This is a genomic window from Solidesulfovibrio sp. DCME, from assembly GCF_049995385.1.
In the GTDB taxonomy this organism is placed as follows: domain Bacteria; phylum Desulfobacterota; class Desulfovibrionia; order Desulfovibrionales; family Desulfovibrionaceae; genus Solidesulfovibrio.
This window is the reverse complement of record NZ_CP188261.1, coordinates 55,518-111,221: the sequence shown is the minus strand read 5'-3', so window position 1 is coordinate 111,221 and position 55,704 is coordinate 55,518. Positions and strand designations below refer to the sequence as shown.

The 55,704-nt window shown below is 69.0% G+C and carries 51 protein-coding genes and 1 pseudogene (2 of these 52 running past the window's edge); 26 read left to right on the top strand and 26 right to left on the bottom strand.

Annotated features, from left to right (window positions below):
- Window positions 1-936: the 3' portion of an EipA family protein gene (locus ACP59X_RS00545; protein WP_428563566.1), read on the top strand. 60 nt of this gene lie to the left of the window's left edge; the window shows 936 of its 996 coding nt (coding positions 61-996); its start codon lies off the left edge, out of view; its stop codon occupies window positions 934-936.
- Between the two features lie 133 nt (window positions 937-1,069).
- Here ACP59X_RS00545 and ACP59X_RS00540 read toward each other — a convergent pair whose 3' ends face one another.
- Complete coding sequence (locus tag ACP59X_RS00540) at window positions 1,070-2,305, bottom strand: molybdopterin molybdotransferase MoeA (protein WP_428563564.1); 1,236 nt, start codon at window positions 2,303-2,305, stop codon at window positions 1,070-1,072.
- A gap of 11 nt (window positions 2,306-2,316) precedes the next feature.
- Window positions 2,317-3,297, bottom strand: coding sequence for a glucokinase (locus tag ACP59X_RS00535; protein WP_428563562.1), 981 nt, complete (start codon window positions 3,295-3,297; stop codon window positions 2,317-2,319).
- Window positions 3,298-3,385: 88 nt separating this feature from the next.
- On the opposite strand from ACP59X_RS00535, the gene ACP59X_RS00530 reads away from it, so the two are divergent.
- The 7 genes from ACP59X_RS00530 (at window position 3,386) to ACP59X_RS00500 (ending at window position 10,194) form a co-directional block, all read left to right on the top strand.
- Window positions 3,386-4,015, top strand: a complete 630-nt coding sequence (locus ACP59X_RS00530; RefSeq protein ID WP_428563560.1) for a LysE family transporter — start codon at window positions 3,386-3,388, stop codon at window positions 4,013-4,015.
- A gap of 78 nt (window positions 4,016-4,093) precedes the next feature.
- Window positions 4,094-4,993 carry a carbon-nitrogen hydrolase gene (locus tag ACP59X_RS00525; RefSeq protein ID WP_428563558.1) on the top strand — a complete coding sequence of 300 codons (900 nt, stop codon included), beginning with the start codon at window positions 4,094-4,096 and terminating at the stop codon, window positions 4,991-4,993.
- Window positions 4,990-6,936 (top strand): molybdopterin biosynthesis protein, encoded by a 1,947-nt coding sequence (locus ACP59X_RS00520; protein WP_428563556.1) that lies wholly within the window; start codon window positions 4,990-4,992, stop codon window positions 6,934-6,936. Before ACP59X_RS00525 ends, ACP59X_RS00520 begins: the two co-directional genes overlap by 4 nt.
- Window positions 6,937-7,132: 196 nt before the next feature.
- Window positions 7,133-7,405: a TMEM165/GDT1 family protein gene (locus tag ACP59X_RS00515; RefSeq protein WP_323428360.1), complete on the top strand. Its 273-nt coding sequence runs from the start codon at window positions 7,133-7,135 to the stop codon at window positions 7,403-7,405.
- A 120-nt stretch (window positions 7,406-7,525) separates the two neighbouring features.
- Window positions 7,526-7,660, top strand: coding sequence for a hypothetical protein (locus ACP59X_RS00510; protein WP_428563554.1), 135 nt, complete (start codon window positions 7,526-7,528; stop codon window positions 7,658-7,660).
- Window positions 7,661-7,727: 67 nt separating this feature from the next.
- Complete coding sequence (locus ACP59X_RS00505; protein WP_428563552.1) at window positions 7,728-9,872, top strand: histidine kinase dimerization/phosphoacceptor domain -containing protein; 2,145 nt, start codon at window positions 7,728-7,730, stop codon at window positions 9,870-9,872.
- 139 nt (window positions 9,873-10,011) lie between these two features.
- The gene (locus ACP59X_RS00500; protein WP_428563550.1) at window positions 10,012-10,194 is read left to right on the top strand and encodes a hypothetical protein; all 183 of its coding nucleotides are present in this window, start codon (window positions 10,012-10,014) and stop codon (window positions 10,192-10,194) included.
- Here ACP59X_RS00500 and ACP59X_RS00495 read toward each other — a convergent pair.
- The 4 genes from ACP59X_RS00495 to ACP59X_RS00480 all read right to left on the bottom strand — a co-directional run bounded on the left by ACP59X_RS00495 (window position 10,173) and on the right by ACP59X_RS00480 (window position 13,325).
- A complete protein-coding gene (locus ACP59X_RS00495; RefSeq protein ID WP_428563548.1) occupies window positions 10,173-10,868 on the bottom strand; it encodes an amino acid ABC transporter permease in 696 nt (231 codons plus the stop codon). The two genes, ACP59X_RS00500 and ACP59X_RS00495, sit on opposite strands and share 22 nt — an antisense overlap.
- An 11-nt stretch (window positions 10,869-10,879) precedes the next feature.
- Window positions 10,880-11,581: an amino acid ABC transporter permease gene (locus ACP59X_RS00490; protein WP_428563546.1), complete on the bottom strand. Its 702-nt coding sequence runs from the start codon at window positions 11,579-11,581 to the stop codon at window positions 10,880-10,882.
- Window positions 11,582-11,724: 143 nt separating this feature from the next.
- On the bottom strand, window positions 11,725-12,543 hold the full coding sequence (locus tag ACP59X_RS00485) for an ABC transporter substrate-binding protein (protein WP_428563544.1): 819 nt from the start codon (window positions 12,541-12,543) through the stop codon (window positions 11,725-11,727).
- A gap of 53 nt (window positions 12,544-12,596) precedes the next feature.
- Entirely contained in the window at window positions 12,597-13,325 is a 729-nt protein-coding gene (locus ACP59X_RS00480; protein WP_428563542.1) for an amino acid ABC transporter ATP-binding protein, read from the bottom strand.
- Window positions 13,326-13,529: 204 nt separating this feature from the next.
- Between ACP59X_RS00480 and ACP59X_RS00475 the strand changes: the two genes are divergently transcribed.
- Window positions 13,530-15,662 carry a SpoIIE family protein phosphatase gene (locus ACP59X_RS00475; protein WP_428563540.1) on the top strand — a complete coding sequence of 711 codons (2,133 nt, stop codon included), beginning with the start codon at window positions 13,530-13,532 and terminating at the stop codon, window positions 15,660-15,662.
- Between the two features lie 89 nt (window positions 15,663-15,751).
- Here ACP59X_RS00475 and ACP59X_RS00470 read toward each other — a convergent pair whose 3' ends face one another.
- The gene (locus ACP59X_RS00470; RefSeq protein WP_428563538.1) at window positions 15,752-16,177 is read right to left on the bottom strand and encodes a 3D domain-containing protein; all 426 of its coding nucleotides are present in this window, start codon (window positions 16,175-16,177) and stop codon (window positions 15,752-15,754) included.
- Window positions 16,178-16,632: 455 nt separating this feature from the next.
- On the opposite strand from ACP59X_RS00470, the gene ACP59X_RS00465 reads away from it, so the two are divergent.
- From ACP59X_RS00465 to ACP59X_RS00450, 4 genes are all read left to right on the top strand, one after another.
- Window positions 16,633-17,061 carry a VOC family protein gene (locus ACP59X_RS00465; RefSeq protein WP_428563536.1) on the top strand — a complete coding sequence of 143 codons (429 nt, stop codon included), beginning with the start codon at window positions 16,633-16,635 and terminating at the stop codon, window positions 17,059-17,061.
- 16 nt (window positions 17,062-17,077) lie between these two features.
- Window positions 17,078-18,343, top strand: a complete 1,266-nt coding sequence (gene hemL, locus ACP59X_RS00460; RefSeq protein ID WP_428563534.1) for a glutamate-1-semialdehyde 2,1-aminomutase — start codon at window positions 17,078-17,080, stop codon at window positions 18,341-18,343.
- Window positions 18,344-18,483: 140 nt separating this feature from the next.
- Window positions 18,484-19,821 carry an HlyD family type I secretion periplasmic adaptor subunit gene (locus tag ACP59X_RS00455; RefSeq protein ID WP_428563532.1) on the top strand — a complete coding sequence of 446 codons (1,338 nt, stop codon included), beginning with the start codon at window positions 18,484-18,486 and terminating at the stop codon, window positions 19,819-19,821.
- 18 nt (window positions 19,822-19,839) lie between these two features.
- A complete protein-coding gene (locus tag ACP59X_RS00450; protein ID WP_428563530.1) occupies window positions 19,840-20,166 on the top strand; it encodes a hypothetical protein in 327 nt (108 codons plus the stop codon).
- Window positions 20,167-20,678: 512 nt separating this feature from the next.
- On the opposite strand, the gene ACP59X_RS00445 is transcribed toward ACP59X_RS00450, so the two are convergent.
- Together ACP59X_RS00445 and ACP59X_RS00440 are read right to left on the bottom strand one after the other, a co-directional pair.
- Entirely contained in the window at window positions 20,679-21,995 is a 1,317-nt protein-coding gene (locus ACP59X_RS00445; protein ID WP_428563528.1) for a histone deacetylase family protein, read from the bottom strand.
- Window positions 21,989-23,671: a hydantoinase/oxoprolinase family protein gene (locus tag ACP59X_RS00440; protein WP_428563526.1), complete on the bottom strand. Its 1,683-nt coding sequence runs from the start codon at window positions 23,669-23,671 to the stop codon at window positions 21,989-21,991. The genes ACP59X_RS00445 and ACP59X_RS00440 overlap by 7 nt, the downstream gene beginning before the upstream one ends.
- 152 nt (window positions 23,672-23,823) lie before the next feature.
- Between ACP59X_RS00440 and ACP59X_RS00435 the strand changes: the two genes are divergently transcribed.
- A complete protein-coding gene (locus ACP59X_RS00435; protein ID WP_428563524.1) occupies window positions 23,824-24,255 on the top strand; it encodes a hypothetical protein in 432 nt (143 codons plus the stop codon).
- Between the two features lie 52 nt (window positions 24,256-24,307).
- On the opposite strand, the pseudogene ACP59X_RS00430 reads toward ACP59X_RS00435, so the two are convergent.
- The 6 genes and pseudogenes from ACP59X_RS00430 to ACP59X_RS00405 all read right to left on the bottom strand — a co-directional run bounded on the left by ACP59X_RS00430 (window position 24,308) and on the right by ACP59X_RS00405 (window position 30,672).
- A pseudogene (locus ACP59X_RS00430) lies at window positions 24,308-25,061 on the bottom strand (IS5 family transposase).
- Window positions 25,062-25,116: 55 nt separating this feature from the next.
- Complete coding sequence (locus ACP59X_RS00425; protein ID WP_428563522.1) at window positions 25,117-27,243, bottom strand: FUSC family protein; 2,127 nt, start codon at window positions 27,241-27,243, stop codon at window positions 25,117-25,119.
- Between the two features lie 79 nt (window positions 27,244-27,322).
- Window positions 27,323-28,102 carry a TSUP family transporter gene (locus tag ACP59X_RS00420; protein WP_428563520.1) on the bottom strand — a complete coding sequence of 260 codons (780 nt, stop codon included), beginning with the start codon at window positions 28,100-28,102 and terminating at the stop codon, window positions 27,323-27,325.
- 63 nt (window positions 28,103-28,165) lie between these two features.
- Window positions 28,166-28,627: a YbhB/YbcL family Raf kinase inhibitor-like protein gene (locus ACP59X_RS00415; RefSeq protein ID WP_428563518.1), complete on the bottom strand. Its 462-nt coding sequence runs from the start codon at window positions 28,625-28,627 to the stop codon at window positions 28,166-28,168.
- A gap of 229 nt (window positions 28,628-28,856) precedes the next feature.
- Window positions 28,857-30,131 carry a class II fructose-bisphosphate aldolase gene (locus ACP59X_RS00410; RefSeq protein WP_428563516.1) on the bottom strand — a complete coding sequence of 425 codons (1,275 nt, stop codon included), beginning with the start codon at window positions 30,129-30,131 and terminating at the stop codon, window positions 28,857-28,859.
- 94 nt (window positions 30,132-30,225) lie between these two features.
- Window positions 30,226-30,672: a hypothetical protein gene (locus tag ACP59X_RS00405; protein WP_428563514.1), complete on the bottom strand. Its 447-nt coding sequence runs from the start codon at window positions 30,670-30,672 to the stop codon at window positions 30,226-30,228.
- Between the two features lie 175 nt (window positions 30,673-30,847).
- Between ACP59X_RS00405 and ACP59X_RS00400 the strand changes: the two genes are divergently transcribed.
- The 5 genes from ACP59X_RS00400 (at window position 30,848) to ACP59X_RS00380 (ending at window position 36,762) form a co-directional block, all read left to right on the top strand.
- Window positions 30,848-31,750, top strand: coding sequence for a DMT family transporter (locus tag ACP59X_RS00400; RefSeq protein ID WP_428563512.1), 903 nt, complete (start codon window positions 30,848-30,850; stop codon window positions 31,748-31,750).
- A gap of 77 nt (window positions 31,751-31,827) precedes the next feature.
- Window positions 31,828-32,151: a flagellar biosynthesis protein FlaG gene (locus ACP59X_RS00395; protein ID WP_428563510.1), complete on the top strand. Its 324-nt coding sequence runs from the start codon at window positions 31,828-31,830 to the stop codon at window positions 32,149-32,151.
- Between the two features lie 132 nt (window positions 32,152-32,283).
- Window positions 32,284-34,449 (top strand): ATP-binding protein, encoded by a 2,166-nt coding sequence (locus ACP59X_RS00390; RefSeq protein WP_428563509.1) that lies wholly within the window; start codon window positions 32,284-32,286, stop codon window positions 34,447-34,449.
- Entirely contained in the window at window positions 34,446-35,615 is a 1,170-nt protein-coding gene (locus ACP59X_RS00385) for a hypothetical protein (RefSeq protein ID WP_428563507.1), read from the top strand. Before ACP59X_RS00390 ends, ACP59X_RS00385 begins: the two co-directional genes overlap by 4 nt.
- Before the next feature lie 13 nt (window positions 35,616-35,628).
- A complete protein-coding gene (locus ACP59X_RS00380; protein WP_428563505.1) occupies window positions 35,629-36,762 on the top strand; it encodes a sulfotransferase family protein in 1,134 nt (377 codons plus the stop codon).
- Between the two features lie 66 nt (window positions 36,763-36,828).
- Here ACP59X_RS00380 and ACP59X_RS00375 read toward each other — a convergent pair whose 3' ends face one another.
- From ACP59X_RS00375 to ACP59X_RS00360, 4 genes are all read right to left on the bottom strand, one after another.
- Complete coding sequence (locus tag ACP59X_RS00375; protein WP_428563503.1) at window positions 36,829-37,200, bottom strand: NifB/NifX family molybdenum-iron cluster-binding protein; 372 nt, start codon at window positions 37,198-37,200, stop codon at window positions 36,829-36,831.
- Between the two features lie 72 nt (window positions 37,201-37,272).
- The gene (locus ACP59X_RS00370; protein ID WP_428563501.1) at window positions 37,273-37,917 is read right to left on the bottom strand and encodes an HAD family hydrolase; all 645 of its coding nucleotides are present in this window, start codon (window positions 37,915-37,917) and stop codon (window positions 37,273-37,275) included.
- Between the two features lie 64 nt (window positions 37,918-37,981).
- Window positions 37,982-38,647, bottom strand: coding sequence for a trimeric intracellular cation channel family protein (locus ACP59X_RS00365; RefSeq protein WP_428563499.1), 666 nt, complete (start codon window positions 38,645-38,647; stop codon window positions 37,982-37,984).
- A gap of 83 nt (window positions 38,648-38,730) precedes the next feature.
- Window positions 38,731-39,954, bottom strand: a complete 1,224-nt coding sequence (locus tag ACP59X_RS00360; protein WP_428563497.1) for a sodium:calcium antiporter — start codon at window positions 39,952-39,954, stop codon at window positions 38,731-38,733.
- A 422-nt stretch (window positions 39,955-40,376) separates the two neighbouring features.
- On the opposite strand from ACP59X_RS00360, the gene ACP59X_RS00355 reads away from it, so the two are divergent.
- Both ACP59X_RS00355 and ACP59X_RS00350 read left to right on the top strand, forming a co-directional pair.
- Window positions 40,377-40,802, top strand: a complete 426-nt coding sequence (locus ACP59X_RS00355) for a nucleotidyltransferase substrate binding protein (protein WP_428563495.1) — start codon at window positions 40,377-40,379, stop codon at window positions 40,800-40,802.
- On the top strand, window positions 40,802-41,137 hold the full coding sequence (locus ACP59X_RS00350; RefSeq protein WP_428563493.1) for a nucleotidyltransferase domain-containing protein: 336 nt from the start codon (window positions 40,802-40,804) through the stop codon (window positions 41,135-41,137). Before ACP59X_RS00355 ends, ACP59X_RS00350 begins: the two co-directional genes overlap by 1 nt.
- A gap of 53 nt (window positions 41,138-41,190) precedes the next feature.
- On the opposite strand, the gene ACP59X_RS00345 is transcribed toward ACP59X_RS00350, so the two are convergent.
- The 4 genes from ACP59X_RS00345 to ACP59X_RS00330 all read right to left on the bottom strand — a co-directional run bounded on the left by ACP59X_RS00345 (window position 41,191) and on the right by ACP59X_RS00330 (window position 43,720).
- Window positions 41,191-41,898: an SAM-dependent methyltransferase gene (locus ACP59X_RS00345; protein WP_428563491.1), complete on the bottom strand. Its 708-nt coding sequence runs from the start codon at window positions 41,896-41,898 to the stop codon at window positions 41,191-41,193.
- A 185-nt stretch (window positions 41,899-42,083) separates the two neighbouring features.
- Complete coding sequence (locus ACP59X_RS00340) at window positions 42,084-42,359, bottom strand: CD3324 family protein (RefSeq protein WP_428563489.1); 276 nt, start codon at window positions 42,357-42,359, stop codon at window positions 42,084-42,086.
- A gap of 205 nt (window positions 42,360-42,564) precedes the next feature.
- On the bottom strand, window positions 42,565-42,828 hold the full coding sequence (locus ACP59X_RS00335; RefSeq protein WP_428563487.1) for a hypothetical protein: 264 nt from the start codon (window positions 42,826-42,828) through the stop codon (window positions 42,565-42,567).
- A 22-nt stretch (window positions 42,829-42,850) separates the two neighbouring features.
- The gene (locus tag ACP59X_RS00330) at window positions 42,851-43,720 is read right to left on the bottom strand and encodes a universal stress protein (RefSeq protein WP_428563485.1); all 870 of its coding nucleotides are present in this window, start codon (window positions 43,718-43,720) and stop codon (window positions 42,851-42,853) included.
- Window positions 43,721-43,855: 135 nt separating this feature from the next.
- On the opposite strand from ACP59X_RS00330, the gene ACP59X_RS00325 reads away from it, so the two are divergent.
- Both ACP59X_RS00325 and ACP59X_RS00320 read left to right on the top strand, forming a co-directional pair.
- On the top strand, window positions 43,856-44,020 hold the full coding sequence (locus tag ACP59X_RS00325; protein ID WP_428563483.1) for a FeoB-associated Cys-rich membrane protein: 165 nt from the start codon (window positions 43,856-43,858) through the stop codon (window positions 44,018-44,020).
- Window positions 43,990-44,898 carry a C45 family autoproteolytic acyltransferase/hydolase gene (locus tag ACP59X_RS00320; RefSeq protein ID WP_428563481.1) on the top strand — a complete coding sequence of 303 codons (909 nt, stop codon included), beginning with the start codon at window positions 43,990-43,992 and terminating at the stop codon, window positions 44,896-44,898. The genes ACP59X_RS00325 and ACP59X_RS00320 overlap by 31 nt, the downstream gene beginning before the upstream one ends.
- 313 nt (window positions 44,899-45,211) lie before the next feature.
- On the opposite strand, the gene ACP59X_RS00315 is transcribed toward ACP59X_RS00320, so the two are convergent.
- The 3 genes from ACP59X_RS00315 to ACP59X_RS00305 all read right to left on the bottom strand — a co-directional run bounded on the left by ACP59X_RS00315 (window position 45,212) and on the right by ACP59X_RS00305 (window position 51,962).
- Complete coding sequence (locus tag ACP59X_RS00315) at window positions 45,212-45,886, bottom strand: response regulator (protein WP_428563479.1); 675 nt, start codon at window positions 45,884-45,886, stop codon at window positions 45,212-45,214.
- Window positions 45,855-51,368, bottom strand: coding sequence for an AAA family ATPase (locus ACP59X_RS00310; protein WP_428563477.1), 5,514 nt, complete (start codon window positions 51,366-51,368; stop codon window positions 45,855-45,857). Before ACP59X_RS00310 ends, ACP59X_RS00315 begins: the two co-directional genes overlap by 32 nt.
- 426 nt (window positions 51,369-51,794) lie before the next feature.
- Window positions 51,795-51,962: a hypothetical protein gene (locus tag ACP59X_RS00305; RefSeq protein WP_428563475.1), complete on the bottom strand. Its 168-nt coding sequence runs from the start codon at window positions 51,960-51,962 to the stop codon at window positions 51,795-51,797.
- A 361-nt stretch (window positions 51,963-52,323) separates the two neighbouring features.
- Here ACP59X_RS00305 and ACP59X_RS00300 point away from each other — a divergent pair, with 361 nt between their 5' ends.
- From ACP59X_RS00300 to ACP59X_RS00290, 3 genes are all read left to right on the top strand, one after another.
- Window positions 52,324-52,995, top strand: a complete 672-nt coding sequence (locus ACP59X_RS00300) for a winged helix-turn-helix domain-containing protein (protein ID WP_428563473.1) — start codon at window positions 52,324-52,326, stop codon at window positions 52,993-52,995.
- Entirely contained in the window at window positions 52,979-54,406 is a 1,428-nt protein-coding gene (locus tag ACP59X_RS00295; protein WP_428563471.1) for a sensor histidine kinase, read from the top strand. Before ACP59X_RS00300 ends, ACP59X_RS00295 begins: the two co-directional genes overlap by 17 nt.
- Before the next feature lie 99 nt (window positions 54,407-54,505).
- On the top strand, window positions 54,506-55,704 hold the 5' portion of the coding sequence (locus tag ACP59X_RS00290; protein WP_428563469.1) for an EAL and HDOD domain-containing protein. The gene runs 79 nt beyond the window's last position; 1,199 of the gene's 1,278 nt are visible here — the first part of the coding sequence; the start codon lies at window positions 54,506-54,508; its stop codon lies beyond the right edge, outside the window.

Sequence of the window (55,704 nt, the reverse complement as noted above, 5' to 3'; positions counted from 1 at the left end):
CCGGCTTCGGCCCAATCCACGCTCAAGGAGCGTTCGCTCACCGACGGCCCCGCGCCGGCCCCGGCGCAGCAACCGGCCTACCAACCCGCCCCGGCCCAACAACCGGCCTCCCAGCCCGGCGCGGCCACGGTCACACCGGCCCCCGGCCAGGCGGCCCCCCAGCCCGTGGCCGCGCCGCCGGCCCCGGCCACCCCGGCCGGCGCCCCCCCAACCGCGCCACACCCGAACGGCGCCACGCCCATCAACGGCCAGACCAACCTCTCGCCGCCCCCGCCGGGCGGTACACCGCCGCCACCGCCGGGCGGTACACCGCCGCCGCCACCGGCCGGCACGCCCCCCTACGGACAGCCCGCCGGCACGCCGCCGCCACCGCCGACCGGCGGCACGCCCATCAACGGCCAGACCAACTTCACGCCGCCACCACCGCCACCACCGCCGCTGCCCACCCGGCAGCAGACCTACAACCGGGCCGAGGTCAACAAGGAGGTCATGGGCTTTTTCGAAAGCGGCTCCCGGGGCCTGGCCGAGATGGTGGCCCGGGCCTTCAACGACCTGGGCCAGCCCACGGGTTTCATCAAGGGCAACGAGGCCGGCGGGGCGCTGGTGGTCGGCTTGCGCTACGGCACGGGCACCCTCAACCTCAAAGGGCAAAAGCCTGTGCCCGTCTACTGGCAAAGCCCGTCCCTGGGCCTGGACCTCGGCGTCAACGCGGTCAAGGTCTTCACCCTGGTCTACGGCACCACCAACCCCAACGAAATCTTCCAGCGCTTCCCGGGCGTGGACGGCAGTGCCTACATCCTGGGCGGCTTCGGCATGAACTATCAGCGCTCGGACCAGATCACCCTGGCCCCCATCCGCTTCGGCGTGGGCCTGCGCCTGGGCGCCAACGTCGGCTACCAGCACTACACCCGCACCCAGGAGATCAATCCATTTTAAGATGCGGGGGATACACGAAGCCGGCCATGGCCTGACGCTACGTCAAGCCATGGCCGGCTTCGCCATGGAGGGGGTCCGGGGGGCATCATGCCCCCCGGCGGGGTTCGGGGCGGCGCCCCGATCTTCGCTTGAATTAAATAGGCCGCACGGCGACGGTTTCGCCGCCGGGGAAGCCTTCGCGGTCGCATGGGATGACGATGCAGCCGTCGGCCAGGAGCAGCGTCTTGAGCAGCCCGGATTTGCCGAGCACGGGATGGGCCAGGGGAAGCCTGCCCGGCCGGTCCTCCAGGCGCACCCGGACGTGGTCCTCGCGCCCCTGCTTGGAGGCCACGTTGCGGGCCAGTTCGGCCGGAAAGGTCCGGGCCGGCCGGTCGAAGGCGGCCGGATCGCCGGCCAGGTGGGCCAGAAGCGGCAGCCCGAAGACCAGCATGACGATCTGGGCCGAGGTGACCTGGCCGGGCAGGCCGATGACCGGCTTGCCGGCAAGGCGCGCCAGGATGGTCGGCTTGCCCGGGCTTAGGGCCACGCCGTGGGCCAGGATCTCCGCGCCGAGCCCCCGCAGGGCCTCGATGGTGAAATCGCGCGCCCCAACGGAACTGCCGCCGGAAAGCAGCGTCAGGTCGTTGGCCGCGCACGACGCGCCCAGGGCGGCCCCGATGCCCGCCAGGTCGTCCGGCACCAGGGGGGACAGCCTGGGCACGGCGCCGGCGGCCTCGATCATGGCCGCCAGGGCGTGGCTGTTGACGTCGCGAATCCGGCCGGGCGCGGGCGTTTCGGTTATCGGCACGAGTTCGTCGCCGGTGGAGAGCACGCCGACGGTCGGCCGCAGGCCGACCGTGACCCGGTCGTGGCCCAGGGCGGCCAGGATGCCGATTTCCTGGGGCCGGATCCGCGTTCCGGCCGGCAGCAGGCACCGGCCGGCCACGGCGTCCTCGCCGGCGAAAAGCATGTTGTCGCCCGGGGCTACGGGTTTGCGCATCTCGATGGCCCCGGCGCCCAGGTCCTCGGTGTATTCCACCATGACCACGGCGTCGGCGCCGTCGGGCAAAAGCGCCCCGGTGACGATGCGGGCGCAGTGCCCGGCCGGCAGGGCGGCCGGCGGCAGTTCGCCGATGGGGATGTCCATGGCCAGGTCGAGGTAGGCCGGGTTCGACTCCGTGGCCCCGAACACGTCGGCGGCGCGCACGGCGTAGCCGTCCATGGCGGCGCGGGCATGGGCCGGCAGGTTTTCCCCGGCCATGACATCGGCGGCCAGAAAGCGGCCCCACGCCGCGGCCAGGGGGACGGTTTCGGGTCCAAGGGGAGAAAACGCCCGCAGCAAGTCCGTGAATTCGGCCGTGGACACGGCCCGGAAAAAACCTTCGCGCATGAGGGGATCCTTTAGGAATGTTCGGTCAGGAGGTCGCGGGCCAGGCGGGCGGCGCCGAAAAGGCCGGCCCGCTCGTCGCGCACGAGGCGCACCGCCACGGTGCGCAGCAAGTGCCCATAGGTGGGCGAATCGTAAAATTCCCGGGCGAATTCCGGATGGCTGACCACAAGGGGGTTCTTGGCGGCCACGCCGCCGCTGACATACACGCCGCCGGCGGCCACGAGGCCAAGGACATACTGGCGAACCGCCCGGCCGTAGAACCGGGCGAACAGGGCGGTGGTGGGGCTGTCCGGGGTGAGCCCCGCGCCGATGTCGGCGGCGGCGCGTTCCTCGCCGGTCAGGAACCGGTGCAGATGGACGAGCCCCGAACCGGAGACCACGGAATCGGCCCGGGCATAACCCTCGCCGGTCTGGCGGCACAGATAGTCGCCGTAGGCTGTTTCCTCGGCGCCGGTGAAGCTGAAGGCCGCCTGGCCGGCCTCGGAGGGCAGGGCCAGCACGCCGCCGCCGGCCAGGGGAACCAGGGCGGCGTGGCCAAGGCCGGTGCCGGCCCCGACCACGGCCCGCACGAGCCCGGCGTCCATGGCCCCGGGCAGCACGGGTTCGGCCGCCTCGCCCAAAAGCAGGCAGCCGTGGGCCTGGGCCAGGAAATCGTTGACGCAGGCGCTTCGCGAAAGGCCAAACACCTCGGCCAGCCGGTCGAGGTCCAGCGTCCAGCCGATGTTGGCGAAGTGGACGCGCCGCCCGACCACGGCGCCGGGTACGGCAAAAACGGCCGCGTCGGCCTCCCGGAGGTCCAGGCAGAATCCGGCCCCCGGAAGTTGCGCCAGCAACGCCTCGAAGGAACCGGCCTGGCGCGTGGGCAGCCAGACCGTGGACACCAGCCCCAGACAGCCGTCGGCGTCGACCGTGAAATGGCCGAACCGGCTGCTCGTGCCGCCGATGTCGACGGCAAGCACCTGCCGGATGGCCCCCGTCCCAGGCTCGCCCATGGCCGTCTCCTTGCCCTGTCGCGTGTTTTGCGGCACTTTGCCTGCGCGTCCCGGGCAGCATAGCCGGGGGGCAGCCGGAAACGCAAGCATGGCCCAATCCCTTCCTTCCCTGGCCCTAGCCGCCGCGAGCCTGGGGCTTTCCGCCGGTTTCTCGCCCGGCCCGCTGTTTTCCCTGGTCCTGGCCCAGACCCTGCGCCACGGCCCGGCCGAAGGCGTGAAGGTCGCCCTGGCCCCGGTCATCACCGACGCGCCCATCATCCTGGTCTGCTGGCTGGTCCTGTCGCGCTTTTCCGGCACGCCGGCCGTGCTGGGCCTGGTGTCCCTGGCCGGGGCGGGGCTGCTTGTCCGCTACGGCCTGGCCTGCTTCACCGCGCCGCCGCTGACGGCCGGCGCCGACGGCGAGGCCCCCCGCTCCCTCCTGCGGGGCGTGGCCGCCAATTTCGCCAACCCCCACCCCTACCTGTTCTGGGTGGCCATCGGCGTGCCCCTGCTCCTGGACGCCGCCGCCGACGGCAGCGCCGCCGTGGTGGTTTTCCTGGCCGTTTTCTACCTGGCCATCGTGGGGGCCAAGGTCACGGCGGCCGTGGTCACGGGCCGCTGCGGCCGGTTCCTGTCCGGCCGGGGCTACCGGCTCCTTATGGCCGCGCTCGGCCTGTCACTGTTCTATTTTGCCGTCAGTTTCCTGCGCCAGGCGTTTTCGCTGCTTTTTGGGGCCTGATGCCGCATTGTCCTTTGCCGGGATGCGCCGTATGATGCTAAGCTCCCTACAGGAAGTCCCCTTTATCGAGGAGTGCCCATGACCGCGCCCTTTACCCTGGGCCTTATCCAGATGGCCCCGGAAGCCACCGTGGCCGATTCCCTGGAAAAAGCCGCCGCGCGCGTGGCCGAGGCGGCCAAGGCCGGAGCCAACGTGGTCTGCCTGCCGGAACTGTTTGCCACACCGTATTTCTGCCGCAACCAGGACCACGCCGCCTTCGACCTGGCCGAGCCCATCCCCGGCCCCACCACGCAAGCCATGGCCGCCGCGGCCAAGGCGGCCGGGGTGGTGGTCGTGGCGCCGCTGTTCGAGCGGCGCGGCCCGGGCTGCTACCAGAATTCCCTGGCCGTGCTCGGCCCGGACGGCCGGCACCTCGGCATCTACCGCAAGATGCACATCCCCCACGACCCGGGCTTCGAGGAGAAGTTCTACTTCGCCCCGGGCGATCTGGGGTTCAAGACCTTCGCCACGCCCTTCGGCCCCATCGGCACGCTGATTTGCTGGGACCAGTGGTTCCCCGAGGCGGCCCGGGCCACGGCCCTGCAAGGGGCCTTGGTCCTGTGCTACCCCACGGCCATCGGCTGGCACCCCTCGGAAAAGGCCGTCTACGGCGAAGGCCAGCGCGACGCCTGGATCACGGTCCAGCGCGGCCACGCCATCGCCAACGGCGTCTACGTGGCGGCCATCAACCGCGTGGGCATCGAGGGTTCGGGCCAGGCCTACGGCGAAACCCTGGAATTCTGGGGCTCGTCCTTCGTGGCCGACCCGTCGGGGCGCATCGTCGCCCAGGCGGGCATCACCGAGGAAGCCATCGTCACCGCCGTCATCGACCCCCGCGTCGTGGAGACCCAGCGGCGGCACTGGCCCTTTCTGCGCGACCGGCGCACCGACGCCTACGGCGGCCTGGGCCGGCTTTATAACGAGGGAGGCACATCGTGAGGCGCAACATCTACCTGCGCACCATCCCCATCGAGGAGGCCCTGGCCAGGACGCGCGAGGCCCTGGACCGCAAGGCCCTGGTCGGCGTGGAGCGCGTCGACGCGGCCCGCGCCGCCGGCCGGGTCACGGCCGAACCGATCATCGCCCGCTACTCCTCGCCCACCTTCCACAGCGCCGCCATGGACGGTATCGCCGTGCGGGCCGCCGACACTTTCCTGGCCCGCGAAGGGTCGCCCGTGCGCCTGGCCCCGGGCGAGGGCTTCGTCTTCGTCAACACCGGCCATCCGCTGCCCCCGGCCTTCGACGCCGTGGTCATGATCGAAAACGTGGTCATGGACGGCGAGACGGCCACCATCGAGGCGCCGGTGGCCCCGTTTGCCCACGTGCGCCGCATCGGCGAGGACATCGTGGCCACGGAAATGGTCCTGCCGCGCCACCGGCGGATCACGCCCTACGATATCGGCGCGCTTTTGTCCTGCGGCGCGTATGACATTTCCGTCTACGAACGGGTGCGCCTGCGGGTCATCCCCACCGGCGACGAGGTCATGGACTTCACCGGCCGGCCCGAGCCCGGGCCGGGGCAGGTGGTGGAGAGCAATTCCATGCTGCTGTGCGCCCTGGCCGCGGGCTGGGGCATGGACTGCGCCCGGGTGGCCCCGGTGCGCGACGACCCCGAGCTGCTCGCCGCCGCCCTGGAAGAGGGCCTCGACTCCGACGCCCACATCGTGGTCATCGTGGCCGGCTCCTCGGCCGGGAGCAAGGATTTCACCCGGGCCACCATCGAACGCTTCGGCCAGGTGCTGGTGCATGGCGTGGCAGTCATGCCGGGCAAGCCCTCGCTGCTGGGCGTGGCCCGGGGCAAGCTGGTGGTCGGCGCGCCGGGCTATCCGGTCAGCTCCGTGGTCTGCTTCGAGCGGCTGCTCTACCCGCTGGCCTGCTGGCTGACCCGCCAGGAGCCGCAAATCCGCCAGACCGTCACCGCCACCCTGGCCCGCAGCGTCCCCTCGCGCATCGGCATGCTGGACATCGTCCGCCTGGCCGTGGGCCAGGTGGGCACCGCCTACGTGGCCCTGCCCCTGTCGCGCGGCGCCGGCAGCATCTCCAGCATGACCAAGGCGCAAGCCGTGACCCAGCTGCCGCCCGAGGCCGAAGGCCTGGAATCCGGGGCCAAGGTCACGGCCGAGCTGCTGGTGGACGCCGGGGAACTGGCCCGCACCCTGGTGTGCGTGGGCAGCCACGACAACACCCTGGACATCCTGGCCGACATGCTCATGCGCCGCGCCCCGGCCATCCGCCTGGCCTCCAGCCACGTGGGCAGCATGGGCGGGCTGATCGCGCTCAAAAACGGCGCGGCCATGCTGGCCGGCTCCCACCTCTTCGACCCGGCCAGCGGGGACTACAATTTCCCCTTCCTGGCCAAGTACCTGCCGGGGCTGGCCGTGACCGTGTTCAACCTGGCCATCCGGCAGCAGGGTTTCATCGTGCCCCCGGGCAACCCCAAGGGCATCACCGGCGTGGCCGACCTCGTGCGCGAGGGCGTGCGCTACCTCAACCGCCAGCGCGGGGCCGGCACGCGCATCCTGTTCGACCACCACCTGGCCAAGGCCGGCATCGAGCCGGAACGCATCCAGGGCTACGGCCGCGAGGAGCACACCCACATGGCCGTGGCCGTCAACGTGAAAACCGGCGCGGCCGACTGCGGCCTGGGCGTCTACGCCGCGGCCAAGGCCCTGGGCCTGGATTTCGTCCCCCTGGCCCGGGAGCGCTATGACCTGGTCATGCCCACGGCCTTTGCCGACGACGCCAAGATCGCCGCCGTGCTCGAGGTGGTGCGCGGGGCCGCGTTCGGCGAACGGGTGCAGGCCCTGGGCGGCTACGAAACGGATTGGACCGGCCGGGTCATGGAGCCGGGCATGGGCTTGCCCGGCGAGCCGGCCGCCTGACCGAGCCTGGACGGACCTGGCCGGACCTCGCCGGGGCCAGCCGGACGGAGCCTGGCCAGGCGGGCGGGCGATGCGTCGGCCCGTGCCGGGTGCAGCGGATCGGCAAGGCGCTCTTGAGGGAAAAACCCGTGCCGCCCGGGCCGGCGCCACCCCGGATCGAGGGTGCGGCGGCTTCGCGGCACGCAACGAGGGATGCATGGACTGGAAGCTTCTCTTCACGACCTTCGCCACCATCTTCGTGGCCGAACTGGGCGACAAGACGCAGCTGGCCTGCGTGCTGACGGCGGCGGATTCGCGCAAGCCCTGGATCGTTTTTGCCGGCTCGTCCCTGGCCTTGGTGGCCACGAGCCTTTTGGGCGTCATCTTCGCGGAATTTATCTGCAACTTCGTCTCGCCCGACATCATCAAGAAGGTCGCGGCCGTGGCCTTCGTGGTCATGGGCGTGCTCATCTATTTCGACAAGCTGTAAGGAGCCGGTGCCGTGACCGACACCCGTTTGCACCTGGACCTGCGCGACAAGTGCTGAGGCCTGGGCCTGGAGATAGGTTGGTATCTCCGCCTCTCCCGGGCCAGCGAACTGGAATTTTTGGTGGCCAAAAACGCGCGCCCGATCCTGGACGACCAGCTGGCCACGGTTTCCGGCTGGCGGCTTGAGGTGGAGGACTCGGGCGACTGCCTGCGCGCCCTGTTCAGCCGCCTGACCGCCGGCGCCCGTGGCGGCTGACCGCGCCACGGGGTACCCCGCCCCCGGCTCCCTGGACATTTCCCAGTAAATCATGTCTAGGGAAACGATGGGAACCGTTGCGCGCGCCATGCGCCGGTGGCTGTTGGGCCGGTCCATTACCGCCCTTTTGACCGGGATCGTGCTGTTGGCCGCCCTGCCGGCCATGGCCGTCATCGTGGCCTCCAGTTTCGCGGCCCGGGACCAGGCCGAGGCCCAAGCCCTGGAGGAGATGCGCAACCTCACCCGCAGCCTGGCCGCCATCCAGGAAGGCATCGCCAGCCAGGCCAAGCTGCTGCTCGTCGCCCTGGCCCACACCGAGGAGGTGCGCGGGCGCAACCTTGCGGCCAGTAACCGCCTTTTCACCGAGTTGCTGGAAGAGCACCCGGAACTGTCGAACATTTTCCTGGCCGATGCCGCCGGCCGGGTGATCGCCTCGGGCCTGCCGGCCTTTCTCGGCGTGAACCTGGCCGACCGGGACTATTTCCAGGACGCCATGACCCATCGGGGAGTTGGCGTCAGTTCGCTGCTCTTCGGCCGGGCCACCCAAAAACCCATCCTGGTGTTCGCCACGGCCGAGGATGCCGACGCGCCCCCTCCCGCCGGCATCCTCGGGCTGTCCTACTATCTGGAACGCTACGACCGTTTCCTGGGCGGGCTGGAACTGCCTCCTCATGCCCGGATCACCCTGCTCGACCGCAACGGCCTGCGCATGGTCGCCCATCCCATGATCCCCGAATTTCCCCTGGGCAAGCCGGCAATGCCCCATGTCTGGGAGCGCTGTCGCGACAGCGGGCCCGACCGGGGATTTTTCATCACCCGCCGCTGGACCGGCCAGGAAGGGCTCTTCACCTTCGCCCGGCTGCGGCTTGGCCCCGGTCGTCCACCGTACATGACGGTCCTGGCCTCCAGCAACCGCGGGGAGGTGTTCCACAACGCCGACATCCAGTTGCGCCGGGGCTTGACGTCAACCCTCGTGGCCCTGCTGCTGGCCCTGGTCATCGCCCGCCTGGCCGGCCGGGCGGCCATCGGCCGGGGTATCGAAACCCTGGCCGACGCGGCCAGCCGCCTGGCCGGCGGGGACCTCTCGGCCCGGGTCGCCACCGGCGACGACAGCCTGGAAATCCGCCGCCTGGGCCAGAGCTTCAACGCCATGGCCGATGCGTTGGAGTCCAGGGAACAGGAGTTGGCCCAGGCCGTGGTGGCCCTGTCCAAAATGCGGGCCATGCTGAGCAACATCCTGGAATCCATGCCCTCGGCCATCATCGGCCTCGACGAGAAAGGCCACGTCACGCACATCAACGGCACGGCCAGCCACCTTTTCGGCCTCGATGCCCAGGCGGCCATGGGGAGCCAGGCCGCCGAATCCCTGCCCCTTCTGGCCGACTACATGCACGCCGTGGAACGGGCCCTGCGCGAACGCCGGGCCCTGGTGGTGGAAAAACTGCCCTTGCCTCGGGGCGGGGACACCCACTTCCTGGACATGCTCCTGTATCCGCTCATCGCCAACGGCGCCGAGGGCGTGGTCATCCGCTTCGACGACGTCACGGACCGCGAACAGGCCCTGGAGGAAAAGACCATCCTGCTCAAGGAGATCCACCACCGGGTCAAAAACAACCTCCAGATCATCCTGAGCTTCATCGGGCTCCAGGCCGAGGACGCCGAAAACCCGGCCGAACGCGACCGCCTGCGGCGCCTGGAAATCCGCATCCGGTCCATGGCCTTGGTCCACCAGCAACTCTACAACCACGAGGACATCGCGGCCATCGACCTGGACGAGTACCTGCGCACCCTGACCGAGGGCGTCCTGCGCATCTATGCGGATGTGGCCAAACGGGTGCGCCTTGACTTCGAAACCGAGCCCGTGCGCCTGCCCCTGGACAAGGCCGTGCCCTGCGGCCTGCTTTTGAGCGAGCTGCTCACCAATGCCTGCAAGCACGCCTTCCCCGGCGAGACGGCCGGGAACCTGCGGGTGGGCTGCCGCCGGCACGGCGACCGGGCGGTGATCTGGGTGGAAGACGACGGGCGGGGGCTGCCGCCGGGACTGCGTTACGACGCGGCCGGCACCATGGGTATGACCCTCGTCAAAGAGCTCACCCGCCAGCTCGAGGGCGTAGCCGCCCTGAGCTGCCCCCCGGGCGGGGGACTGCGCTTCGAGGTCGCTTTTCCCTTGACCCGCGCCCCGGAAACGCCGGCTCCGGACGGCCGTCCCTGAGGCCGCCACCGGGCCGCATGGCCGCCCGCCATCCCACGCGGGCAAATCCCTGGCCCCATCCCGGACGGGCAAATCCCTGCCCCGTCCCGAGGACGGCCATGGGCCCGGAGACGGCCATGGCTGGCGCCGGGGTTCGCCCATGGGCCGTCCGGCGCGCCGCTACCGGCCCCGGGCCTGGCTGCGGTCGACGCGTTTCGACCAGCCTGGCCTCCAGGTTGGGGAAGCGGTCAGCTACAGGCCCTGGGCCTCGTCGCGGTTGCTGTGCTTCTCCAGTCTGCGCGACAGTGGGGAAGCGGCCGGCTACCGGCCCCGGGCCTGGTAGCGGTTGATGTGCTTCTCCAGCCAGCGCGACAGTTCGGTCAGGCAAAAGCAGATCACGAAATAGAGGAGCGCGATGGTGATGAAGATCTCCGTCGGCGCGGTCAACGTGCGGTTGTTGACTTGCGTGGCCGCCTTGGTCAGCTCGTTGACGCCGATGATGAAGGCCAGGGAGGTGTCTTTGGTTAAGGACACGAACTGGTTGACGAAGGACGGGATCATGTTGAACAGCGCCTGGGGCAGGATGATGTGGGCCATGGTCTGGAGGTGGGACAGCCCCGTGCCCCGGGCCGCCTCCATCTGGCCCTTGGGCAGGGCCTCGACCCCGGCCCGCACGATCTCGGCGATGTAGGCGCTGGTGAAGACAATGAGCGCGATCAGCGCGCTTTCGGCCTCGGGCAGGGTCTTGCCCAGAAGGACCGGGGCCAGGAAGTAGAACCAGAACACGACCATCAACAGCGGCGTGCCCCGGATGATCTCGATATAGACCATGGCCGGCCAGCGCAGCCGCCTGGACTTGGCGATGCGCATAAGCCCTATGCCGAGCCCCAGCCAGAAGGCGCCGAAAATGCCGCCCACGGCCAGAAGCGCCGTCATGGCCAGCCCGCCCAGCGGCCCCTTGGGATAGCCCCCGATGAGGAAGTAGTCGAAATTCCTGGCGACGATGTCCCAATGCATGGCGCCCTCCCTCAGCGAGCCCGGGCGTGGAGTACACGCCGGTTGTAGAGGTTGACGCCAAGGGACACGATCAGGGAGATGCACAGGTAGATGGCCGTGGACACGGTGAAGGCCTCGAAGCCATGGAAGGTGTGGGCCTCGATCTGCCGGGCCATGTAGGTCAGGTCCATGACGCCGATGGTCATGACCAGGGACGAGTTCTTGATGAGGTTGAGAAACTGGGAGATCAGCGGCGGAATGATGACCCGGAAGGCCTGGGGCAGGATGACGTAGGTCATGGCCTGCAGAAAGGACAGGCCGCAGGCCCGGGAGGCTTCCAACTGGTTTTTGGGGATGGAGAAGATACCCGAGCGGATCTCCTCGGCGATAAAGGCGCTGGTGTAGACGGTCAGGGCGATGACGCCGCAGGCGAATTCGAAGTCGCGCTTGTAGAGCCACTCGTTGACGACCGTGGGCAGCACGTTGTAGGAGCCGAAATACCAGAAAAAGATCTGCACCAAAAGCGGCGTGTTGCGGAAAAATTCGGTGTAGATCGCGCTGAACCAGACCAGCGGCCTGACCTTGGACAGGCGCAACACGGCAATGAGCGTCCCCAGCCCCAGGGACAGTACGATGGAAATGCCGGAAATATGGAGCGTGGTCACCAGCCCCGAGACCAGCCACTGCCCGTATTCGCCGCTGACCACCTGGCCGAAGTCGAAAGTGTACGCCAAGGACCTTCCCCGCTGCCTCGTTTCACATTGGACGCGCCGGGAGAAGTGGTTCCTCTCCCGGCGCGCGCGACGGCCGGCGTTCGGACGCGATCCCCCGGTCTCCCGGGCGATCCGACGCCGGCCGGTCCGTCAGATGCGGCCGCCTAGGGCCAAAGCTCCATCTTCCAGGTCAGGGGCAGATAGTCCTTCTTGCCCTGGCCGAACCACTTCTCGTAGATCTTCTGGTATTCGCCGGTCTCCCACATGTTCATCAGGGCCAGGTTGACGAAGTCGCGGAAATCGGAGTCGTTTTCCGGCAGGCCCAGGCCGTAGGGCTCGGGGGAGATGTAGTCGCCGACGATCTCCCAGGCCTCGGGGTTGTCGTCGCTGTTCTTGATGCCGACCAGGATGGATTCGTCCGTGGTCATGGCCTGGACCTTGCCCTGCTTGAGGGCCAAAAAGGCCTCGGGGTAGGTCTCGAAGGAGATGACGGTGCAGTCGGGCTGGGCCTTTTTGACGTTCTGCTCGGAGGTGGAACCCTTGACCGAGGCCACCTTCTTGCCGGCCAGGTCGGCCACGGAAGCCACGCCGCCGCCCTTTTTGACCAGCAGCTTCTGGCCGGTCATGAAATAGGTGATGGAGAAGTCGATCTGGTCCTCGCGCTCTTTTTTATGGGTCATGGTGGCGGCCACGATGTCCACCGCGCCCTGGCCGAGCATGGGGATGCGGGTGGAGGAGGTCACGGGCTTTAGCTCCAGCTTGACGCCCAGGCGCTTGGCCAGGGCTTCCATGAGGTCGATTTCGAAGCCCACGATCTGGTTGGTCTTCTCGTCCACGTAGCCGAAGGGCGGCTGGGAATCCTTGACACCGGCCACGAGGGCGCCGCGGGACTTGATGTCGTCGAGCTTGCCGGCCAGGGCGGCCTGGGCCAGGCACAGGGTCAGCAGACAGGCGATGGCCGCGATCCAGGCGGTCTTGCGCATGGGAGCCTCCTTTGGGACGAGTTGGGGTTGGTTTCTCCGGGCCTCGGGCTGGGCTACAAAATTTCCTTGAGGAACAACCTGGTGCGTTCGTGGCGGGGATTGCTGAAAAACTCCCCGGGCGGCGCGCCTTCGATGATTTCGCCGTAATCCATGAACACCACCCGGTCGGCCACCTCGCGGGCGAACCCCATCTCGTGGGTCACGCACAGCATGGTCATGCCGTCGCGGGCCAGGTCCTTCATGACGTTTAAGACCTCGTTGATCATTTCCGGGTCCAGGGCCGAGGTGGGTTCGTCGAACAGCATGACCTTGGGCCGCATGGCCAGGGCCCGGGCAATGGCCACGCGCTGCTGCTGGCCGCCGGACAGCTCGGCCGGGAACTTCTTGGCCTGGGCGTGGATGCCCACCCGCTCAAGCAGGGCCAGGGCCAGGTCGTCGGCCTCCTTGCGCGCCATCTTTTTCACTTTGAGGGGGGCCAGGGTGATGTTTTTGAGCACCGAGAGGTGGGGGTAGAGGTTGAACTGCTGGAAGACGATGCCGATGTCGCAACGCAGTTTGTTGACATCCACGTCGTCGCCGTGGATGTCGCGGCCGTCGAAGAGGATGTGCCCCTGCTGGTATTCCTCCAGCCGGTTGACGCAACGGATCAGCGTGGACTTGCCGGAACCGGACGGGCCACAGATGACCAGCACCTCGCCGGGCTCCACGGCGTCGGTGACGCCCTTGAGCACATGGAATTCGCCATACCACTTGTGGACGTTGTGAAATTCGATCATCGGCATGGGCGCGCGGGTTCCTTTTTCCGCCGGCCACGGCGGCGAGCCGGCCCGGCAGGAGTAAGACGTCAAGGCAATCCTTAATGGCTCAAAATGGGATAATACCGCCATTTTGTCAAATGCGGCGGGCGGCCTGACCAGCCGGTTGGCGGCCCTTTTCCCGTTGCGCCGGGCGAGGGGCTTCCGTACAGTCCCAAACGGAGAAAGCGCATGCGGCTTCGTTGGAAATTCTTCCTGGTGCTTCTGGGCTTCAGCCTGCTGCCCCTGGCGGCGGTCACCGGGTTCACCCGCGGCCACATGGAACGCCTGGGCCGGTCCATTGCCGACGAAGGCCGGGCCATCATGGCCGAAATCGTCAAAAACGAGTTGCGCCAGACGGCCGAGGATTACGCCCTGGTCCTGCGCCGCACCAAAAGCGCCATGGATTTCAGCCTCACGGTGCTGGCCGCCGAGGCCGAACGCAGCCTGGCCGGCCCCGGGATGCGGCCCGCCGGCAACCGGCCCGAGCCCGAGCCCCCCACCCCGCGCATCCCCGACCCGGTCCGCGACACCACCGACCCGCCGGGCGACAACAGCCGCCAACGCCAGCCCGAAACCCTGGAGCGCCTGGCCCTTTTCCGGCCCGAAGGGACGAGGGCCTCCCGGGACACGGATGCCCGGCTGGCCTCCCTGGAGCCGACCTTCGCCATGCTGCGGGCGGAACTGGGCGACCTGCTGCTGTTTGCCAAGGTGACCCTGGCCAACGGCAGTCAAGTCACCTTTCCCGGCACCGCCGCCTATCCCGCCGGCTACGATCCCCGGCAGCGCCCCTGGTACCAGGCGGCCCGTGAGGCCTTCGACCCGGGCGCGCCCACGGGCGGGGCCGTGGTCTGGAACAACCCGGCCGTGGACGCGGTCACGGGCCAGGTGACCATCACCCTGTCCAAGCCCCTTTGCGGCCCCGGCGGGCGGTTCCTCGGCGTGGCCAGCCTGGACGTGCCCCTGGCCCGGGTGCTCCAGGAACAGGAGATCGCCTCCCAATGGTCCGAGGCCATGCGCACCTTCGTGGTCGCCCCGGCCGTCAACCCGGCCACGGGGCGGCCGGCGCTGTTCACCTGGGCCCAGCGCGCCTCGGACCGGCTGGCCACGGACTGGAAAAGCGCCCTCAATTTCGAAAGGATCGCCTCGCCCGACAGGGCCGGCTTCGAGGCCCTGGTCGCGGCCATCAAACGCGGCGGCTCGGGCGCGGCGGAACTGGCCTTCGGCGACGAGGACGCCTTCTGGGCCTACTCCCGGTTCCTGAACGAGGCCTTTTTCCTTATTATCGTGCCCAAATCCATGCTCGCCCCCCTGGCCGATCAGGCCAGCCAGGAGATCGTGCGCGCGGTTTCCCGGCTGTCCCAGCTCTTCGGCGGGGCCATGGTCCTGGCCCTGGGCGCGGCCACCGTGGCCGCGCTATGGATCACCAAGTCCTTCACCCGGCCCATGGCCGGCATGATCGAGGCCTGGAAGAAGCTCGGCAACGGCGATTTTTCCGTGCGCCTGGCCTTTCGCATGTCCGACGAGCGGCAGCTGCTGGTCAACGCCTTCAACGAAACCGTGCCGGTCCTGGCCGACCACCTGCGCCTGCAACGCTCCCTGGAGCTGGCCCAGGAGGTGCAGCGCAACCTGCTGCCGGCCGCCCCGCCCGAGGTGCCCGGGCTCGACATCGCCGGCGCGGCGCTGCCCTGCGACGAAACCGGCGGCGACTATTTCGACTACCGGGCCGTGACCCGCGGCGGCGAGGTCTGCCTGGACGCGGCCGTGGGCGACGTCACCGGCCACGGCGTGCCTTCGGCCCTGCTCATGGCCACGGCCCGGGCGCTGCTTCTGGCCACCGAGGACAGCGAGACCCCGGCGGAGCGCGTGACCCGGGCCAACCGGCTGCTGTGCCGCGACGTGGGCGATTCGGGCCGGTTCATGACGCTTTTCGCCGTGGAGGTCCGGCCCGTGGCCGGCATCGCCCATGCCGTGCGCGCCGGCCACGACCCGGCCATGGTCTACGACCCGGCCGCCGACGCCTTCGCGCAATGGGCGCCCAAGGGGCTGCCGCTGGGTATCGAACCCGGCTACGCCTACGCCGAGGCGGCCATGCCCTTCGACCGGCCGGGGCTGGTGCTGGTCATCGGCACGGACGGCATCTGGGAGGCGCGCGACGTCACGGGCGCCATGTACGGCAAGGAGCGGCTCATGGATGTCATACGCCGCACGGCCGGCTGGCCGGCCCAGGCCATCCTGGAGGCCGTGCTGGCCGACCTGGCCGCCTTTCGCGGCGCGGCCCACCAGGAGGACGACGTGACGCTCATGGTGATAAAAAAGGCCTAGGGCCGCGCCCTTGAGGGGAGAGGGGCCTGGGCAGGCGCAACAGCCGCGAAGGCGTATTTCGCAAGGGGCGCAACCCGAATCCCGCCCGGTCAGCCCGCGGCGCCGGGCGCGGCCTCCAGGAGCGTCACCTCGATGTTCTTCATTTTCCCGATTTTTGCCGCGGCCGCCCGGTTGGGCACGGCCACGTCGATGGTGCGGCGGAAGCGCTGGTGCATGGTGTCCTCGATGATGAACACGCCCAGGCCCTCGATGTGGATCTTGTCACCGAAATCCCAGCCCGAACGGAGCAGGTCCCGGGAGACGGCCACGATGCCCGGCCGGATGGGGGTGCCCAGGGCCGTGCCGGCCTTGCGACCCCGGCCGCCGTTTTCGCGCGGGTCGGGGGTGTAGGCCGTGACCGTGGCTTCGATGCGTTTTTTGGGGGAAAGCTTTCCATAGGAAATGTTTCTGCTTTGCGATGCCTCGACAGTAACGGCTAGGGCAAGAGTCGCCATGGCAAAAACAAAAACTCTCATGCTGCACATATCTCCATGCAGCGTCACTGCAACGCCGCTCGTAAAATGAGCGGGCCGTCGCGGACGCTGGCAGGTCGATCCTGGCTGCGGCGGGCTTGGATCGGGGGTTTTCGGCGATGCGAGGAATACTCTCGGAGATGAAGCGAGCCGCGGGGGTGATACGGAGTGATTCTCGGTCCGTTTTGAAGCGTCGCTACCTAGTGAAGGCAGGAGACCTTGTCAAGCCGAAACGGCCCGTTTTTTCCACTGCGGAGAAAATAATTATCCAACAAATTCAATAAAAAGCCTTTTCAAGCCCCAAAAAAAGACGCCCTCCCATGGCGGCTTCCCCCTGGCGGAAAGCCAATACATCTCCCCAGCTTGCACGGAAAAGCCGCCGCCGGCCACCGGGCTTGCGCCGCCCGCCCCTCCCGGCTACCATGGTTATCGAGGCTATCGCCTCAAGGAGCGCCGCCATGCCCGTCATCCAGGCCACAGCCAAACTCATGGTCGAAGACGTCAACCGAGCCGTGGCCTATTATTGCGACCTCCTCGGCTTCGCCTTCGCCGGCGGCCTCACCGAGGCCAGCCGCCAACCCGCGGCCGGCTGGCCGGCCGGCGAACGCCTGGCCTTTGCCGAGGTGCGCTCCGGGCAGGCCCGCCTGTGCTTCCAGTCCCGGGCCTCCCTGGCCGCCGAACTGCCCCGCCTGGCCGAGGCCAAAATCGGCGGCACCGTGGTCGTCACCCTTTCGTGCGACGACTTCGACGCCCTGGCCGAGCGCCTCGGCGACACCGTGCCCTTCATCAAGGCCCCCCACCGGCCCCTCCACGGCTGCCGCGAATGCAGCATCGAGGACATCAACGGCTACGTCCTGACCTTGTGCGAATCCCCCGCCAACAGCTAACGATCGGAGCCCAGGCATGACCGATTCCGCGACCCTTTTCGAGAAAGCCCAGCAACTCATTCCCGGCGGCGTCAACAGCCCCGTGCGCGCCTGCCGCAGCGTGGGCTGCGACCCGCTTTTCATCGCCTCGGCCGCCGGCTCCAAGATGACCACCGTCGAGGGCCGGGAGATGATCGACTACGTCATGTCCTGGGGCCCCATGCTCCTTGGCCACAACCACCCCGACGTCAACGCTGCCATCCACGCCGCCGCCGACAAGGGCGTGAGCTTCGGCGCACCCTGCCCGGCCGAGGTCGACCTGGCCCAGGCCGTGGTCGACGCCGTGCCCGGCATCGACATGGTGCGCATGGTCAATTCCGGCACCGAGGCCACCATGAGCGCCCTGCGCCTGGCCCGGGGGTTCACCGGCAAATCCATGGTGGTCAAATTCGTCGGCTGCTACCACGGCCACGCCGACTCCTTTCTGGCCGCCGCCGGCTCGGGCCTGGCCACCCTGTGCATCCCCGGCACGCCCGGCGTGCCGGCCGACACCGTGCGCCACACCCTGCTCGCCCCCTACAACGACCTGGCCGCCGTCAAGGCGCTGTTCGCCGACCGCGAGGACATCGCCTGCGTCATCGTCGAGCCCGTGGCCGGCAACATGGGCCTGGTGCCGCCCGCGCCCGGCTTCCTGGAGGGGCTGCGGGAGATCACGGCCAAAAACGACGCCCTGCTCATTTTCGACGAGGTCATCACCGGCTTCCGCCTGGCCTACGGCGGCGCCCAGTCCGTTTACGGCATCGACCCGGACCTGACGTGCCTGGGCAAGATCATCGGCGGCGGCCTGCCCGTCGGCGCCTACGGCGGCAAACGCCGCATCATGGAACGCATCGCCCCCTGCGGCGACGTCTACCAGGCCGGCACGCTCTCGGGGAACCCGCTGGCCATGGCCGCCGGCCTGGCCACCCTAAACGCCCTCAAGCAGTGCGACTACGCCGCCCTGGCCGACCGCACCAAGGCCCTGGCCGAGGAAATGGCCGCCATCCTGCGGGAGAAGGGCGCGCCGGTGTGCCTCACCCAGGTCGCCTCGCTTTTCACCCTCTTTTTCTGCGACGGACCGGTCACGGACTTCGAAACGGCCAAGACCGGCGATACGCAACGGTACGCCTCCTTCTACAACCAGATGCGGCAAGCCGGCGTCATCCTCGCCCCGTCTGCCTACGAATGCGCCTTTACCTCCTTCGCCCACACCGAAGACGACTACGCCCGCACCCTCGACGCGGTGCGCGCCGTGAAATTGTAGGAAATAAGCCTCCGGCGGCCAGGAGGGGCACTGCCCCTCCTGGACCTCCCGACAAGGGAAACCATGCATCGGATGGATCGGGAGCGGGGCGCGACGCGGTGAACGCACCGTGGAAACGCACAGACAGCCGTCCGCCGGCCGTGCCGGCCGGACCCGCGGCATCGCCGCCGGCCGCGAAATTCGCCGCTTTCCAGCCGCCGGCCATCGAGATCCTCACCGCGCCCACGCCCGTACGCTACCGGGCGACCCTCTACCTGCTGCTGGCCTTCATCCTGTGCGCCTTGGGCTTTGCTTGCCTGGCCAAGGTCGACCGCATCGTGGCCGCGCCGGGCAAACTCGTCGCGGCCGGGAAAAACATCGCCGTGGCGCCGCTGGAAGCCGGCACCATCCGCGATATCCGCGTCACCGCCGGCCAGCGCGTGGCCAAGGACGAGGTCCTCGCCACCCTGGACCCTACCCTGGCCGAGGCCGGCCTGGCCGAACGCGACAAGGAACGCCGCTCCCTGGCCGCCAAGGTCTGGCGCCTGACCTGCGAAACCTCCGGCCAGTGCGCCCCGCCCCCGGACCTTAGCCCAGAGGACCTGCGCCTGGAACGCGACCTGCTGGCCGCCCGCCGCCAGGAACTGGCCGCCAAACGCGACGCCCTGACCCAGGTCGGCCGCGAACTGTCGGCCAAACTCGCCACCAATGCGACCGAGTCGGCCAAGAACAAAAAACAGATCGGCCTGGCCCGCGACCTGGAACGCATGCACGGCGACGTCTACAACCAGGGCGCCAGCTCCAAGGTCGAATACATGAAGGCCCAAAGCCAGCGCATCGAGGCCGAGGGCCAGCTGGCCAAGCTCGGCAACGAGGCGGCCGAACTGCGCGAATCCCTGGCCAAGGCCGAGGCCGAAAAGCGGGATTTCCAAAGCAACTGGAACGCCCAGGCCGCCAAGGACCTGGCCGAGGCCAGCCGCGCCCTGGCCGGGGCCGACGAACAGCGCCGCAAGGCCGCCCACCTGCGCGACCATGTGGCCCTACGCGCCCCCGAAGCCGGCACCATTCTCGACATGGCCGCCAAGGCCGCCGGCGCCGTGATCGGGGCCGGTGAAACACTTCTCACCATCGTGCCCGAAAACGACGCTCTCGTGGTCGAGGCCGACGTGGCCGCCCAGGACATCGGCCTGGTGCGCCCGGGCGACGCGGCACGCGTCAAGTTCGAGGCCTTCCCCTTTCAGCGCCACGGCACGGCCCAGGCCGTGGTGGCCACCATCAGCCCCGACGCCCTGGAAAAACAAACCCCCGAAGGCCAGCGCCTCTTCTACCGCGTGCGCGCCACCCTCACCGACATCGGCCTTACGGGCGTACCGCCGGATTTCCACCTCTTCCCCGGCCTGACCGTCACGGCCGAAATCAAGGTCGGCCAGCGCCGCGTCATCACCTACCTCGCCTACCCCCTGGTGCGCGCTTTCGACGAAAGCCTGCGCGAACCCTGATCCCCCAAGGAGCATTCCATGAGCGACGAACTCTTCGTAGATGGCATCCTCGGCGTCGGCTTCGGCAAAGGCGCCGTGCGCATCGATTTCTTCGCCCTGGGCGAGGGCCAGGACGCCAAGGGCCAGCCGGCCAAGGAACGCAGGCAACGCCTGGTCATGACCACCGAAGGCTTCGTGGAATCCTACGCCATGCTCACCGGCGTCATGGAAAAGCTCAAGGCCGCCGGCCTGGTCGCCGCCCGCCCGGCAGGCGGCACGGGCGGTGGTGGCGGCGCAGGTGGGGGAAGTGGTGGAGGAGGAGCGGTAGGCGGAAAGGGGGGAAGCAGCCCGAGCCCGAATTTTTAGGCGGATGGGCAGGCGACGGCGAGAGGAATGAAGATGCCTCCGGCGGCCAGGAGGGGATGATCCCCTCCTGGACCTCCCCGACGGGGGCTTGGCCAGCGGGTGGAAGCGTGGTCGGCGGGCGGTGCGTCGGGGTCTGTGGTCGCGGAAATGGGGGCAACCCGCAGGCCGCAAAGCCGGCCAGCACGTTGCCCCCATTTCCGCGACCACGGGCGCCAGCGGCGAAGCGCCGCAGGTAAAAGAACGCCTTTTGCCTCTGGAGAGGCTTTCAAAGCAAAAAATCGACTCCCCTCGCCCCGAAGGGGCGACGGCCCTGCGAGGCCGGAATTTTCCCGGCGAGCCTGGAGCGCAGCGACGGCATCGCCGGGAAAATTCCGGCCTCGCCGACGGACAACCGCCCACCGACCAAGCCTCCACCCGCCTGCCGCCTCCCCGCGATCCCGCTTCCCCATCGAGGGGGTCCGGGGGGCATCATGCCCCCCGGCCGCCGGAGGCATCTTCTCTTCTCCCCCGCCCTACCCGGTGTAGCTGGCGTAGTTCTTCCCGACCCTATCGATCAGCTGCAGGTGCCTATACTCGCCCTTGATCTGGCCGGACTCGTAGATACGGTAAGCTTCCTCCACGCACTTCCCGCAGGCGCCTACAGGCGCTTCCACGCCCAGGCACAGCGGGTTGCGCGTGGATTCGGTCTCGAACTTGAGCACGCCCCGGCAGTGGTTGCACAACCGGACGGACTCCGTTTGGTACTCTGTTATGGCATCGGTATCGTAATACAAAGTCTTGCGCCGGGTGAACCAGCCATTGATGACATCGCCTTTTCCCGGCCCCTTGGGATGGCGGGCCAGGGCGGCGATTTCCCGGCAGACTTCCTCGATGTAGCCCGTGACCTTGGTCGACTGGCGCACGGCCGCCGGGTCGAAGTTGGGTTCGCGCACGTGGGAATAGTCGAGGCCGGCCATGGACAGCACCAGGCCGAGGTTCACGTAGGGCAGCGCCCCCTGGATGGCGTAGCCGCCTTCGAGCACGGCGATGTCGGCGCGAAGCATTTCCGTGAGTTTGGCGTAGCCCTGGGCCGAGAAGGACATGTCCGTGATGGGGTCGGAGAAGTGGTTGTCCTGGCCGGCGGAGTTGATGACCAGGTCGGGCTTGAAGGTTTCGATGAGCGGCATGACCACTTCGCGCATGGCGAACAGGAACCCTTCGTCCGAGGTGCCGGGCGGCAGGGGGATGTTGACGGTGGTGCCCAGGGCCTTGGGGCCGCCCATTTCGTAGGGGTAGCCCGTGCCGGGGTAGAGGGTGCGGCCGTCCTGGTGCAGGGAGATGAAAAGGGTGTCCGGGTCGTGCCAGTAGACGTCTTGCGTGCCGTCGCCGTGGTGGCAGTCGGTGTCCACGATGGCCACGCGCAGGGGGCCGAAGCGCTCGCGCAACCATTCGACCATGACGGCTTCGATGTTGATGTTGCAAAAGCCCCGGGCGCCGTGGACCACCTTCATGGCGTGGTGGCCGGGCGGGCGCACCAGGGCGAAGGCTTTCTCGGCCTCTTTTTCCAGGACCGTGCGGGCGGCGCGGATGGCCCCGCCGGCGGAGATCATGTGGGAGGGGGTGGTCACGGCGGCCACGTCGGGAAAGCAGAAATGGACCCGGGCGACGTCGGCCGGCGTGGCCAGGTCGGGCTTGAGCTCGGTGATGCCGGCGATGTCGAAGACGCCTTCCTCGCGCAGTTGGTCCTGGGTGTAGAGCAGGCGTTCCTGGCGTTCGGGGTGGGTGGGCGTGATGGCCCAGTCGAAGGCCGGGAAAAAGACGATGCCCAGCGGATGGCGCGCCTTCAGCATGACTTGGAGACCGCCTGTTTGTACGCGGCCAAAACGCCCGGCCGGACCTGGCAGGCCACGCGGATGTTGTGGCCGACTTGGCGCTGGCCCTCGACCATGGGGAAGGAGGACAGTTCCACGGTTTCGATGGGCGCGTCGCCCAGGTCGGCCCCGATGGAGGCAAGGTAGCCGCGAAGGCGCGTGGCCGCCTCGCCTTCGGCGGCGGCCGGGCTGAAGTTGCCGGCCACGGCCCGGGCCACGCCAAGGGAGGGAATGGTCAGGCGGCCGGCGGCCGTGTCGGCGAAAAGCTCCACCGAGAAGGTCGGCCGGGCCAGGGCGGCGCCGATGGCGTTGGCCACGGCGAAGCTTTCGGGCACCACCACCTCCTCGGAAAAGGCGTCCTGGAGCAGGGCCGAAAGGGCCAGCGCCGGGCCGCCCATGACGTAGACGCGGCTGGGGCGCACCTGCCGGCCTTCGAGGAGTTCGAAGATGGTGTAGACCGGCCGGTCGTTGATCTCGCGGACAAAGGCCGCCACTTCCGAGCGGATCTGGTTGACGGCGTTGAGGATCGCCGCCTCGGCCACCTCGTCGGCCTCCAGGCCGTAGGGCGCGCCCAGGGCGGCCATGCCGGCGAAGGAGGCGCGCGGGTCGCCCACGGCGATGACGTTTTGGAGGTTCAGGGCATCGACCAGGGTCGGGACCGGCCCGCCGAGCGCCATGGGGGGCCCCAGGCGGCGCGGCCCCACGCGCACGGCCTCGCGGTCCACGGCAATGGCCGAATCGCCGCCCACGCCGATGGAGCGGGTGCGCAGCGCCCGCACGAGCGTCGGCCGGCCGGCGATGGCGATGCCCTCGTTTTCAATCAGCGGCGCCCCGGCGGCGAAGACGGCGATGTCGGTGGTGGTGCCGCCGATGTCGAGGATGACCGAGTCCTCGGCGATGTCGCACACGGCGATGATGCCCATGACCGAGGCGGCCGGCCCGGACAGGATGGACTGCACGGGCAGCGTGCGCGAGACGGCAAGCGGCATGGTGCCGCCGTCGGCCTTGAGCACGCCGATGACCTCCGGCGCGATGCCCAGTTCGCGCACCGACTGTTCGACGGCATTGCAGAACCGGTTGTAGACCCGCCAGACGGCGCTGTTGAAATAGGCCGTGGCGATGCGCCGGCCAAAGCCCAGGCGGCCGGAGAACTCGTGCCCCAGCGACACGCAGCCTGCCTGGGGAGCCACCAGGGCCCGCAAGGCCAGTTCCTGTTCGGGGTGGCGGGGGGAAAACTTGGTGACCGCGGCAAAGGCGGTCAGCCCGGCCCGGCGGCAGGCGGCCAGGGCCTCGTCGGCGGCGGCCATGTCCAGGGCGGCGGTCTCGCGCCCCCGGTGGTCGATGGCCCCTGGCAGGACGTAATAGTGCTCGCCCAGGCGATAGGCCTGCGGGTCGATGCCGGGGCCGCCCGAGACGAGGGTCCCCACCGGATCGGCCGTGCCCTCGACGATGGCGTTGGTGGACAGCGTGGTGGAGAGGTTGAGGCGCGTGACCGCCTTGGGGCCGGCCACGGCCACGATGCCGGCCAGGGCCTCGCGGATGGAGGCCAGCAGGTCCTCGTGGTTGGTGCGCAGTTTGGCGCAGGCCACGACGCCGTCCGGCCCGATCAGGACCGCGTCCGTGTGGGTGCCGCCGACGTCGATGCCGCAAAGCATGGAACACCCCTAGCATCATGGCCGGCCGGCGTCGAGATGGGCCGGGCGCCCAATCCCGCTTGCCAAACGGCCCTTGATCTGCAATGCAGCAAGCATGGACCGGTCCCGTACCCGCCTACGCGTCGGGCAACCCCAAACCGGAGGATAAGGATATGCGGTGTTTCCGTATCGCGATCATGGCCCTGGCCGTCCTGGGAATAAGCGGATGGTACGCCGCCTCGGCCCTGGCCCAAGGCGCCCTGCCGCAACTCGTCGGCACCTGGCGCGGCACCAGCGAAGTCCTGCTCGAAAAAAAGGGCTTCACCAACCAGGAGGTGGAATTCGTCATCCTCAAGCAGCAAGGCCATCTTTTTACAGGTGTCAAGAACTACATCAAGGAACCCACGCGGGTCAAAACCAAGGAAACCTTCACCGGCGTGATCCTCGACGACGGGAAAACCGTCTATTTCAGCGATGCGGACGCCGGGTACAATTTCGCCGTCCTGACAACCCCGGACACGTTGCAGATCGCCTACCTCCACGATGGCCTGGGCAAGAAGCAGCCGGCCATGGCCTGTTATATGGTGTTGACCAGGCAGAAATAGGCTGTCGCCATTCCGCCGGGCCAAGCCAGCAGGGCCTAGGTTGTGTCGACATTCACTTCAGCCAAAGCCATGCGGCTGCAATCAACACAAAACCGAGACAGGTGGCCGCAAGCTTGTCGTAGCGAGTAGCAACGCTCCGAAAGTGCTTGAGTTTGTATACATGCGCTCAATCAGGTTCCGTTCTTCATAAAGGGCGGAATCATATCGGCGCGGCGACTTCCGGTGTGATAGGGGTGGAATAACAACTTCTGCCCCTATCGCGGATACAGCCGCCACGATCTGATTGGAATCGTATGCTTTATCGGCTAAGACAGCTCCAGCTTTCTTTTCTTTCAGCAAATTCAAAGCTTGGCGACAGTCATGCACCTCGCCGCCGGTCAAAATGAAGCTCACAGGGTTTCCAAGAGCGTCAGCAACACTGTGGATTTTCGTGCTGAATCCACCCCGGGATCGTCCTAGCGCCTGATTTTGCTGCCCCCTTTTGCGCCGGCGGCGTGTTGATGAGCACGCACGATTGTACTGTCGATCATCAACCACTCCGTGTCGGCATCAACGGCCAAGCTATTGAAGATCATTTGCCAGACGCCATTCTTTGACTAGCGAACAAATCGTTTGCGGACACCTGACCATTTCCCATATTCAGGAGGCAGGTCGCGCCAAGGAGCACCAGTCCTGGCGATCCACATGACGGCTTCGACGAAACGCCGATTGTCATCGCCAGTCCTTCCCGGGTCACCCTGCTTTCCTGGGAGAGCGTCTTTGATGATATCCCATTGATCGTCTCGCAGATGATGTCGCCGTTCCATGCGCAACTCCTTGTTGCGCAATTCTAGCAACTAGCCGAATGAATGTCGACACGACCTAGGCCCCACAAGCGGCCGCCGCAAGGGCGGTGTCGCGGATATCGGCCAGCTGCCGGCGCAGGTGCGGCGGCTGGCCGCCGGCCGGCGGTGTGGGAAATTCCGGGACTTCCGCCTGGGCTGGGCGATCGCCGGCCAGGAAATCCAGGATTTCCAAGGCCTGCTGCACGAACAGCGCCACTTCCGGCGCCTGCACCGGGGCCGGGTCGGCTTCCTGCTGTAAAAAAAGGACCGTCACAAGGCCGGTCAGCCGCGAACAGGAGGCGGTCATGGCCTCCAACGCGGCCCGGGACGGCGCCCCGGGGACGGCCTGCCGCCATTGGGCCAGTACGGCCCGCAGGCTCCTGTCGGCCCGCTCGGCCCGGCGCTTGGCCGCGACGCTGGCGTCGTGGAAGGCGTCCCCGCCCACTGCCAGGGCGTTTCGGACCGTGTCCAGGTAGCGGCGGTTGGCTTCGAAAGCCTCGGCCAGCAGCGCGCGCACCCGGGCCTCGGACGGCGCGGCCCACAGCGCCCTGGCCACGGCCCAGGCCGCCAGGCTCCCGGCCACGACACAGCCCAGGCGTTCCAAGGCCAGGGGCCAGGGGGCGCTGGCGTCGAGGCCGGTCATCAGCACGACCGTCAGCGTGATGAAAAAGACCGCCGTGCCGTAGTGGCGGCGCATCAGATAGGTGAAGACGGCGCAACTGGCGGCGATGACCGCGAGCAGCCCGGGCAGCGGCAGCGTCCGCCACAGGGGCAGGCCGGCGACCAGCGCCCCGGCCACCGTGCCGCAGATGCGATGGAGCATCCGCGACCGGGTCAGCCCGGCGCTCGGTTGCAGCACCACCAGCATGGAAAAGGGCAGCCAGGCGCCGTGGGGCAGGCCCAGGCCCTTGAAGGCGGCGGTTGCGGCCATAAGCAGCGCCGAAAGCCCGAGCGTATAGCGCACCAGGGCCGCATCGAGGCGCCCGGGCAGGGCAAAGGTGCCGCGCAGGGGCCAGTCACGCCAGGGCAGCGCCTGCTGCCACTGGCCGCGCCAGGCGGCCCGGCCGGCATCCGGCCGGCTGATGCGGCGCAGGGCCTTTTGCGTTTGGCCGAACCGGCAGTCGCTTTCGGCCAACAGCGAAGCCAGGCGGCCGTCCACCCCCGGCCGCGCGGCGGCCGCGCCATAGGCTGCGGCGGCCCGGGCCAGGGCACGCCGCGCCGTGTCCAGGGCATCCGTGGCAATGCGCCGCGACCCGGGTCGGGGACGCACCACGGCCTGGGCCACGGTATGGGCGGCCACGGCCAGGTGCCGCAGCGCCGCGGGCAGGTCGGCCTCGGCAAGGGCCGCCTGGCCGGAGAGCAGCGCGCGCAGCCCGACAAGGCGGGTGATGAAGCGGGCGGCGGCCAGGTTGGCGGCTTCCAGGTCGCCCCAGAAGGGATGGGCTTGCCGGCCGGCCAGGGGAGCGAGTTGGGCGAAGGCGGCGTCCAGGGTCGTGCGCAACTGCGCGGCCTCGGCGTCAAAACGGGCGGCCACGGCCGCATCGTCGGTATCAAGGCCCGCCGCCAGGCACCGGGCCAGGCCGGCCAGGCCCAGCCAGTTGCGCCCGACCAGCCGGCGCAACGGCGCGTGCGGCCGCAGCGGCCAGTAGGCCAGCAGGCAGGCCACGCCGAAAAGACCGCCGGCCAGGGTGGACAACCCGTGCCTGACCGCCGCCGGGGCCAGGGCGGCCATCGGCGTGCCAAGCGGCGTCAGGCCCAGGGCGGTGAAAAAGACCAGGGCGCAGGGCACGGCGGCCATGGGGCCGTAATCCCGGCAGACCTGGCGCCAGGCGCCGACGGAAAGGCCCAGCAGCCCCGTGGCCAGTACCGCCCCGGGCAGCGACCCGGCGGCCAGGCAGCCCAGGGCCGCGCTGCCGGCGAAGGCCAGGGCCAGCAGGCACAAAAGGTTGCACCGCAGCGCATACGACCCCGCGACATCGACCAGCGCGATGCTGTGGGCGGCAAAGGCGGCGAACACGGCGTCCCGGGGCGAGCCCAGGGCCAGCCCAACCGAAAACGGCACCATGAAGACGACGGCCCCGCGCAGGGCAAGCAGCAGCCCGCGCAGCGCTTGCGCCGGCAAGGCAGGCAGGAACGGACGATGGAAACGCAAGGAAATATTCATGAAACAGACCAATGCGGTGGAAGGGACGAAACGCGGACAGTCCCAGGGCAGGTACACCCGGCCGGGCAGGCTGTAAAGCTCAGATGATGCCGGCCACGAGCAGCCCGGACAGGGCGAGGAGCATGGCCCCCACCAGCTTGTGCAGGGAGGCGATGGTCATCTTGCCCAAGAGCCGTGCCCCGAGGAAGGCCCCCAGAAAGGCGCACAGCGTGGCGGCGGCCAAAAGCCCCAGATTGTCCGCCACTTCCGGCGCGCCCAGATGGGTGGCGTAAACGGTCAGCCGGCTGGCGTCGACCATACAGGCCACGACCACGCCGGTGGCGATAAACGCCTCCTTGGACAGGCCCAGGCGCAGCAAAAAGGCGCTGCGAAAGGCGCCCTGGTGGCCGGAAAGCCCGCCGAAAAAGCCCGACACCAGCCCCCCCAGCGGCAAGAGCCCCGGCGGCAGGCCGCGCCCCTTGAGGCTTCGCGTAATCTCCAGCACGGAGAAGACGGCGATCAGCAGCCCCACCACCAGCTTCACGGGCGTCACGGCCATGGCCCTCCCCCACAGCGTGTAGGCGCAAAGCGGCGGCAGGTCGGACAGCCACAGCAGCACGGCCGCGCCGGCGAAACTGGCGGCCACGGCCGGCAACCCGAAGCGCAGGCAGGCGGCGCGGTCGGCATTTTTGGCGAAAAGGGCCAGCTTGAAGAGGTTGTTGGCGAAATGGACCAGGGCGGTCATGGCCACGGCCGCCTCGATGGGAAAAAAGACGGCCATGACCGGGGTGAGGATGGTGCCCAGGCCGAAGCCGGAAAAAAGCGTCAGGCCGGAGGCGGCCAGGGCCGTGGCGCACACGGCGAAAAAGGCGGCGGACATGGGGACTCCAACATGGTGGCGTTGCCGCCTTTGTATACCGCCAACCCGACGAAACGGTGTCGGTCAGGGCCGCCCGTAGCGCCCCATGAGCGTGGCCGAGGCCAAAATATGCCCCTTGGCGGCGCGCAGGGCCTCGGCTTTGGTCGCGCCGGGGGGCAGGTCGAGCATGGTGTTCAGGGCGTAGAGGGTGAAGAAGTAGCGGTGTATGCCGCGCGGCGGGCAGGGGCCGCCGTAGCCCAGGCGCCCCCAGCTGTTGCGCCCGGACAGGCTGCCGTCGGGATGGCGGGCCGCCTCGGGCAGGCCCTCGGGCAGGCCGGGCGTGGCCGGGGACAGGTTGTAGAGCAGGAAATGGTCCCACACCCCGCCCGGGGCGTCGGGATCGTCGCACACCAGGGCCAGGCTCGCCGTGCCGGCCGGAACGCCGGAAAAGACAAGGGGGGGCGACAGGTCGGCGCCGTCGCAGGCGTGGCGCGCCGGAATGACGCCTTCATGGGTAAAAGCCGGGGAGGAAAGGGTCATGGCCATGGCGGGCTCCCTTGCGCCGTCTCCGGTCCCGGCACGGGTTTGCATGTCCTCCATCCGGGGGCCGGGGGGAGGAGCCTCCCCCCGGCAACTCCAGGGCGCACCCCTGAGCGGCTCGCAGCCGCTCCCTCGTGTCGCGTTCTCGAAACCCGTGCAGACGAATTTCGAGAATAACATGTTTAAATAATTATTTTTTTCTAAAAAATATCGGCATATTTTTTAGCCCGCGCCGCTAGTCGTCGAAATCGCCTTCCGGCCCCTTGTCGCGGGTCATGGCCGCGGCCCGCTCCAGGATTTTCTCGCGGGTCCAGGCGGCCGGGTCCTCGATGCGCCCGGCCTTGGGGCCGAGGTCGTAGGAACCGGCGGCGAGCAGGGCCTCGATGCCCAGGGAACCGGTGCCGCCGGCACCAAACACGTCGGTCAAAAGCCAATAGACGAATTCGGCCACGGCATCGGCCATGCGCGACCGAATGGCCGTGGGCTGGGCCAGAAGCTTTTTCTCGAAGACGCAGTTGAGCTTTTTGTAGTCGCCGGCCTTGATGGCCTTGCCGTCGGCATAGGAGGTCATCTCGGACCACAAGGCATCGTCGAGGCCCTTGCCGGGCTCCTTGATGAAGGCGCCGGCCGCGTCCATGATGGCGTTGCCGTAGTCGTTGACGGCCACGCCCCAGGAAATCATCTGCAGGGCCGTGGCCACGTTGGCCTTGGTCGTGGCGGTTTTCGCGGCAATCTCCTTGAGCTTTTCCGAGGAGTTGCCCGAGGTGCCGTGCTGGGCCCCGGAGATGCCGTAGGGGGCCAGGGCCGCGTGGATGCGGGCGGTCAGCTCCACCTGGATGCCCGTGGCCGAGGCCTCGATGCCGTGGGTGGTGCCGTTATTGAGGGCGATCCAGTCGGGGTGGATGCCATGGGCGTTGAGGCCCTGGATGAGGAAGAGCGCTTCTGCGGGCGTGGACAGGCCCGAGGAGCCCTTGATCTCGCCCACTTCCGTCTCGTAGCCTGCCCAGGCCGGCACGAAGGGGGCCAGGTCGATGTTGGCCAGCAGGTTCTCGGCGTCGGGCAGGTGGGAGGCGTCGATGGCGATGGAGGTGATGCCGGCCTCGAACAGCGTGGGGATCTCCACCTTGGCCTCGGCCACGTCGCCGGGCTTTTTGATGCCGTAGTGGTCGGCGTGGATGGCCACGGGCACGGTCACGCCCAGCTCGTTGACGGCCTGGTCGGCCTGGCGGGCGATGTTCCACATGTTGACGTCGCAGTAGTTGGACTCGGAACGGGCGATCTCGAGGATGATGGCCGCGTCGGCGCGCTGGGCGGCCATGAGTGCCCCGCGCAGCACGAAGTTGCTGCGGGCGTTGGCGGCGATGGTCATGGCCTGGCCCTTTTTGCGCATGGCCCGGTCGATGGCCTTGCCGCTCACCAGCAGTGCCCGGGAATGGGGGAACAGCTTTTTGACGTTGGGTGGGCGGCCCACGGCCAGGGCCTGTTCAAACGCGGTATCGGGCTTGGTCATGCAGTCCTCCTGGGCTTGACGCCGGGCCGTGGCCTCGGGCGCGAATGGGGCTTTGGGCGTATCGCCGAAATGTGACAAAAGGGGGCGGCCAGGTCTAGGGGCCGGGGAAAATTTCCTGGATACCGTGGCGGGCCAGGATGGCCATGGCGGCCGGATCGTCGGCGGCCGCCGCCAGCAGGGCGGCCACGGCCGGGGCGATGCGGGCCCGCTCGGCCGGGTAGCCGATGGCGGCCAGGCGGCCGGCCAGGGCCTCCAGCCGGGCCAGGTTGGCGTCGGCCGGGGCGGTGCGGCAGCGGCCGAGGAGGTCGCAGGACACCACGTCCTCCACCGTGGCCGCCGGCACCTTGGCCACGTACACGGCCCCGCCGCACACGGCGCAGGACAGCTCGCCGGCAACCGTACCGGCCACGGGCAAGGTCCAGTGCGACGTGGTGTTGCCGCAGGCGTCGAACTTGCGCATGTGGAAAAAGACACTCTCGGCCGCCCAGCCGAAATCGGCATGGGTCGGGTCGTTTACGCAGAAAAGCTTGCGCGACAGCATGCTCGCTCCTTTTGCCCGGGCACCGGGCGCATCCTGCGACACATAGTACGAGCCGGCGAAACACGCAACAAATCCAGGCCCCATTCCCCTCCCGGCACTGGGGTTTTTCCTTTCGTTCGCCACCCGATTCTGCTACCGCAGGCCTCGCCGCCAGTATCGCAAATCGGGAGCGCCCATGTCCGGATACCTCTATGTCCTCGCCGCCGCGTCGCTGTGGGGGCTCATCGGCCCCCTGTCCAAGCTGTCCTTCGCCGCCGGCATGGACACGGTGGAGGTGGCCTTCTGGCGCACCACGCTGGCCTGGGTCTTTTTCGCCGCCCAGGCCGTCGCGCGCCGCGAGACCCGCATCGCCCTGCGCGACCTGCCGGCCGTGGCCGGCTTTGGCGTGGCCGGCATCGCCGGGCTGTTCGGGGCCTATGTCGTGGCCGTGGAGGCCGGCGGCGCGGCCCTGGCCTCGGTGCTGCTCTACACCGCCCCGGCCTGGGTGGCGCTTCTGTCCTGGTTTTTCCTCAAGGAACCCATGGGCGGCTACAAGATCGCGGCCGTTTTGGCCACCATCGTGGGCGTGGCCGGCATCAGCCTCGGCCCGGGCTTTTCCGGGGAGGCGGCCTTTGGCGGCAAGGCCATCTTCTTCGGCCTGCTCTCGGGCGTGACCTACGCGCTCTACTATCTCTTTGGCAAATACTACCTCGGCCGCTACCGCACGCCCACCCTGTTCCTCTACGCCCTGCCCGTGGGCTCGCTCACACTGCTGCCCTTCGTCCATTTCACCAGGCCGACCCTGGCCGGGGCCGTCCCCTGCCTGACCCTGGCCCTGCTGTCCACCTACGGCGCCTATTCCATCTACTACGCCGGCCTCAAGCGCCTGGAGGCCACCCGGGCGGCGGTGGTGGCCACCCTGGAACCGGTCATCGCCGCCATCCTGGCCTACGCCATGTTCGGCGAACGCTTCAGCTTCGTCGGCTACCTGGGCGCCGGGCTGATTATCGGCTCGGTGCTGCTGACCATCTGGGACGGCGCCCGGGAGCGGCTGCGCGCCCCGCTGCCGCGCGCATCGGCCGAAGGGCCGACAGGCTAAAGATCGGCGCGCCGCCGGCCGATGGGACGAGAAGCAGGAGGCCGCCCCTGGCCCGGGGCAGGCGGCGGGAACGCGGCATGAGCACCATCGACCCCAATACCCCCCTCGGCCAGGCCGAGCACGCCGGCAGCGCCGACACGCGGCCGGCCGCGGCCGGGACGCCCGGGCAGCAGGCCGCCGCCGCAGCCCAGGCCGACCGGGATACCGTGCACATCGAATCCCTGGTCCGGGCCACGGCTTCGCGGCTCGTGGTCGACGCCGCCACCAGGATCACCCAGATCGAGATCCTCGACCCGGCCACGCGCCAAGTCCTGCGGGAATTCCCGGACAGCGACTGGCTCAGGATCGTGCGCGCCGCCCGGGCCATGGCCGCCGAGGCCATCGTGGACAAGCGGACCTGACCAGGTTTCCTTGCGAATCGGGCGCTTTTCCCTTACGTAACGCCTGGGCGGCGTTTCTCGCCCCGAAGACGGCTCGTGCGGCGTCATCGATGCCCCGGTCAACTTCAACCCGCCTCACCCGCACCCGCCGCCATGCCCCAAGCGAGCCCCTTCCCGCGCCCGTTTCCCACGCGTCAGGCCTACCTGCTGCTCGGGGCCGGCGTATGCCTGTACCTCGTCCTGGGCAGTCTGCTGCTCGCCGCCAACAGCAATGCCAGGCGCTTCCACGATCATCTCATGCGGGCGGAGGCGGCCATCGACGGTCTGCGCCTGGCCGTCGAGCAAATGCACCACATGGCCCTGTTGGCGGCCGCCACGGGCGAACAGGAATTCGTGGCCCGCCACGGCGACGCCCGGGCCAGCGCCCAGGAGCAGTTGCGCGCCCTGGAGCGGCAGGCGCGGGAAACCAGCATCGGCGCCGAGCCCCAACGCCTCGCCCGACGGACTGCCTCCGTCGAGGCGTTGCAGCAAAAGGCCCTTGCGCACGCCACCCGGTACGAACAGGGGCAGGCCTGGGCCATCCTGCGCGGCCTGGGCTACGAGGAGGCCCTGGGATTGCTGCGCCATTGCCTCGACGACTGCGACGCCGCCAGCGCCGCCAGCGCCGACAACGTCCTGACCGCCCAGGAGCGGCACAACACCGCCGCCCTGTGGTGCGTTGCCGTCTTCACGCCCCTTTTCGGCCTGGCGGGACACCGTTTCGTGCGCCGGGCCCGGCGCGACACCGACACCGCCATGGCCGCCCAGGCAGCCCTGGCCGCTTCGGAGCGCCGGTTTCGCGACACCTTCGAACTGGCCGCCGTGGGCATCGCCCACGTGAGCCTCGAGGGCGCCTTTTTGCGGGTCAACAGCCGGTTCGCCGCCATCACCGGCTTTTCCCCCCAGGAATTGACCGCCACGGGCTTCGCCGCCATCACCCACCCGCAGGACATCAACGCGGACATGGCCTCCGTCGGCCGCCTGCTGGCTGGCGAAATCGCCACCTATTCCATGGAAAAACGCTACCTGCGCAAGGACGGCGCAACGGTCTGGGTGCAGTTGACGGTTTCCCTGGCCAGGGATCAGGACGACGCGCCCCTGCATTTTATCAGTGTCATCGAAGACATCAGCGCCCGCAAGCGGGCCGAGGCCTCGGCCCGCCAGAACGCCCAAACCCTGGCGGCCCTGCTCGACGCCACCCTCGACCGGGTCTTTCTGACCGACGCCGACGGCCACGTCCTGGCCGCCAACCAGGCCGCGGCCACGGGCTTGGGCCTCACGCCCAACGAAACCGTGGGCCGCCGCTTCCACGACCTGTTCACCGAGGAACTGGCCGCCTCGCGCCTGACCCACCTGCGCCGCGCCCTGGAGACGGGGCGCATCCAGCGCTTCACCGACGAGCGCGACGGCATCGTCTTCGACAACATCATCGCCCCCCTGCCCGAAAGCGACACCCTGCCCGGCCGCCGGGCCGCCATGTTCGCCCGCGACGCCACGGCGCTCGTGCGGGCCCGGGAGGAGGCCGAGGCGGCCAGCCGGGCCAAGAGCCTGTTTCTGGCCAACCTCGGCCACGAGATCCGCACGCCCTTAAACGGCATCCTCGGCATGGCCCAGGTCCTGGCCGGCCTTTCCCCCAGCGAGGAACAGCGCCAGTGCCTCGACGACATCGCCAGCGCCTCCACCGCCCTGCTCACCCTCATGACCGACCTGCTCGATCTGGCCCTGCTCGAGACGGGCCAGGTGACGCTCGAGGAGGCCTGCTTCAGCCTCGGCGGCATCCTCGAGGCCGTCACGGCCGAAGTCGGTCATCGGGCGGCGGCCAAGGGCCTCGAATACACCGTCGACACCGCCCCGGACCTGCCGCCGCTGGTCTACGCCGACGGCGACAAGCTGCGCCGTATCGTCCTCGCCCTGGCCGCAAACGCCGTCAAATTCACCCGGGAGGGCCGCGTGACCGTGACGGCGCGCTGCCGCGAGGCCTGCCCCGACGAGGAAAGCGGCGCCACGGGCATGGTCGTCGCCATCGCCGTCGCCGACACCGGCATCGGCATCGCCGGGGACAGCCTGGAACGCATCTTCGAGGCCTTCGCCCAGGGCGACGGCTCGGCCACCCGGCGCTTCGGCGGCGCGGGCCTGGGCCTGGCCATCGCCCGGCGGCTGGCCCGGCTCATGGGCGGCGACATCACCGTGGAAAGCAGCCCCGGGCAGGGCAGCCGCTTCAGCCTGGCCCTGCCCTTGCGGCTGTCCGCGCCCTCGTTGACGCCCGAGGCAACCGCATGAACCCGTGTGTTGCCGCAGCCGGTCCGGGTGAAGCCTTCGCCCGGGACATGGGCGTACTGCGCGCCGGGGGACTCCTTGGCGCCTCCAGGAACTATCAGGCCGGACAACCCGTGGCCCGGCCGCGCACCGGGGACGTGATCCTGCGCCTGCTCGCCCTGCCGGAATCCATCGGCCTGGCCTCCAGCAACCTGTCCGGCTATTCCCACTGCGGCGTGGTCCGCGCTCTCCCCGAAGGGCTTTTCGTGGAGGACTGCTACCCGGCCCTCAACGGCCACGTCGGCGGCGCCCGGCGCCTGCCCCTAGCCGCCTGGACGACGCGCGAAGGCCCGGCCGACGTGCTGCACTGGCTCATCCTGCGCCACCCGGCCATCGATCCCGAACGCGCCGCACCCACGCTCGATGCCCTCATCGCCAGCAAGCCGCGCTTTTCCCTGGTCCTCGACCGCGAGGAACGGCTGGGGCACGGGCTCGGCGCGGCGGCCAACTGTTCGGCCTTCGCGCGGGCCTTTCTGGAGGATTCGGGCGTGGACTGTGTGCCGGCCCTGGCTGCCCGGGACGTCACCACCAAGGTGCTGACGCGGTTTTTCGGCCTGGCCCGGCAGGGCTTTTACGCCGCCATCCCCGGCGGCGCGGGCGGCGATTTCTACGCCCTGGCCGAGGCCCACGGCCTCACGGCCTTGACCAGCTATCCCGCCGCCACCCTGCCGCCGGGGTTTTGCGAGCTGCTGCCCCGGTTCTCCCCGATCCTCTACGGCCAAAACCCGGCCGTGCCCCGGGCCGCGCGCCGATTGCTGCTTCTGGCCTATGCCGGCATCGCCCCGGCCTTGCGGGCGGCCCTGGCCTGCCACGGCCTGGCGCCCCAGGCGGCCCTCGCCTGGCTCGAGGCGGGCAACGGCCGGGGACTGTCCCCCCTGGTTGGCGCCCTGCCGCCGGGCCGGCCCGTGGACGGCACGCGCCTGGCCATCGACCGGCTCCTGGCCCTGGCCGACACGCCCGAGCCCTACCTGACCATCCCCCTGGCCACCCATTTCGGCCTGCGCCAGCCGGGGCCGATGGCGGGGGCGCTGCTGGCCGGGCTGCTGCGCCTGACACCGCCCCTGGCCGCCCTGGCCCGGCGCCTGGGCGTCAAACCCTTCCACCTCTTCGACGCCGCGCCGCGGCCCTAGGGAGGATGCCCTGGTGACGGAGTACCCCAACCTGCTTTCGCGCCTGCTGTTGCGCCGCGGCTTCGCCTCCCAGTTCGCCTTCCCCATCACGGACAGCCGCAAACTGACCCGGCGCCTGGAAATCCTCGAACGCCTCCTGCCCCGGCCCCGCCACCTGGAGCCGGTTGCCGCCCCCATCATCGTGGCCGGCCTGCCCCGCACCGGCTCGACCTGGCTGCAAACGCTGTTGTGCGCCCACCCGGACGTGGCCTACATCAACCACCTGACCCACCACTTCCCGACCTGCTTCCGGGCGGCCAACCTGGTGACGGGCCTGCTCGGCATCGACGCCAAGGGGGAGCGCTTCATCGGCGACTCGGTGGTCCATTCCCTGAGGAGCCCTTCCGAAGGGACGCTTTTTTGGGGCGAGTGGCTGGGCTGGGATCCGGCCTGCCTGACCTACGACCCGGTGCGCCTGGCCGACCTCGGCCCGGCGACCATCCGCGACGTTCACGACACGATCTCCCGCGTGGTCGCCCTTTTTGGCCCGGGCAAACGCTTTTTCACCAAGAATCCGGCCTTCATCCCCGCCGTGCCGGCCCTGGCCGGCCTGTTCCCGGACGCCCGGATCATCCACCTGGTGCGCGACCCCAGGCCCACGGCCAATTCCATGATCAAGCTCCTGCGGGCCTGCCGGACCCAGCTGGCCAAGGTCAAGGCCTCGGGCCGGCCGCTTGCCATGCGCCTGGACGATTTCGTGCCCTATCCGCGCCTGCCGCGCCTGGCCGAATACGTGGGCCGCTACGGGGCCGACGACGTGCGCGCCACGGCCCGGCTGTGGCGCGACGCCGCCTTTTTCATGGAGGGCCTGGCCCCAAGCCTGCCCAACCTCCTGACCGTGCGCTTCGAATCCGTGCTGGCCGACCCGGCCGGCAGCGTGGCCCGCATCCTGGATTTCTGCCGCCTGTCCCCCCTGCCGGCCGACAACCCGGCCATGGCGGCGCTCTATGCCCGCACGGGCAAGGTCGCCCACGTCAATGCCTACGGCGAGTACGGGCTGGTGGTGGACATCTGCCGCGAGGCCATGGCCCGCCTGGGCTACGACCCGGACCGTCCGGTGGGGGAAGTGGGCGCTGCCGGCGCGGCGGCGTTCGGCGGGCTGCTGTGAGGGAAGGCAGCCGGGGCGGCGCCGGCCTGGCCTGGCCGCCCCGGGAGTGGACGCCTGGTGGCCGGGCTACTGGAGGGGATGCAGGCAGTCGTGGCCGTGGCTCGCGCAGCCGGCATCGGTGTCCGTGAGTTTTCCGTCGAGGAAGGCCTCGGCCGCCGCCCGCACCGGGCCCGAGGCGCCCCGCACCACCGTCAGCCCGGCCCGGCGCAGCTTGTCCGCCGCGCCCTGGCCCATGTTGCCGGCAATCAGCGCCGAAACCCCCATGCCGACCAGGGTTTCCACGAGGTTGGACCGGCAGCCGCACTGGGCCGGCGGGGTGAAGGCCTCCTCGGCGACGATCTTTTTTCCGTCGTCGACGGTGAGCACCGTGAAATAGCCGCAGTGGCCGAAATGCTCGTCCACCTGGCCGTCGCGGGAGGGAATGGCGATCTTGGTCATGCTGACCTCCTGTCGATTTCCCGCCCGGGCATAGCGGAATACGCGCCGCCCGGGAAGCCCCGCGCCACCCCCCTACCCCATTTGCGGCTGCGGCGCGCAATACGCGGCGAACCCGCCCAGGGCTTCCAGGGCCTTGGCCGTGGCGGCGGCATCGACGTGCACCACGCCCCGGATGCCGAGCGTGGCCGCCACTTCCACGAACAGGGCCCGGTCGTCGATGTAGGCCGACGTTTCCGGGGCGGCCTGGGCGATGTCCAGGGCCAGGCGGAAGATGTCGGCGTCGGGCTTGCGGGAGTGCACGAAGCAGGAAGAAACGAAGGCGTCGATGAAACAGCCCAGGCCGAAGGCGCGGATGCGGTGCACATTGAGTTCGCGGCCCTCGTTGTTGACGGCCACGATCTTGATGCCGTGCCGGGCCTTTACGTCGCGCAGGTAGTCGAGCATGGCCGGCAGGGGCCGGGACCGGGCCAGCATGAAGTCCACGAAGTCCTGGCGCGAAAAGGCGCGCGGCGCGTAAAAGACGGTGCGGTCGAGGTACGCGTCGAGGCTGAGCTTGCCTTCCTCGTAGGCGTCGAAGGTCAGGTGGTGGCGCTCGTCGACCTCGGCGCCGTCCAGGCCGAAGGTTTCGCAGGCCAGGCGCCGGGCCGCCCGGTCCCAGCCGTTGGTGAGCATGACGCCGCCGACGTCGCAAAAAAGGGTGCTGATGGGCTGGTGCATGAGGGCTCCTCCCCCGCCGCCAGGCGGGTACTGCCCCTGCATAGACCCGTTCGGCGGCGCGGCGTCAAGCCACGGGCGGCGGGCGGTGGGAGCCGAAAAGCCCGGTGTCGCGCACCGGGGCCGTGCGCCAGTTGCGGGTGATGGCCAGCATGCGCAGCAAAAAGGTGACGCCGATGGCCCCCAGGGCGGCGGCCAGGGGCGGCAGGGCGTCGCTTTGGCGCAGCAGCGGATAGGTCAGGCAGCCGATGAGCGCGGCAAAGGCGTAGAACTGCCCGGGCCGAAAAACCAGCGGCGCCTCGCGGGTGAGCACGTCGCGCAGGATGCCGCCGCCGCAGGCGTTGACCGTGCCGACCAGCACAGCCGGGGCGAAATCCAGGCCAAAGGCCAGGGACTTCTCCATGCCCACCACGGCGTAGGCCCCCAGGGCGGCCGCGTCCACCACGGCCACGAGCCTTTCCGACAGCACCGCCCGCCGGCCGAAGATCAGGCAGGCCGCCGCCGCCCCGGCCACGGCCAGCAGGTAGTCCTGGTTGCGCACCACGGCCGGCACGCCGGCCTGGAGGAAGATGCCGTCGCGAATCAGCGCCCCGCCCACCCCGGTGGCCAGCGACAGGCCGAGCAGCCCGACCAGGTCGAACTCCCGGCGGATGGCTTCGATGGCGCCCGTGGCGGCCATGAGGAACACGGCGAACAGGTCGAGGGACAGCGGCAGCTGGAATGCCTGGTCCATGGCGGCGGCCTCCTTGGGCAACGCGCCCGCGCCGGGCGTGGCGTCCGGGCGGGCGCGTCACATAGGGCCGGGCCGGGCCGGCGTCAAGAGGCCCGGCGGTCGCCGCGCCGCACCAGCGCCGCCAGTTGCGGGACAATACGCGGCAGCATCAGGGCGAAAGCCCCGACATACAGGAAGGTGAAGAAGAAGTGGACCTGGGTGCCGTCGAGGTGCCCCGGCAAAAGCCTCCAGAAGGATTCGGGCACGGCCGGGGCCAGGAACTGGCCGCAAAAGAGCCCAAAAAGCAGCATGGCCCCCCGGATGTCCAGGCGCAACCCGGCCAGAAGGCCCACGGCCAGCAGCGACTGGGCGGCGGTGAGCAGCACCTCGTGCATCTGCACGGCGTCCAGGGGCATGGGCGTGGCGAAGCTGCCGGCGGAGACGCCATAGACCCCGGGGATCATGCCCACCAGCAGCGTCCACTGGTTGAGCTTGGAGGAAATGAGGCTCCCCAGGGCCAATCCGGCCATGCCGCGCAGGGCGAACATGATGGCCACGATGAATTCCGGCGCCTCGGAGGCGATGGGCGCCAGCCACTGGACCAGCAGGAATTCGTTGACCCCGAGCAGCCGGCCCGTGGCCACCAGGCCCTCGCTGAAATGCTCGGCGTTGGCCACGATGACCCCGGCGGCGAAAAGGAACAGCACCGCCGTGGCCAGCCGGCGCCGGCCCGCCGCGAGCCTGGCCAGGCAGGCGGCCACGCCCTCCAGTTCCGGCTCCTCGCACTCCCGCCGGGCGGCGATGGCGATGTAGACGATGTAGAGGCCGATGAGCACCAGGCCGTCCACCCAGGTCAGCGTGCCCGACAAGGGAATGCTCACGGCGTAGGCCGTGGCCAGGCCCAGGAACAGCACCTCGGTCTTGCGCTCGGGTTCGAGGATGACGGGCTGGCGCGTGCGCCACCAGACCACCGCGGCCACGGCCGTCCAGGCCACGCCGATGAGAAGCCTGTTGGCGCCGGTCATGTTGGCGATGGCGAAATGGGCGTAGTCGGACTCGGGGTGCTGTCCGGCCATCCAGGTGAAATACATGTCCACGGCGTATTCCGGCAGCACGGCAATGAGCGCCACCACGGCCAGGGCCAGGGCCTGGGGGATATCGTTTTGGGCCACGTCGCAGGCCCACAGCAGCAGGAAGGAGGCGCCAAGGATGGCCCCGCCGGCGATGGCGGCAGCGGCCGGCGGCGACAGGGGGAGGCCAAGCAGGGAACAGGCCAGGCCGGGCAGACAGGCGGCCACAGCCAGCCACAAGGGAAGCAGTTTGCGCATGATCGCTCCTCGGTTTGGCGCGGCCGGCGAACAAAAAAACCTTTGGCACGCGCACGCATGCCAAAGGTCTCGCCGATCGGTTCCGCAGGACCGACGACAGGGCCAGGCGGCGGATGACGCCGCAGGGATGTTGACCCTGTCCGAAACAGCTACTCCCCTTTGGTGGGTTTCCCATAGATCGGATCGCGGCCGGCGTCAACCGGCGCAGGGCGCCCCGGCGTCATGACAACCAACCAGGGCCAGCGCATCGCCACACCACCGGCCCTATTGTGGCCGCGTATGCCGGGGACTCGCGCTTGACAGGCCGTCCCCTTTTCCGCGACCCTTTTTCCCGTTGTGCAGCAGGCCTGCCGCTACGGCGACGGGCCTGTGCCGACGTTACGCCCGGCGCGTGACCTTCCGTGCGCTTGGGGAGGACCAAAATGCCGGAAGACCTTCGCTGGAAACAGCGGTTCGACAACTACCGCAAGGCCCTCAAGGCCCTGACCGACGCCGTGGAACTGGCCCACAGCCAGCCACTGTCGACGCTGGAGGGGCAGGGAGTCATCCAGGCCTTCGAATTCACCCACGAGCTGGCCTGGAATGTCTTGAAGGATTACCTCGAATTCCAAGGCATCCATGGCATTGTCGGCTCAAGGGGAGCCGTTCGCGAAGCATTCAAGAACGGGCTGCTTGCGGACGGCGAGACATGGATGACCATGATCCAGGACAGAAACCGCTCCCCGCACACCTACGACGAAGAGACCGCCCGGGAAATCGTCGCGAGGATCCTCACGGAACATCATCCCGCGTTTTTGAGGCTGGCCGATACATTCCTCCCGCTGCGTGAGCGGCCCGGGAACGCCTGATGCCATTCGGACTCAGCGAGCAAACCATCGCCAAAATCAACGCGGTTTTCGCACGGCACCCGGCCGTCGAGAAAGCGGTGCTGTACGGTTCGCGGGCCAAGGGGACCCACAAGCCGGGGTCGGATATCGACCTGACGCTCTACGGCAACGCCATCACCCAGCGGGAAACAGACCGGATCCTCGACGAGCTCGAGGACCTCGACCTGCCCTACACCATCGACCTGTCCGTGTTCGAGCGGCTGCGCCATGCCCCCTTGCGCGGCCACATCGAACGTGTCGGCAGGGTGTTCTATGCCCGCCATCCCGAAGGCCGCGACCGGCCCGGCGCCACCTGAGGGGCGCCGGGCCGGTCGCTGAGCCACTTGCGCCGGACGGACCGGCCAGCCCTTCAGGCCACCCGGGCCACGACACCGATCGTGTCGAAGTACAATCCGGCCTCGGCCCGCATCATGTCCCGGTCGCGCACGGCGTAGGGATGGTCGCAGGCCAGCCAGTCCCGCCAGGCCGCGTCGTGGCAGGCCATGGAGAAGCAGCGCTCCAGCCTGACCGACGGGCAGCGGCCGAACAGGTCCGCCCACCAGGCGGCCGAATAGAAGTTGATGTCCTCCTGCCAGTACGGCCGCAAGGCTTCCGGCACCGCGTCGGTGAAGTCCTTTTTGAGGCCCGGGATCGCCAGGGCGAGCAGGCCGCCGGGTTTGACGAACGGGGCCAGGGCGTATTCGAGGAAGCCCGGGGCCGCCCCGAAATAACAGTAGGCGTCGACGCAAAAGACGGCGTCGAAGTAACGCCTGGCCAGCGGCATGGCCTGCGCCCGGCCCTGGACCGGCACGATCCGGTCGGCGAAGCCGCACCGGGCGAACCGCTTGCCGTTTTCCGTGGGATCGATCCACAGGTCGTAGGCCACGACCTGGGCCGTGGAGCGCGAGGCCAGAGACATGGAGGTCAGGCCCGTGCCGCAGCCGAGATCGAGCAGCCGGGCGGCGTCCCGGATGTCGGCGTCGCCGAGGAGCTCGTCGAGCAGGCGCAGGCAGTTGGGACCCATCAGGTTGTCGCGGACAAAGGCGGCGTCGAAAAGGTCGGTGGTCATCAGTTCCATAAAACCCTCGCGTGCGTTTCGATTCGCCGCGACCATAGCAGCCCCCCCGGCCAGGGAAACCTCCTTTCCCGTTGTGAAGCGAACTGGCGACTGGCCAGGCGGGCCACGGCGCAACCGGCCCGGCAGGGCTGCCCCGGGCGCGGACGCAAAAAGGCCCGCCTCTCGCGAAGCGGGCCTGGCCGAACCTAGCGCGCCGGTTGGGACGCCAGGATCTTGTAGACGGTTTTTGGCGACAAACAGTGGGCTGCGGCAATGGCCGCGACCGCAACGCCGCTGCGGTACTGCTCGCAGATGGCGGCGTTGCGCCGGCGCAACAGCTCGCGGCTGTTGTTTTTTTCTCCCCACCCTTTCCGGCCCCCCGCCTTGCGGGGGACATACAGACAAATGCCATCGACATGCCGCTGGATGGCTTCGATCAGACTGGACGGTAAAACCGCGGCGGCTTTCGTATAGGCCATCATGCTCCCTCCCAAGGTGTCTTGAGGATCGAGCAAAGGCCGCGCCGCGCATCAGACGCGCATGCACCAGCCTTTGCTAGGCATGCGGCACAAGATCCCGTATCGCTTGGTGTTTCATAATAGCCTCGTTGTTAACGTTTCCGCTGCCCGGTCGGCGGGCCGAGCCCCTGCCCGGCCGCCCCGGGCCGCCCCAGACTTGCCCCAGAACCTAACGCATGTCCTCCGCCAGTTGCAGCCGCATCTTTTCGGAAAACAGATACAGCGCGTCGATGGCGAAGGCGTACTCCGGCACTTCCTCGCGCCACAGGGCCATGAGTTCCTTGACGCGCTCCCGGGCCGCGTCGATGGCGGCGATGGATTCGGCGTTGTTGATCGCCGCCAGCACCTCGAGGTACTCGTCGCTCATGAATGCCGTGACCAGCGCCCTGGACACGCGTTCCTTGTCCAGGCCGTCCCAGACGCCAGCCGCCATGCCCGCCTCCTTCCTTTCCCGTTTATTTGCACAGCCAAAGCGCCGCACCCTCGATGCCCCGCAGGATCTTGAGGCTGGTGCTGGCGAAAATATGCTTGAGCGTCGACGGCCTGTGGCTGGTGCGGCCGATGGCCACCGCGGCATACCGCCGGGCCTCGGCCTCGTGCAGGATGGATTTGGCCGGATTGGGCGACGTCAGCACCTTGATGGAAATCCGGTCGTCGGCGATGTCGTTGGCCTTGATCTCGGACATGGCCCGGCCGAAGATCATCTCGGCGTCGATGCAGCGGTCGTCGGAGCAGACATGCAGCAAGGTGATGTCGTGGCCGGGCTCGTTGCGCAGCATGAAGCCCACGTGGTCGGCCACCCGCATGCACTCCTCGGAGCCGTCCACGCACACCAGCACGTTTTTGCGCTCGCGCTGGGGATTGCGGCAGATCCAGATGGGAAAGGTCAGCTGCTCCCACAGGATGCGGTGGGACACGCTGTCCGTGACCATCTCCTCAAACCAGGACAGCCCCCGCCGACCCAGCACCGCCGCGTCATAGAGCCCTTCCTCGGACTCCTTGATGATCTCCTTGACCGTGCCGAGCTTGCCCTGGGAGAACTTGACCCGCACCTGCTCCTTGGCAAAACCCATGGAAAAAAGCCATTCCTTGGCCTTCTCCATGGCCGGCAGGCCGTGCGCGGCCTTGTCCTGCTCGATATGGACAATGGCCTCGGGATTGGCTTCCAAATTGATGGGGTCCAGTCGCCAGTCCGGGCGCCGGGGCACGACATAGAAAAGCGTCAGCTTGAGGTCCGGGCGCGCCGTGAAAAACTGGTGCACGAAGCGCAGGCTTTGGGAGGTTTGGTATTCGTCGCCGACGGCCACGAGCAGGTGCTTTTCCATGCGACGCGCCCTCTGGGCCGGTCAACGGCCCGGTTTCAAGGGGATTGTTTTTTATGCCAATAAAACATCTTGCGCGAACTTGGAAAGGGGTTATTCTCATATCCGATGCTGATTTTCAATCTCAAGGAGGCGCCCGTGGACAAGATCATCGTTTTCCTGATCATCGCCCTGGCGGCCGGCTACGTCATCCGCCGCTTCGTTTTCAAGAAAAGCGCCGGCTGCGGCTGCGGTTGCAGCGGCGGCTGCCCGAGCCCGGAAAAGAAGGACACATGCTGCGACAACGGCCAGCGCCTCCAGTAACCCGGCTCGGCCGGCTCCTTGGGTGCGCCCTGCTCCTTGGGGCCCTTGGCTGTCCGCCGGGCAGGGCCGCGGCCTGCACGCTGTTCGGCCTGGCCGGACCGGCCGACGTGGCCGGCGGCGGCACCATTATCGTGAAAAACCGGGACTGGCGGCCCGACCAGACCCAATCCCTCAGCCTGGTCACGCCCGAGGACGGCTACCGCTACCTGGGGCTTTTCGCCGTGGGCGGCGGGGCGGACGGGCTCAAGGCCGGGGTCAACGAGAAGGGCCTGGCGGCCGTCACGGCCACCGTGTCGAGCATCCCCCGGGAGGAGCGCAAGGCCGAGAAGGGAATCAGCGGCATCCTGCGCCGGCTGCTTGCGCAGTGCGCCAGCGTGGAGGAGGCCGTGGCCCGGGCCGACCTTTTCGCCAACGCCAAGCCCTGCTTCTACATGCTGGCCGACCGCCACGGCATCGCCCGGGTGGAAACGGCCCCGGGCGGCAAGTTTGCCGTCACGCGCCTCGCCGCCGGGCCGCTGTGGCAGACCAACCATTACCTGGAACCGGCCCTTGCCGCCGACAACCGGCGCCTCGGCGCCTCGAGCCAAGCCCGGGCGGCCCGCATCCAGGCGCTTTTGGCCCAGGTCGGCAAGCCCGCCAGCCTCGACGCCCTGCTGGCCGTGTCGCGCGATACGGCCGGCGGCCCGGACAACGGCATCTGGCGCACGGGGAGTACGCCCACGGCCACGCGGACCATGGCCACCTTCGCCGTGGCCCTGCCGGCTTCGGGCACGGCGACGCTGTACCTGCGCACCGCCGACCCGGGCGCGCCCGAACGCGTCCTGTCCCTGAAGCTGCCGGAAAACGCACCGTTTCCCTCCGTGGACAAGAAGCCGTAAAGCCCAGGTTCTCGACCGGGCCCAGCCCCTGCTGCCCATGGGCTCAGGCAACGCCAAAGCGACTGGCCGCCACCGACACACGCCACGGCGCAACCGGCCTCCTGGCCGTTCAGGCCGTTCAGGCCGGACCCGTCGAAAACCGGTACGTTGCGGGCGCGAACCATACGGGTGTTGCGGGCGCAAAGCCGCCGTTCGTCGGCCAGGTCATGCAGTCTATCAGGATCAACAACAGTTGCGGGCAAAGCCTTTCACGGGGGCGTACACCGGCAAGCCACCCGTGGCTTGAATAGCTATCCATTTCGAGGACGTTCCATCAGACCTTCCAGGCGTCGACATCGATGAGCCCCAGGCGCGCGGCCTGGCGCACGATGTCCACCGTGTTGTCCAGGTTGCACTTGCGCATGATGTTGGCCCGGTGGCTGTCCACGGTTTTGGGGCTGACACCCAGGCGTTCGGCGATGACCTTGGCCTGGTGGCCTTCGGCGATCAGGCGCATGACTTCCCGCTCGCGCGGGGTGAGCAGGCCCCCGGCCGGGTCGACCGGCTTCGACTCGTGCTCGCCCCGCAGCAGCCGGGCCAGCACGCCCTGGGAAATGGCCGGGTCGAGGTAGCATTCCCCGGCCAGCACTTCGTGGATGCCGGCGATCAGGTTTTCCGAGACCGCCTCCTTGGTCACGTAGCCGTGGGCCCCGGCCTGGAAGGCGGTCACGATATGCTCGGTGCGGCTGTGCATGCTGACCACGAGGAGCCTGGCCCGAGGCAGGTCGCGGCGCAGGCGCGGCACAAGCTCCAGACCGCTCTCGTCCGGCAGGGAGATGTCCAGCACGATCAGGTCGGGTTTGCGGGCCAAAGCCAGGCGCTCGCCCTCGCCGGCCGTGCCGGCCTCGGCCACCACCACCAGGCCCGTTTCGCCCTGGATGATACGACGCAGCCCCTCCCGAAACAGGGTATGGTCGTCAATGAGAAGGACACGGCACGTCTTGTTCATACGCTGCTCCTGGAGGGGACAAGACAAGGGACAGGCAAGTACCTTGGCCGGGCCGGGAGGCGATTTCCAGGCGGCCGTCGATGAGCCGAGCCCGTTCCCGCATGGTGGAAAGGCCCATGCGCCTGCCGCGGGCCGCATCGCCGGCGACGGCTTCGGGGTCGAATCCCCGCCCGTCGTCGTCGATACGCAGGCACGCCGGCAGGGGGGCTCGCTCGAAGCGCACCGTGACCCGGCTGGCCCCGGCGTGCTTGTGGATGTTGTTGAGGGCTTCCTGGACCAGCCGGTACAGGCTGACCTGGGCCTCGTGGTCCAGGCCCAGGCCGTCCAGGCCGTCGGCCAGGCAGACGACGCTCAGGCCGCTTTTGTCCGCCAGTTCCTCGCACAGGCCGGCCAGGGCGCCGGCCAGGCCTAGGCGCTGGAGGTTGGGCGGGCGCAGGGACAGGGACAGGTCGCGGATGGTGGCCGTGGCCTCGCCGAGGGTCGCCATGAGCTCGTCGAGCCGCTGCCGCACCGTCGGGCCGGGCGCCGGCCCGGGCTGGCCGGCGAACAGGCGGCTGGCCTGGATCTTGGCCGCGAGCAGGTTCTGGGCCACGTCGTCGTGCAGGTTCATGGAGATGCGCGACCATTCCCGCTCCTGCAGGCGCAGCATCTCCCTGTCCAGGCGGTGCACCCGGGCCTCGGCCTGTTTGCGCCGGGTGATGTCGGTAAACAGGGCTTCCGCGGCCACGGTCCGCCCGGCCTCGTCGACGATGGGCCTGGCGCTGACCACCACCCAGATGGTTTCGCCGCCCTCGCGGCGCAGGCGCAGCTCCCGCTCCAGGATCGGCCGGCCCCGGCGCAGGCCGGCCAGCAGCCGCCGGTAGAGCGACCGGTCCACGACGCGGTCGCCGATGGCGGTGACGGCCCGGGCGGCCAGCCCGGGCGAGGCGTAGCCGAGGATGCGGGCCGCGGCCAGGTTGGCCAGCCGGATGCGGCCGCTTGCGTCGACGCGCAGGATGCCCACCAGGGCGTTTTCGAACACGCCCCGGTAACGGGCCTCGGCCTGGCGCAATTCCTCGTAGAGGCCGGCGTTTTCCAGCGAAATGGCGGCCTGGGCGGCCAGCAGCCCCACGGCCTCCAGCCGCTCCTCGGTGAAGGCGTCCCGCAGCAGGGTGTTTTCCAGGTAGATGATGCCGACCAGGCGCTCCTTGCGGGCGATGGGCGCGCACAAGACCGCGCGCGGCCTGACCCGGGCCACGTAGGGGTCGGCGGCGAAACGCCGGTCCGCGGCCGCGTCGGCCAAAAGCAGCGCCATGCCCGTGGCGGCCGTGTGGCGCACGATGGCGGCCGGGGCGCCGGGGAAATCCTCCAGCGGGACCTCGGCCGACACGGCCAGCGGATCGGGCGGGAAGGACTGCCCGGGCAGGACGACCAGGCCCTCGCCCCGGCGCAGGAGCAGCAGGCAGCCGGTGGCCCCGGCGTTCTCGGCGGCCAGGCTGGTCAGGGTGGCGGCCAGGCGCGGCAGGTTCATCTCGCCGGAGATGGCGCCCACGGCTTTCATGAGGGAGCGCAGGCCGAGGGCGTCCGGGGTGAGGCGCCAGGCTCGATCGGGGCCGGGGCCGGCCAGGGGCGAGGGTTGGGCCCGGGCGAAAAGCGCCGCGTGGGCGGCCGCCAGTTCACGGGCCTTGCGGGCCGCGCCCCAGGCCCGATAGCCTTGCCAGGCCCTGGTCAGGTGGGCTTGGGCGAAGTCGGGCTTGCCCCGCGCCAGCCAGAAATTGCCGGCCGCCTCCTCGGCCAGGGCGGCGATGTGGGTCAGGCCATGGGCCTCGGCCGCCGCGATGGCCCGGTCGTAGAGGGCCAGGACCGGCTCCAGGGGTTCGCCCCGGACCCGGGCCGTTTCGGCCTCCACCAGCAGGTGGCGGGCCAGAAAGGACTCGGGGCAGTTGCCGGACCACAGGCGCAATTCCTCCCTGTTTTTTTCCAGCTCCCGGCCGGCCTCGCCCGCGAGGGCGTCCGGGTCCTCGGCCGTGGCGAGCTCGAGCAGGGACTTGAACGTGGCCAGGTCGCAACTCATGAACAGTTCCCGGGTCGGGCTGTATTGGTCGGCCCGCGCGAAGCAGGCCCGGGCCTCGGCCAGGTTGCCCAGGATGTAGTGGGCGGTTCCCTTGACGCCATGGAGATAGGCCAGGGAGGAAACCTGCCCGCTCTGGGCAGCCCGTTCGCTGAAGGCCTTTTCGTCCAGGTCGCCGGGTTGTTCCGGGCAGTCCTCCCCGGCCAGGGTTCGCACGCCGAAGTAATAGGCCATGGACAGGCAATAGCCGATCAATGAAACCAGCTTGCTCTGGCCGCAATAGAGGGTCCGGATCTCCTGCATGGTTTTCGTCAGATGCTTCCCGGAGAAATAATCGAAGGGGAACTGCATGGCCTGGAGCAGTTCGACATGGTACAGGTCGCCGCTGGCCAGGGCCGCGGCCACACCCTCCTTGAGGAGGGCCGAAATGGAATCGGTGTCCTGGAACAGATAGGCCGTGTCGACAAACGTGGAGATCGTCGTGGCCAGGGTCGCCAGGAAGCCGTGCCTGCGGCACAGATCGATCCCCAGTCGGGCGAATTCGTGGCCCAGCCGGTATTGCCCGAAATGGGCGGCCAGCATCCGGCCATGGCTGCCCAGGGCCGGAAACGTGCCCTTGGTGTAGCCGTGGGTCAGGGACAGGCGCACGACCATGGCCCCGAGCAGGGCCAAGAGCGTGCGATCGTAGAAATAGGTGGCGGGCGCCACGCCGTCGATGATGGCGCTGGCGGCAACGAGCATGGGATCGGTCATGGCCGGCATGTCGGCAAAGGCCGACGGCCCGCGCCCGGCCATGATGGCCCCGACCCGCTCGAACTCCCGGGCCACGGCCCCCTCGATATCCCGGTCGGGGATGGGCAGCCCGTAGCGGGCCAGCTCCGCCTTGGCCTCGGCCACGGCTTCGGCGACCCGCCCGGTCATGGCGCGCTGATTGATGCGCATGTTCACGAAATCGCAGCGGTCGAGCAGGCAGGCCGCCTGGGCGAGGCCCGTGGCGTAGCAGGCCTCGGCCTCCTCGAAATGAAGGTTTAAGTGTTCGGCCAGGCCGCGTTCCTTGCAGCAGGCCAAGGCGAGGTCGTAGGCGGCGGCCCAGGCGTCGTCCGGCAACAGGGACGCGGCCTGGCGGGCGTAGGTCAGGGCGGCGGCGAAGGCCGTGGCCTGGCGGGCCTGGCGGGCGGCCCGCAGGTTCCAGCCGGCCAAATCCAGGCGCTCGGCCGGCGTGTCGATGGCCGGCAAGGCCCGGTTGCGGTGGTCGGTGATCTCGAACACCCGCTGTTCCTGCTCGGCCGGGGCCAGGATGGCCAGGAGCATCGCGGCCACGCGATGGTGGGCCGCCGCGAGTTCCCCGGCCTCCCACAGGGCGGCGGCCGCTTCCCGGACCCGGTCGTGGGCAAAGGCCAGGCGCATGCCCCCGGCCACCCGGCGCGACGGCCAGGCCAGGGACGCCGCCTCCGCCGGCGGGGCGGAAAGCAGCCCGCGGCGCAGGGCCGGGGACAGGGCGGCCCGGACGTCCACCAGGGACATCCCGGTCAGCCAGGCCAGGTCGGCCGGGTCGAAGGCACCGCCCAGGCAGGCGGCCAGGCGCAGCAGTTGCGTGGATTGCCCCGGCAGCCGGCCGATGTCCCGGGCGAGCAGGGCGGCCGCGTTTTCGGCCAGCCCCCGGGCGGCGATGGCCTTGGCGTCAAAGGACCAGGTCCGCGTGCGTGGCGCGAAGGCCAGGGCGCCCTCGGCATGCAGGGCGGCCAGGGCCTGGCGCAGGTAAAAGGGATTGCCGCAGGTCTGGCCGTGCAGGATGGCGGCCAGCTCCCGAAGCTTCTCCGGCGGGGCCTGGAAGGAATCGGCCAAAAGGGCCGCGACGGCGTCCAGGCTCAACGGCCCAAGGCCGATGGTCCCCACGGCCACCCCCGCCTGGCCGAGGCCGGCCAGAAAGCCCGTGAGCAGGTGGCCCGCATCCACCTCGTCGTCCCGGTAGGCGCCCAGGCACAGGAAATGCCCCAGCCCGGCATCGGCCAGGATGCCGGCCAGCAGGTCGAGGCTGGCGGCGTCGGCCCATTGCAGGTCGTCGAGGAACAGGACCAGGGGCTCCTTGGGCCGGCACAGCGCCCGCAGGAAGTTGCGAAAAACCACGGCCAGGCGGCTGGCCGCCTCGCGGGGCGGCACCTGCGGCACGGGCGGCTGCGGCCCAAGCAGCGTTTCCAGGGGCGCGACCAGGGGGACAAGAACCTGGCCCAGGCCGCCCAGGGCGGCGCCCAGCCGTTTTCGCCAGGCCCGAACGCCCTCCGGCGACTCGGCCAGGATGTCCCGAACGAGCCGGCCCAGGGCGTCGGCCAGGGCGGTAAAGGGGACGTTGCGGCGCAGGGCCTCGAACTTGCCGGCCGCCAGCCGCCCGCCCAGGGCCGCGACCGGCTGGCGCATCTCCCCCACCAAGGCGGTCTTGCCGATGCCGGCGTACCCGGACACGAGCACCAGTTCGCGCCCCCCCTCCCCCAGGCGGCCGACCGCCTCCAGCAAGGCCCGCCGTTGCGGCTCCCGGCCGTGGAATCGCCGGGACAGGCGGAACAGGTCGCTGTAATCGGCCGCCCCGGGGACGAAGCGGCCGTCGTCCACGCCCGCCGCCAGGGCCCGGCGGCAGGCCTCGAGGTCGGCCTTGAGCCCGAAGGCGCTCTGGTAGCGGTCCTCGGGGTCCTTGGCCAACAGCTTGAGCAGCACCTTGGAGACGGCCTCGGGAATGGAGGCGTCCCGCAGGCGCGGCGGCACGGGCGCGCTGGACATGTGGGCATGTCGCAAGGACAGCGGATCGGCGGCCGTAAACGGGAAACGGCCCGTGAGCAGGAAATGGAAGGCCACGCCCAGGGCGTAGAGGTCGGCGCGCCAGTCCGGGCCGGCCTCGGGGCGGCCGCAACGTTCCGGGGCGAGATGGGCCAGGTGCGCCAGGCTCGCAGGCGCCCCGTCGGCCACGGACCCTTCCGCCATGGGCAGGGCCAGGCTCACATCCGTGAAGACCGCCCGGTCGCCGGCCGGGTCGTAGCGCAGCGTTTCGGCGCTCAGTCCGCCAAGGAGGATGTCCTTGGCGTGGATACGGCCCAGGGCCTCGGCCGCGGCCGCTCCGGCGGCCAGCAGCGCGTCCAGGGGCAGCCTTTGCCCGCCGGGCGGGGGGCACAAGGGCAGGCCCGGGAAGTCCTCCAGGACCAGGGCCGGCTGGGGCCCGGACCGCAGAAGTCCATGGGTTTTCAGGGCGCCCTGGCCGTCCAGGCGGCGCAGGATGGCGTATTCCCGTTCGAAGGCGGCCAGGCAGGCCCGGTCGACAAAGGCGGCGGCCGCCACCTTGAGGGTCACGGGCAGGCCGTCGGCCAGCCGCGTGGCCGCATAGAGGCGCGCGTTCCCATCCTCCCGGGCAAGCCGGTGGATGGCATAGCCTGGTAGCTCCAGCATAGAGCCGTCCCGAAGAATTATTTACTTCTGCAACGGTTCTTAACGGCGTAACCCTGGCAATGGCAAGACGTCCAGCCAGCCGACGGCGGCTTGGGCGGGCCGGGGCATACGGCCGGCCGAAAAAGCGGGGAGCGCGGGACAGGAGGATTGACGCGGACGGCCGCCCCGACAGGCCGACGCGGCCCGGGAGCCAGGCCGGCCACGTCCGTGCCGCAATGGCTTCGGCCAGCCGGACAGGGGGCCAAGCCTCGCGGGCCGATCCACGCCGGGCCTGTCGCCGCGGTCTTGGGGGCTTTTCTGCGCGGTCCGGGGCGCTGTCGTGGCGGACGGCCCGGCGACGCCAGCGCATGACTCCCTGCGGTTACACCACAAAAACAAGGGGCCGGGATCGCTCCCGGCCCCTTGCCTGTTGGCGATGGTGCCGAACTACTGGGCCGGGGTGGCCTTCTTGGCCTTCTTCTTGGCCTTCAGGATCTCGACCACGGAGTAGCTGTCGCCCTTGGTGGTCTTTTTCGTTTTCTTCTTGGTGCCGGCGAAGGCCATGGAGGTGGCGAGCAGGCAGGAAATGACGGTAAAAATGACGATCTTCTTCATGATATTGGCTCCTTGAGCGGTGATTTGTGCTGGCCAGTTTCCGGCCGACAGGGCGGCGTCCCCCATGGGGCCCCTCCCCCGACGTCGTCCGGACGCTTTCCCCCGGGCCGACACATTGGGGTCTATGCCCTCACCCCTTTCTGGCCTCTTACGTGACCATTACAGACGTGAAATTGAAATATTCGTTTATTCCAAGGAGTTACAACAACCTTGCCAGTCGATGACAGATGTGAAAAACTCTCAAAATGCGTAGCGTCCCGGCCCACTGGTCATTATGAGGCGTTACATGTACATCCCGCACCAAAAGCCCGAGGCTGGCGCTCGCCGCTTAGACGGCGAGAAGCGAAAGGAAAAACGGCCCATGCGCATTCTGCTCGTCGAGGACGACGAGAAAATCGCGTCTTTCATCATCGGCGGACTCCGGCAAAGCGGTTTCGCCGTGGACCACGCCGCCAACGGCGTGGACGGCCTGCACCTGGCCTCCACCGAACCCTACGCCCTGGCCGTCATCGACGTCATGCTGCCCGGCCTCGACGGGCTCAAGGTCATCGAGGAACTGCGCCGGCGCGGCATCAACACGCCCATCATCATCCTGTCGGCCAAGCGCTCGGTGGAGGACCGGGTACGGGGCCTGGAAACGGGCAGCGACGACTACCTGTCCAAGCCCTTCTCGTTCTCCGAACTGCTGGCCCGGGTCCAGGCGCTGATCCGCCGTTCCTCCAGCGTGTCGGAACCGACGCGGCTGACGGTCGGCGAACTGTCCATGAACCTGCTCACCCGCGAGGTGCGCCGCGGCGAGACCACCGTGCAGCTCCAGCCCCGCGAATTCGCCCTGCTCGAATACTTCATGCGCAATCCCGGCAAGGTGCTGTCCAAGACCATGATCATGGAGCACGTCTGGGACTACCACTTCGACCCCCAGACCAACCTGGTGGACGTGCTGGTGTGCCGGCTGCGCAACAAGATCGACCGGGACTGGGAGAAGAAGATGCTGCATACCCTGCGCGGGGTCGGGTATGTCCTCAAGGAGTAGCGCCTTTTTCCGTTCGACCACCTTCCGGCTCACCGCCCAGTATTCCCTGATCTTCATCTCCAGCGCCCTGATCCTGTTCCTTCTGGCCTATTCGCTGCTCTCCGACGCCGTGCGCGAGGGCGACCGGCTGGCCATGGCCCAGAAGGTGCGCGAATACACCTCCATCGCCATCAAGCGCGGCCTGCCCGCCCTGGTGGATTTCGTGCGCCAGGAACGCGAGGATTTCGACGCCGACGAGTACTACCTGCGCTTAGACGACGCCGAGGGCAAGCCGCTGACCCAGGTGACCCCGTCCGACGCCACGCCCCTGCCGACCGATTTGCCCCGCGACCTGGGGCCGGGCATCCAGTGGGCCTTTCTGCCCCGGCCCGAAGGCGAGGGCCTGATCGAACTGGCCTGCCGCAGCCTGCCCGGCGGCGGCACGGTCTACATGGGCAAGGACGCCAGCGACCGGGAACGGCTGCTCAAGCAGTTCCGGGTCATCTTCGCCGGCATCATGGCCCTGGTGGCCCTGGTGGGCCTGGCGGCGGGCTTCCTGCTGGCCCGGCGCACCCTCAAGCCCATCCAGGGGCTCATCGACACCGTGCGGGCCATCGACACCGGCCGCATGGACGCCCGGGTGCCCGACGAGGGCGCGGACAACGAACTCAACGAGTTGGCCCGGCTGTTCAACGCCATGCTCGACAAGATCAAGATCCTGATCACCGGCATGCGCGAGGCCCTGGACAACGTGGCCCACGACCTGCGCACCCCGGCCACCCGGACCCTGGCCGCCGTGGAAATGGCCGCCTCCACCAAAAACGACCCCGAATCCCTGCGCGAGGCCCTGCTCGACTGCGCCGAGGAAACCCGGCGCATGGTCAGCATGCTTGGCATCCTCATGGACATCTCCGAGGCCGAGACCGGGGCCATGCGCCTGCACCTGGGCCGCACCGACCTGGCCACCCTGGTGACGGAGATGACCGAGATCTACCTGTACGCGGCCGAGGAAAAAGGCGTGGACCTGGTCATGTCCCCCGTGGACCGGCTGCCGGTGGTGGCCGACGCCGACCGGCTGCGCCAGGTGCTCGGCAACCTCCTGGACAACGCCGTCAAGTACACGCCGCCCGGCGGCCGGGTCGTGGTTTCGGCCTGGCGGGAAGCCGCCTCGGCGGCCGTGTGCGTGGCCGACAACGGCGAAGGCATCGGGGCCGAGGACATCCCGCGCATCTTCGACCGCCTCTACCGGGCCGACAAGAGCCGGTCCCAGCGCGGGTTGGGGCTGGGGCTTTCCCTGGTGCGGGCCGTGCTCTACGCCCACGGCGGCGCCATCGACGTGCAAAGCGCGCCCGGCGCGGGCAGCCGTTTCACCATCACCTTGCCCGCCGCCCCGGAGGCTCCCCTGCCGCCCCAGCCGGGCCGGCTTCCCTGACAAATCCCTGTTGTCAAGGCGGCCCGGCTGGGGCATGGTCGTGTTACGCTCCCTCAGGCAGGAGTCCCTTGCGGCCAACCGACAACCCGGGGTACGGCCATGAACGATCAGGATGCGGCCGCAGCCGCTGCCTTCTTTTTCACCAAGCAGGCCCTTTTCGACGCCAAGCGCAAGTTGTGGGGCTATGAGATCCAGGGCGGCAACGAGGCCTGCCCGGAGCTGGCCTGCTTCGCCGATCGGGAACAGGTGGCCGATTCCCTGGCCTCTTCGTCCTACATGGGCGTGCAGCATGCCGTGGAGCGCGGCAAGAAAGTCGTGGCCCCCTTCGACGAGGCCGGCCTTCTGGCCAAGGCGCCCTATGCCCTGCCCGCCGCCCACGGCGTGGTCAAACTGGTGGGTTCGGTCCGCAACCCGGCGGCGGCCGCGGCCGCGGCGCGGCAGCTGCGGGCCGACGGCTACGCCCTGGCCCTGGAGGACGGGCCGGGACTGGCCGCGGCGCCGGAACTGGCCCACCTGGCCGACATGCTGTGCTTCGACGCGGCCGGCGGCGCCGATCCCCGCAACTTCCTGGACCGGGTCAAGGGCCGGCAGGTCCTCCTTTTGGCCGCCCGGGTGCGGGGGCTCGAACAGTTCGAGGCCCTCAAGGCGGCGGGGTTCACCCTGTTCCAGGGCCCTTTTTTCAAGGAGCCCGAGATCCTGGCCGAACGCAAGCTCACCTCGCACCAGATGAGCCGCTTCAACCTGCTGCGCCTCATCGAGGCCGAGGACCCGGACGTGGACGCCCTGGCCGAATCCATCTCGGCCGACGTGTCCGTGAGCTTTCGCCTGCTGTCCTATTTAAACAGCGCCGCCTTCGGTTTTTCCCAAAAGATCCAGTCCATCCGCCAGGCCATCATGATCCTGGGCTCGGTGAAGATCCGCAACTGGCTGCGGGCCGTGCTCCTGGCCGACATGGCCCAGCACGGGGACATGCCCCGGGAACTGGCCGAACTGTCGCTGCAACGGGCGCGTTTTCTGGAGCTGGTGGCCACGCGCTACGATTTCTGGGATTTCCATCCGGGCTCGCTGTTTCTGCTGGGCCTTTTTTCGCTGCTCGACGCCATTCTCGGCCTGCCCATGGCCAAGGTGACCGAGCACCTGCCCCTGGAGGAAAAGCTCAAGGCGGCGCTTCGCCGGGAAACGCAAAGCGAATACGAGCCGCTGCTCGAACTGGTGGCCTGCATCGAGGACGCGGACTGGACCCGGCTGGACCAGCTGACCCAGAACCTGGGCTTCGACCTGGAGACGGTCAAGGCCTG

Bases quoted from the DNA above. Each gene is read 5' to 3' on its own strand.
- ACP59X_RS00450 (WP_428563530.1), top strand. From the start codon at position 19,840: ATGAGCGACGAACTCTTCGTAGATGGCATCCTCGGCGTCGGCTTCGGC.
- ACP59X_RS00340 (WP_428563489.1), bottom strand. From the start codon at position 42,359: ATGATGGCCTATACGAAAGCCGCCGCGGTTTTACCGTCCAGTCTGATC.
- ACP59X_RS00385 (WP_428563507.1), top strand. From the start codon at position 34,446: ATGAACCCGTGTGTTGCCGCAGCCGGTCCGGGTGAAGCCTTCGCCCGG.
- ACP59X_RS00535 (WP_428563562.1), bottom strand. From the start codon at position 3,297: ATGGGCGAGCCTGGGACGGGGGCCATCCGGCAGGTGCTTGCCGTCGAC.
- ACP59X_RS00320 (WP_428563481.1), top strand. From the start codon at position 43,990: ATGCTGCGACAACGGCCAGCGCCTCCAGTAACCCGGCTCGGCCGGCTC.
- ACP59X_RS00390 (WP_428563509.1), top strand. From the start codon at position 32,284: ATGCCCCAAGCGAGCCCCTTCCCGCGCCCGTTTCCCACGCGTCAGGCC.
- ACP59X_RS00495 (WP_428563548.1), bottom strand. From the start codon at position 10,868: ATGCATTGGGACATCGTCGCCAGGAATTTCGACTACTTCCTCATCGGG.
- hemL (WP_428563534.1), top strand. From the start codon at position 17,078: ATGACCGATTCCGCGACCCTTTTCGAGAAAGCCCAGCAACTCATTCCC.
- ACP59X_RS00360 (WP_428563497.1), bottom strand. From the start codon at position 39,954: ATGCGCAAACTGCTTCCCTTGTGGCTGGCTGTGGCCGCCTGTCTGCCC.
- ACP59X_RS00365 (WP_428563499.1), bottom strand. From the start codon at position 38,647: ATGGACCAGGCATTCCAGCTGCCGCTGTCCCTCGACCTGTTCGCCGTG.
- ACP59X_RS00305 (WP_428563475.1), bottom strand. From the start codon at position 51,962: ATGAAGAAGATCGTCATTTTTACCGTCATTTCCTGCCTGCTCGCCACC.
- ACP59X_RS00425 (WP_428563522.1), bottom strand. From the start codon at position 27,243: ATGAATATTTCCTTGCGTTTCCATCGTCCGTTCCTGCCTGCCTTGCCG.
- ACP59X_RS00350 (WP_428563493.1), top strand. From the start codon at position 40,802: ATGCCATTCGGACTCAGCGAGCAAACCATCGCCAAAATCAACGCGGTT.
- ACP59X_RS00315 (WP_428563479.1), bottom strand. From the start codon at position 45,886: ATGAACAAGACGTGCCGTGTCCTTCTCATTGACGACCATACCCTGTTT.
- ACP59X_RS00400 (WP_428563512.1), top strand. From the start codon at position 30,848: ATGTCCGGATACCTCTATGTCCTCGCCGCCGCGTCGCTGTGGGGGCTC.
- ACP59X_RS00375 (WP_428563503.1), bottom strand. From the start codon at position 37,200: ATGACCAAGATCGCCATTCCCTCCCGCGACGGCCAGGTGGACGAGCAT.
- ACP59X_RS00480 (WP_428563542.1), bottom strand. From the start codon at position 13,325: ATGCCGATGATCGAATTTCACAACGTCCACAAGTGGTATGGCGAATTC.
- ACP59X_RS00475 (WP_428563540.1), top strand. From the start codon at position 13,530: ATGCGGCTTCGTTGGAAATTCTTCCTGGTGCTTCTGGGCTTCAGCCTG.
- ACP59X_RS00405 (WP_428563514.1), bottom strand. From the start codon at position 30,672: ATGCTGTCGCGCAAGCTTTTCTGCGTAAACGACCCGACCCATGCCGAT.
- ACP59X_RS00300 (WP_428563473.1), top strand. From the start codon at position 52,324: ATGCGCATTCTGCTCGTCGAGGACGACGAGAAAATCGCGTCTTTCATC.
- ACP59X_RS00515 (WP_323428360.1), top strand. From the start codon at position 7,133: ATGGACTGGAAGCTTCTCTTCACGACCTTCGCCACCATCTTCGTGGCC.
- ACP59X_RS00540 (WP_428563564.1), bottom strand. From the start codon at position 2,305: ATGCGCGAAGGTTTTTTCCGGGCCGTGTCCACGGCCGAATTCACGGAC.
- ACP59X_RS00370 (WP_428563501.1), bottom strand. From the start codon at position 37,917: ATGCACCAGCCCATCAGCACCCTTTTTTGCGACGTCGGCGGCGTCATG.
- ACP59X_RS00530 (WP_428563560.1), top strand. From the start codon at position 3,386: ATGGCCCAATCCCTTCCTTCCCTGGCCCTAGCCGCCGCGAGCCTGGGG.
- ACP59X_RS00525 (WP_428563558.1), top strand. From the start codon at position 4,094: ATGACCGCGCCCTTTACCCTGGGCCTTATCCAGATGGCCCCGGAAGCC.
- ACP59X_RS00420 (WP_428563520.1), bottom strand. From the start codon at position 28,102: ATGTCCGCCGCCTTTTTCGCCGTGTGCGCCACGGCCCTGGCCGCCTCC.
- ACP59X_RS00465 (WP_428563536.1), top strand. From the start codon at position 16,633: ATGCCCGTCATCCAGGCCACAGCCAAACTCATGGTCGAAGACGTCAAC.
- ACP59X_RS00355 (WP_428563495.1), top strand. From the start codon at position 40,377: ATGCCGGAAGACCTTCGCTGGAAACAGCGGTTCGACAACTACCGCAAG.
- ACP59X_RS00330 (WP_428563485.1), bottom strand. From the start codon at position 43,720: ATGGAAAAGCACCTGCTCGTGGCCGTCGGCGACGAATACCAAACCTCC.
- ACP59X_RS00435 (WP_428563524.1), top strand. From the start codon at position 23,824: ATGCGGTGTTTCCGTATCGCGATCATGGCCCTGGCCGTCCTGGGAATA.
- ACP59X_RS00500 (WP_428563550.1), top strand. From the start codon at position 10,012: ATGGGCCGTCCGGCGCGCCGCTACCGGCCCCGGGCCTGGCTGCGGTCG.
- ACP59X_RS00505 (WP_428563552.1), top strand. From the start codon at position 7,728: ATGGGAACCGTTGCGCGCGCCATGCGCCGGTGGCTGTTGGGCCGGTCC.
- ACP59X_RS00295 (WP_428563471.1), top strand. From the start codon at position 52,979: ATGTCCTCAAGGAGTAGCGCCTTTTTCCGTTCGACCACCTTCCGGCTC.
- ACP59X_RS00335 (WP_428563487.1), bottom strand. From the start codon at position 42,828: ATGGCGGCTGGCGTCTGGGACGGCCTGGACAAGGAACGCGTGTCCAGG.
- ACP59X_RS00310 (WP_428563477.1), bottom strand. From the start codon at position 51,368: ATGCTGGAGCTACCAGGCTATGCCATCCACCGGCTTGCCCGGGAGGAT.
- ACP59X_RS00485 (WP_428563544.1), bottom strand. From the start codon at position 12,543: ATGCGCAAGACCGCCTGGATCGCGGCCATCGCCTGTCTGCTGACCCTG.
- ACP59X_RS00445 (WP_428563528.1), bottom strand. From the start codon at position 21,995: ATGCTGAAGGCGCGCCATCCGCTGGGCATCGTCTTTTTCCCGGCCTTC.
- ACP59X_RS00440 (WP_428563526.1), bottom strand. From the start codon at position 23,671: ATGCTTTGCGGCATCGACGTCGGCGGCACCCACACGGACGCGGTCCTG.
- ACP59X_RS00470 (WP_428563538.1), bottom strand. From the start codon at position 16,177: ATGAGAGTTTTTGTTTTTGCCATGGCGACTCTTGCCCTAGCCGTTACT.
- ACP59X_RS00415 (WP_428563518.1), bottom strand. From the start codon at position 28,627: ATGGCCATGACCCTTTCCTCCCCGGCTTTTACCCATGAAGGCGTCATT.
- ACP59X_RS00395 (WP_428563510.1), top strand. From the start codon at position 31,828: ATGAGCACCATCGACCCCAATACCCCCCTCGGCCAGGCCGAGCACGCC.
- ACP59X_RS00345 (WP_428563491.1), bottom strand. From the start codon at position 41,898: ATGGAACTGATGACCACCGACCTTTTCGACGCCGCCTTTGTCCGCGAC.
- ACP59X_RS00410 (WP_428563516.1), bottom strand. From the start codon at position 30,131: ATGACCAAGCCCGATACCGCGTTTGAACAGGCCCTGGCCGTGGGCCGC.